This window comes from Acinetobacter sp. 226 (assembly GCF_048147925.1).
Taxonomy (GTDB): domain Bacteria; phylum Pseudomonadota; class Gammaproteobacteria; order Pseudomonadales; family Moraxellaceae; genus Acinetobacter; species Acinetobacter pecorum.
This window is the reverse complement of the sequence record NZ_JAYWYX010000009.1, coordinates 57,672-115,342: the sequence shown is the minus strand read 5'-3', so window position 1 is coordinate 115,342 and position 57,671 is coordinate 57,672. Positions and strand designations below refer to the sequence as shown.

Genomic DNA, 57,671 nt, shown 5'->3' with positions numbered 1-57,671 from the left:
ACTGATTTAATTATTTGGTCAGAATGAGACGGTTGTTGCGGGTCAGACGCAAACGATATTCTTCGCCGGCATGCATGATCCGGATTTCACGACCCAGTGCAAACAGATTGTTGGAGTGCAGCATTGGCAAGGCATGATGAGTATCATTGTTACGGGTAAATAGGCTAAATGGGGCGTTCATTCCGTCGACTCCGTGGTATGTTTTGGATTGATTTAAATGATAATCATTATCGAATAGGTTTGTCAACGAAATATTGAGCAATTTATAAAAAACTCTAATTTGCTTACAATCTGTAAAACTTTAACGGCTCTGAACATCATGACTAAAGCTACGATTCATGTCGCAATTGCGCTTTTATTTTATCAAAATCAGATTCTTGTAGGTTGGCGTGAAGCCAAGCAGCATCAGGGCAATAAATATGAATTTCCAGGGGGAAAAGTTGAACAGGGTGAATTACCAGTCGAAGCCTGCCGACGCGAAGTGATGGAAGAGGTCGGTATTGATATTGAACGCTGGCATGTCTCTGATTTTATCTCCCATGAATATGAAGATCTCATCGTCAATTTGCATATTTTTCATGCTTCAGTGCAGCCTGCGCAACTGGCTGAAATTAAACAGCCCTGGCGCTGGTATCATCGGGAAGAGCTTGGACAGCTGAATTTTCCGAAAGCCAATCACTCTATGATTCAAAAGCTGCAATGGCCGCAGCGGATCAAGATTTCTGAAGATCTGAATATCTTATCAAATCTGGATACAGACCAAATGCTGTATTGGCGCGTAGACCTAACGTCTGAACGGATCATGCAATTAGCACAATGTCCGGTAGATCAACTCTCCAAGTTAATTGTTAACCAGCAGCTTTGGTCACACTTGAATGAATTGCAGCAGCAAACGATTCGCACGATCCATCTGAAACAAACCCAATTGATGGAATTGAAACAAGGCGACTTGAAATCTGGTTATCGTTACTTGGCAGCTTGCCACGACCTGAGCGCTTTGATACATGCAGAACAGATCGGGTGTGAAGCTGCACTCCTCAGTCCGGTACTGGCGACCGAGACGCATCCGGACACCCCTGCACTAGGCTGGGAGCGATTCAAGCAAATGGCAGAGCAGGTACAGATTCCGGTTTTTGCTTTAGGTGGATTAAGAACGGAAGACCTACATGATGCAAAACGCCAGCATGCCTATGGCATTGCCGGCATTCGTTATGTGTAAAGGCTGTATTTGAACATAAGCTTTCTTTTGGTAAGTCAATTTCTATAAAAAATGGCTTTAAAGCTTTTTTAATGCCTGCTGGGCTTGCTGAATCGCTTTGGCATTTTTTTGCTGCTGTGCAGATTTGAGACGAACTTGCCAGAGCTGCTTTTTCATGGCACTGGACTGGGCATAACTCAGGCCCCGTAAGGCAAAGGCATCCGCACGTGCTGGCTGATTTTTACGGTTGGCAATCATGCCCAAATACAAATACGTTTCGGATGCCTGAGGAGCCAGTCGCTGTGCCTGAGTTGCAGACGCTTCAGCTTGATCGTACTGCTGCTTGCTGTATGCCTGCTGGGTTTGCTGCATCAGACTCTTGAATGCCGGCAAATTACGGCCATCATCAAACTTTTGGCTTTTCTGCTTTTGCTCAGGAATTACAATCTTCTGACGTTTGATCTCAGGACGCTCATAAGGCGTAACCACCACACCGTCTGGTGTAGGTGTTTTAGGCTTTTCCGTTGCAGGCTTGGCAGAGCTTGCTGGCTTTTCAGGTTCTGCTATGGTTTGGCAGCCCACCAGACTGAGGATGAGCAAACCAGGGAGGATTTTTTTAAACATATACATGGACTCAATTATTGGCTATAACTTCCACTGGCGATAATACGTGTTTCGCTTTCAAGATCACGTTCTATTTCTGTTTCACTTTCTTGAATATAGCGATTCATGTCATCCTGTTCTGCATCAGATGCTGGAGGTTCTGAGTTAATATCATAAGGCTCAGTCGCATAATGCGAGATTCCGCAGGGAGTTGCCTGACTTGGCAAGGCATGCCGCGAAATCGGGATGTACATGGCACCTTCACAACCTTGCGCAGACAATAAACCCGTATAACGATCCAGCCAGTGCCATTGTATTTCATTCGGCTGTGGCAGATTCACCGGTTTCTGACGTAACTGTTTCATGACATTGGTCCAAACCGGCAAAGCACCTGAAGAACCGGTTAATCCAGTGACTTTATTGTTATCCAGCCCCAGCCAGACCACAGTCATATAATTTCCCGAATATCCAGCAAACCATGAGTCTCGACTATCATTGGTCGTACCGGATTTTCCGGCAAGATTCAGAGTCCGTGGCAAGCTGTTATACGCTGCACGACCTGTACCACTCGCCATAACCTGCTGCAAGCCATAATTCAGGGCATAAGCGGCAGCCGGATCAATGGTTGGCTGTACACTCAGACTATAACGATCGAGAGATCGGCCATTGGCATCGACCACAGAACGGATGGCTTTCACTGGATATCTAAAGCCGCCTGTAGCAAAATTCCCATAGATATTCATAACTTCCATAGGCGACATATCCACTGCACCCAGATAGATAGATGGATAGGAAGGTATGTTTGAAGTCACGCCAAATTGTTTGAGATGATTAATAAAAGTCGACAGGCCAAATTCCTGACCTAAACGAACGGTCGACAGGTTATAGGATTGGGAGAGCGCCTGAATCATCGGCACCATGCCATGTCCGCGCCCGCTATAATTTTTGGGTGTCCAGGTTTTTCCGTCACTCTTGATACTGATTTCACTGTCTTCGATCGGACTGGCCCAGTTGTAGCGATTAGACTCCAGTGCAGTCAGAAAAATGACCGGTTTCAATAGCGAGCCGACCTGACGCTTGGCATCTACTGTACGGTTAAAGCCAGTAAAATCTTGGGTAGAACCCACAGCGGCTACCAGTTCTCCATTTTCCGGATGTGCTACCAATACCGCACCCTGTAAATCTTTCAGGCGTCCTGGATTGGATTTACTTAAGCGTGCCACGGTATCTTTAAAACTTTCTTGAATTCGGGTTTGGGCTAAAGGATCTAAAGTGGTAAATATTCGCAGACCCTGATTGGTTAAATCGGTTTCCTGATAGTCGGTACGTAACTGACGGCGAACGATATCCAGGAAATCCGGAAAACGCGCTGGACCTAAAGTCGGTTTTGAAATGACATTAAGAGGGCGGGCTTTTTCTGTTTCATACTGATCCTCTGTCAGATACCCCATGACCAGCATGTTATGTAGGACCACATCACGACGTTTTTTGGCAATTTCCGGATTACGCCACGGGTTATACAGGCTTGGACCCTGAACCAGACCTACTAGAAAGGCCTGTTGGGAAATATTCAGTTCACGTAGCGGCAGGCCAAAATAGAACTGTGAGGCCAGACCATAACCATTAATGGAATAGTTACCATTTTGGCCCAGATTCACTTCGTTTAAATAGGCTTCCAGAATTTCATCTTTGTCATAATGCAATTCAATCAGCATTGCCATAAGGGCTTCATTAACCTTACGCTTTAAAGTACGTTCAGGGGTTAAATAGAAATTTTTGACTAGCTGCTGGGTCAGAGTTGAACCGCCCTGACGTTTACCGCCGGTAATGTTGCTGACCACTGCGCGCGCAATCCCGCGAGGAGATACGCCATAATGATGGTAAAAATTACGGTCTTCAGTGGCAATTAAGGCGTCAATTAAAGGCTTAGGAACCCGGTTAAGTTTAATTAGCACGCGGTCTTCATTATGCTGCGGGTAAATACCGCCAATCAATAGAGGTTCCAGACGGGCAATGCCGCTAGAAGAAGGCTTGGTCGCACTTACTTCAGCAATCTGATCGCCACTAAAACTGACTTTTAATACCTGTTCAGGTTCAACCCGATCACCAAAATCAAAGCCACGGGTATGTACATACAGGGTATTGCCAGTGCTGACAAAGCTGCCAGATTTGGTATAACTATCTGAATTTTTATAACCTAATAATTTGAGTTCTTGCTGGAAATCCTGCTGACTGACGGGGGCATTGACATACACTTCCATCGGGCGTGCGAAAACCTTGGCTGGAATGTCCCAGCGTTGACCTTCAAATTTTTCACGCACGATATTATCTAATCTAATCAAATAGATGCTAAATGCTACAAATGCAGAAATGACTAGAATGGAGAAGATTAAGGCAATTAACCCCATACCTCGTTCAGATTTCATAAATGATAATAAGACCCTGTGAAATTGTGCTAATCATGCGAAGCTTTTCGTTATTTTGCAATATTTAATCAAATATTGAGATTAAAATTAAAATTAAACTTCACATTTTCTCCTTAATTTCAGTCTATTTCAAATTAAATCCTAGACGGCTTTATCATGTTATAAATTGTCATCCTATTCATGCTTAATGATATGATAAGCAGGATTCGAAGCGGAGCGACGACACTGGTGCAAATTTCCCACAAGACATTTCGAAATATCGGGTTAATCGGACGCCCGGATAAATCTTCAGTGGTTGAAACCTTATGCCTGATTCATGATCATCTGCTCAATTTAGGTCTACATCCTGTTTTTGATGCCGATACAGCTGAACTGGTACCTTATCAAAATACCCAGACTGTCAGCCGGGCCTTGCTGGGCGAAGTAGTTGATCTAGTCATTGTGGTGGGTGGGGATGGCTCACTCTTACACGCTGCTCGGGCACTGGTGAAATACAATACACCTGTAATTGGAGTCAACCGTGGTCGTCTGGGTTTTCTGACAGATATCAAGCCGACCGAAGTGATCTTTAAGCTGGATCAGGTGCTCAAAGGCGACTTTCAGGCAGAGCGCCGTTTCCTGCTGGAAGTGGAAATTCGCTCTAAAGGTGAAATCATTTATGATGCCATTGCCTTGAATGATGTGGTTTTACATTCAGGAAAATCAGTACATATGATTGATTTTGAGCTGAATATTGATGGACAATATGTCTATCGTCAGCATAGTGATGGCCTGATTATCTCTACACCGACTGGTTCTACCGCCTATGCGCTGTCGGGAGGCGGGCCGATTGTTCATCCGAGTATGGATGCGATTGCGCTGGTGCCGATGCATCCGCATACCTTGTCTTCACGGCCGATTGTGGTTGGAGGGCATAGTGAAATTAAATTACTGATTCGTGAAAATCGCGTACTGCCGATGGTGAGTGCGGATGGACAACACAGTGTGTCTTTGAATGTTGGAGATAGCGTCCATATTCGTAAGCATCCCTTTAAACTGCATCTTCTGCATCCGCCAGGTTATGACTTCTATAATGCATGCCGAACCAAACTGGGCTGGAATCAGGACTTCGATTATTTTAAGCAGGATTAACCATGAATATTGAACAAATGCTTGCCGTACTCAATCCTGAGATTGTAGAACGCTTAAGAACAGCCATTGAAATTGGCAAATGGCCAAACGGTGTGGCTTTGACTCAGGAACAGCGTCAGACCTGCATGCAGGCGGTATATGCCTGGGAAATGAAAAACCTGCCAGAAACTGAACGTAGTGGTTATATCGACCGTGGTACGAAAGAAGAAGGCGAACAATGTGATGATGATCATCACCAGCATGAGCCGGAATTCAAGCCGATCCGTTTTGTCTAATCCAGACATTAAAAAAGACCACCAATGTGGTCTTTTTTAATGTCTGTCATAAAGCATGAATGGCATCAAACTGAAAGACGGCTATCCCAGAATTCTTTGGCTTTTTGCATCGCTGCTTCATAGCTGTCACATTCGCCCATGGTATACAGGGCAATGCCCATGGTTTCAACCACTGCAACTTCACCATATTCATGTGAATGTTTGCCTTCCCAGACTTCTTTAAACACAGATAAATCCAGTTCTTCTTCAATCGGGCTGCGATTGTCGGTTAGTTTCGGCAATTCATGCTCATAGAGCTCACCATCTTTAATCCCGCAGATTAAGGTTTTGGCATCAGGGTTACGTTCAAATTCACCGCCTTCACCTTTAATCACCGCACTGTTTTTATAACCTAAGCGGTAAGCCGATTGCTGATGTGAACTCCGATAAGCCGGATGGAAAATGGCCTGTAAAGTCGCTTTGGCATTAAATGGATTGATCAGGCGTGCCAGCGTGTGAATTGGAGAGCGCAGTCCCATGACATTTCGCAGTCCAATCAGCTCAGACAGAATCGGAGAAATTACCTCTAAAGGTAGATAGGCGAAGTGTCTTTCTTCAAGCTGCTGCTCAACTTCCACATCATTCTGGCAGATTGGATAGCCTAAGTAAGTCAGCACCTGTTCGGTGTAAACACGGTTCATGGTATGGCCTGAAGCACCGTGCATGACAATCTTATAGCCCTGCTTGGCCAGAGTAAGGGCAGACAGAATAAACCATGGGTAATGTTTGCGTTTTCCAGCATAAGAGGACCAGTCCAGATCGACCTCCAGTGCTTTGAAGTTAAGCTGATCACGGGTTGCCTGAACAAAACCTGCTAATTCATCGACGGATTCTTCCTTGACCCGTAATAGCATCAGAAAAGCACCAAGCTGTACATCCAATACTTGATTGTTCAGGATCATGCTAAAAGCCTGATAAGCTTCTTCATAGCTTAAGGAGCGTGCACCATTTTTTCCCTTGCCAATAATACGAATAAACTGGGCAAAAGGATGTTCGGTATCTTTATAAATATTTCGCTTTGTGTTCATACAGATAGATCAGTCATATTCATCAAGTATTGGCATATTTTACGCTGATATTGGTATTTCACCTTCTTATTTTGCAGAATTATTATAGTTTTATAAGACTATAGTATAATGAATATTGCCTATTATTTAGCCAAAATTAACATTTCGGGTTAAACAAAAGTCTAAAAAGCAGTTAAAATTTCCCGTGATTATTTGTGTTTGCTTCATCTCCTGATCAATGCGCTGACTTCTTTTTGAAGACCAGGGTTGCTGTGATTGTTAAACGTACATACACATTCTATTTTTAGTATCAGATTAATTCTTGATACATAGGCACTTTTTTGTTTCAGACAATCAAGTATTGGACGCTTATTTTCTTAAATAAGTAAAAACTGAATATTGCTTCTTTTTAGAAGTATATCGCGAAGTAAGGTTATGGCTAAAAAACCAATTTATAAGTCGCTTTATTTTCAAGTGATCGTAGCCATTATTGCGGGTATCCTGGTCGGACATTTCTCGCCAAGTGGTACACAAATTATTAATGGTGCAGAACAATATGTTCCGGGTCTAGGTGAGCAGCTAAAGCCACTTGGTGATGCATTTATCCGTTTAATCAAAATGATCATCGCCCCTGTAATTTTCTGTACTGTGGTCAGTGGTATCGCAGGCATGGAGAGCATGAAATCAGTCGGTAAAACTGGTGGTGTGGCTCTACTTTACTTTGAAATCGTTTCAACGATTGCTTTGGTGATTGGTCTGCTGGTTATTAACATCGTAAAGCCAGGTGTTGGCATGAACGTTGATCCAGCCAGTCTGGATACTGCGGGAATCTCGAAGTATGTAACTTCAGGCGAGTCGCAGTCTACCCTTGATTTCCTGATGAATATTATTCCGAATACGGTAGTGGGAGCTTTCGCTGAAGGTGAAATCCTGCAAGTGCTTTTATTCGCGATCCTGTTCGGTTTTGCGCTGCATAAATTGGGTGCACAAGGGAAGCCGGTACTTAAACTGATTGACCAGATTTCACATGTGTTCTTTAACATCGTGAATATGATCATGAAACTTGCTCCAATTGGTGCATTTGGTGCCATGGCATTCACGATTGGTAAATATGGGATTGGATCACTGGCGCAGTTGGCTCAACTGATCATCTGTTTCTATATCACATGTTTGCTGTTTATTTTCATTGTTTTGGGTTCAATTGCGCATTTCGCAGGTTTCAGCATCATGAAGATGATCCGCCTGATTCGTGAAGAGTTGCTGATTGTACTCGGCACGTCCTCCTCTGAGTCGGTACTGCCTCGTATGCTGAAGAAACTGGAGCTTGCGGGTGCTGAAAAATCAGTGGTTGGTCTGGTGATTCCAACAGGTTATTCATTTAACCTGGATGGTACGTCAATTTACCTGACCATGGCAGCGATCTTTATTGCACAAGCCACCAATACACAGCTTGATTTATCTCACCAGATTACCTTGCTTCTAGTATTGTTAATTTCTTCTAAAGGTGCAGCAGGTGTCACCGGTTCGGGCTTTATTGTGATGGCGGCAACTCTGGCAGCTGTAGGAAATATTCCTGTTGCGGGCCTGGCCTTGATTCTGGGTATTGACCGTTTCATGTCTGAAGCGCGTGCTTTAACTAACCTGGTCGGTAACTCTTTGGCTACTTTAGTTGTGGCGAAATGGGTTGGTCAGTTAGATATGGATAAGCTCAACTATGCATTAGCAAATCCAGCTGAAATTGATGAAAAAATGGCGCAAGAAGGCAATAACGCTCACTAAGTTAGAGTGAGTCTTTAAGATCTTAAAAAAGGAAGCTTCAGCTTCCTTTTTGTTTTTTTATTTGACTGTGAAGTTAGCAAAAAAACCCATCAGGCACATGACAGTAGCTATAAAAATAGTTAGCCTGTGGACAGGAAATAAAATGATAAACACCATAAGGATACAAGAATGCTGGCTTACGATGCTGACCTGGAACTTTTCCGCGACAATTTCAAACGCTTTATGAACGAACATGTAGCACCTTACTATGAACAGTGGGAGCGTGAGGGTATGATGCCGCGTTCAGTCTGGAATGCGCTGGGTGAAAATGGATTCTTGTGTGTCGATGTCCCAGAAGAATATGGCGGCTATGGTGTGCCGACGCATTACTCCCTGATGCTGATTGAAGAGTCGGCACGAGCAGGCTATAGCGCAATTTCAACCGGTTTGTCTTGCCATTCAGATATTGCTGCACCGTATATTCTGCATATTGGGACTGAAGAACAGAAAAAATACTGGTTGCCAAAAATGGTTTCAGGCGAAGTAGTGGGTGCGATTGGCATGACCGAGCCGGGCGCAGGCTCAGATTTGCAGGCCATGCGTACTAATGCCATCTTGCAGGATGATCATTATTTGCTGAATGGTTCCAAAACCTTTATTTCTAATGGCCAGCATGCCGATCTGGTAGTTTTGGCAGTGAAGACTGATCCGCAAGCCCGTGCCAAAGGTGTGTCTTTAATGCTGGTCGATACGCATCTGGAAGGCTTTAAAAAGGGTCAAAATCTGGACAAAATTGGCCTGCATTCTCAGGACACTTCTGAGCTGTTTTTTGATAATGTCAAAGTGCCTAAAGAGCAGTTGCTGGGGCAAGCAGGTCAGGGCTTTGCTTATCTGATGCAAGAACTACCACGCGAACGCACAGCTATTGCTGCGACAGCTTTGGGTGCGATTCGTGGTTCTATCGATGTAACGACGCAATATGTGAAAGAACGCCAGGCTTTTGGTCAGGCGATTGCTCAGTTCCAGAATACCCGTTTTGTTCTGGCACAGGCCAAAATTGATGAACTGGCAACAGCAGCTTTTTATAACCAGAATGTCGAGCTATATATGCAGGATAAACTGGACGTAGAAACTGCAGCCGCTTTGAAGAGCTTTTCGACCGATATGCAGATGAAAATTGCTGACAATTTGCTCCAGCTCTTTGGTGGTTATGGCTATATGACCGAATATCCGATTTCACGTTTCTTTGTGGATGCACGAATCCAGCGGATTTATGGCGGTACCAATGAAATCATGAAGGAAATCGTGGCACGGGGGCTGCTGGGGCGTTAACTGCTCAAGTACTAAAAAGAGTCCTGAAGGGCTCTTTTTTACGCGAGAAATAATCCAAATGGTAAATGTTCTTTTAATTTTTATGATTTTAAGACATTCAAACATTCATTAATAAAAATAGGTAAATCATTGGGCAGGCGTGATGAAATCAACTGATTATTGTCATTTACCAGCTCGACATCATAGTAAGTGCCACCGGCATGCCGTACACGGCTGGCATGCGCGCGAATACTGGTAATAATTCGATTTTTCAGTACATCTGCTTCGCACAGGAGTAAAGAGGCATCACATAAACTAAAGATGGTTTTTTTGGCCTGATTAAAGGCTTGGATAAATTGCAGCACCCGGAGATCGGTAGATAAAGAAACTGCAGATTCACCGCCAGGAATCAGTAAGGCATCAAAATCATCAATACTGATTTGTTCGATGCCGCGGTCAATTGTCACACTTGACTGGCCATGCAGACCGTAGACTATTTTTCCTGCATTGAGCTCAATGTTGCAGATGCTATGCTGTGCTGCCAGCAAGGCTGCAACAGGTTCAAGATATTCCTGGTCTTCAAAATTATTCGTTACAAGTACAGCTATTCTTTTTGGCATGACTGACACCCAAACGTATGTTTTAAATTAGACTATCTACGATTGGTTAAAAAATCGTCTCCGCTTTGTAATCAAGTGGTGGTGGAATGTAAAAATATTAGCTAAGTCAAAGATAAACCTAGAAAAATGAGGTTGGATAGAGTGCATTTTATTGTGAAATCTATATAAGATATCATTCTCTTAAAAGCTTAGGTCATATCGCAATTATTTTAATTTTCTTATGCTTAAAACCGTTATCTAGATTAAGAAATAGTGATATTTCATCTTGATAAAAATCAGTTAAGATGAGTATGCAAAGTTTACAATTTGATAATGTAAATTCGGTGGAAATACTGAAAGAAATGTTACCAGATATGACTAAGGCGATGAACGGTTAAAATCAACTCCTTATTTTTAAGAATTAATCTACTAAAGTTATATTGTGTAACATTTACAGCACACTATTGTTATACTGCACAGATAAGGTTTATACAGGGCGACATCACGATGATCAACGACGATCAAAACACAACGGCTTCTTTAGATTTGGCTAAAATTCGTGAAGATATCGATTCAGTTGATCAGCAGATCCAGCAGTTGATTAACCGTCGCGCGCGTTTGGCCGAGGCAGTCGCAAAAGCGAAATTTGCTTCTGAAGAAAATCCGCTGTTTTACCGTCCGGAACGTGAAGCACAAGTCCTGCGCAATGTTATGGAGCGCAATGAGGGGCCATTGTCGGATACCACCATGGCACGTCTGTTTCGCGAAATCATGTCAGCATGTTTAGCGCTTGAAGCACCACAAAGTATTGCTTTTCTTGGACCTATTGGTACCTACACACACTCGGCAGTACTCAAACATTTTGGTCATGATGCTGTGGTTCGTCCATTACCCACCATTGATGAAGTGTTTCGTGAAGTAGAGGCGGGCAGTGCACATTATGGTCTGGTACCGGTTGAAAACTCGTCTGAAGGTGTGGTGAACCATACTTTGGACTGTTTCAAAACCTCGCATCTGAATGTCATTGGTGAAGTTGAATTACCGATTCATCACCAGTTCCTGATCTCGGAAAATACCCGTAAAGACAGTATCAAGCAGATTTATGCACATCAGCAAACTCTGGCACAATGCCGTAAATGGCTAGATGCCCATTATCCAGGGGTAGAGCGTGTTGCACTCAGCTCAAATGCCGAAGCTGCACGACGTATTCAGAATGAGTGGCACTCTGCCGCAATTGCCTCTGAAATTGCTGCGAACATCTACAATCTTGAGATCATGCACAGCAATATCGAGGACAATCCGGAAAACACCACACGTTTTCTGGTGATTGGTCGTGAAAAAGTACCACAAAGCGGTAATGACAAAACTTCACTGCTGGTATCAGCACATGACCGTGCTGGTGCATTGCTAGAAATTCTGGCGCCATTTGCCAAACACAACATTAGTCTTACCAGTATTGAAACCCGTCCTGCACTTCCTGAAAAATGGGCTTATGTGTTCTTCATTGATCTTGAAGGTCATATTGAACAGGAGCATGTGAGAGCAGCGATTGAAGAAATTCGCCCGCTCGTGAAAGAAGTTCGCGTGCTTGGTTCATATCCTGCAGCTGTTTTATAAAAGCAGCCTTTCGTGATCAGTGCGAGGGTGCTGATCGCTGTTTCATCTGTAAATCGGAAGTATAAAATGTCGTTTGTCCCAGCCAATCCAGGCATCTCTAAATTAAGACCATATCAACCAGGTAAACCGATCAGTGAACTTGAGCGTGAGTTGGGCATCACTGATATCGTGAAACTGGCTTCAAATGAAAACCCGTTGGGCTGTTCAGATAAAGTCAAGGAAGCAGTTGCTGCCGAACTGGCGGAAATTGGCCGTTATCCTGACGGTGGTGGTTTTATTCTGAAAGACCAGATCAAGGCTCAGTTTGGTTTTAATCATGACCAGATTACTTTGGGCAATGGTTCAAATGACTTGCTGGAAATGTTTGCCCGCGCATTCGTTTCTGAAAAAGATTCCGTGATTTACAGCCAGCATGCATTCGCTGTATATGCATTGGTAACGCAAGCAATCCATGCCGAAGCGATTGAAGTACCAGCAAAAGGCTTCTCGCATGACCTGGAAGCCATGGCTGCAGCAATAAAAGACAATACCAAGCTGATCTTCATTGCCAATCCGAATAATCCGACAGGCACCTGGTTCGAAGAAGCTGAATTTGAAGCTTTCATGCAGAAAGTACCGGCCAATGTCATCGTGGTGCTGGATGAAGCTTATGTGGAATATTTCCCGGAAAACTTTAACAGCCTCAAATTCCTGAAGCAGTATCCAAACCTGATTGTCAGCCGTACATTATCTAAGTGTTATGGTCTGGCTGCACTGCGCGTTGGCTTCGCATTGTCGTCTGTTGAAGTAACGGATTACCTGAACCGTATCCGTCAGCCATTTAATGTTAACCATTTAGCAATGGTAGCTGCAGTTGCTGCGCTGAAAGATGAAGCATTCATCGAGAAATCTCGTGAAGTGAACAAGGCAGGTATGGCACAGCTTGAAGCGGGCTTTAAAGCTCTGGGTCTGAACTATGTACCATCCCGTGCCAACTTTATTCTGGTCGATGTACAGGCTGATCCAGCAGAAACATTTAACAAATTGCTGAAAGAAGGCGTAATTGTTCGTCCAGTGGGTATTCCGAACCATCTGCGCGTATCAATTGGTACTGAAGCTGAAAATGCCAAATTCCTTGCTGCACTTGGCAAAGTACTCGGCTTAGAGGCGAAAGCTTAAGTTATGTCGCAGCCACTGTTTGAAAAAGTTGCCTTCATCGGACTTGGGCTGATTGGTTCAAGTCTGGCACGTGTGATTAAGGCCGAGCATTTAGCCAATGACATCGTGGCATCGACACGCTCACAAAAAACGCTGGAAGATGCCAAAGCCTTGGGATTAATTTCCCAAGGTTATGCAGATCCTGTGGAAGCGGTCAAAGGTGCAGATCTGATTGTCCTGGCTTTGCCGGTACGTGCTACGCAAAAGGTATTGGAAACCATCAAGCCACATCTGGCTGAAGGTACTATTATTACGGATGTCGGTAGTACCAAAGGTAATGTGGTGGATGCAGCCAAGGCTGTATTTGGTGAAGCATTACCAGCAGGTTTTGTACCTGGACATCCGATTGCGGGTGCCGAGCATACCGGGGTGCATGCCGGTAAGGTCGATCTGTTCGCCAATCACAAGGTGATTTTGACACCATTACCGACCAGTGCAGCATGGGCAGTCGATAAACTGATTCAACTGTGGCAGGCAGCAAAAGCGGAAGTGATCTGTATGGATGTAGAAAAGCACGATGAAGTGCTGGCCCATACCAGTCATCTTCCGCACTTGATGGCGTTTAACCTGGTCGAACAACTGGCCAAGCGCGAAGATAATCTGGATATTTTTCGTTATGCTGCCGGTGGCTTTCGTGACTTTTCGCGTATTGCGGCCAGTGATCCACAAATGTGGCATGACATCTTTTTTGCCAACAAAAAAGCAATTCTCAATGCCGTGGATGGCTTTGAGGCCCAGCTGGCAATTATCCGCAAGCTGATTGAAGATGAAGATTCCCAAGCATTGATGGGCTTACTGGGACATGCACAGGCAGCACGCCAGCATTTCAACCATATGCTCGCCAAGAAACCTTTCATGGAGAAAAATAACGTGACACAACAATTTACCATTCAGCCGGGTGCCAAGAAATTCCAGGGCAAATTTACCGTGCCAGGTGACAAATCTGTGTCACACCGTTCCATCATGTTTGGTGCGATTGCTGAAGGCACTACGCATGTCACCGGTTTCCTTGAAGGTGAAGATGCTTTAGCGACTCTGCAAGCTTTCCGTGATATGGGGGTGAGTATTGAAGGTCCTAAAAATGGTGAAGTGACCATTCACGGTGTAGGTATGCATGGCCTGAAAGCACCACAATCTGCGCTATATATGGGTAACTCGGGCACTTCGATGCGTTTGCTGTCTGGCATGCTGGCAGCGCAGAAATTTGACTCAGTCATGACCGGTGATGCTTCATTGTCCAAGCGTCCCATGGAACGGATTGCCAAGCCTTTACGTGAAATGGGGGCACAGATTCAAACCACAGGTGAGCGTGGTACGCCACCGGTATCAATTACTGGAAATCAAAATTTAAAAGGAATCCAGTACGATTTGCCAATGGCATCTGCACAGGTAAAATCTGGTATTTTACTTGCAGGTTTATGGGCAGAAGGTGAAACTTCAGTGATCGAGCCTGAACCCACCCGTGACCATACTGAACGTATGCTGCGTGCTTTTGGTTATGAGGTAAAAACTGAAGGCAACCGTATTTCACTGCAAGGTGGCGGTAAGTTAGTGGGTACCAATATTCAGGTTCCATCTGATATTTCATCTGCTGCTTTCTTTATGGTTGGGGCTGCGATTACCGAAAACTCGGATGTGACTTTAGAAGCTGTAGGTATCAACCCCACCCGTACCGGTGTGATCGAAATCCTGAAACAGATGGGTGCGGATATTACGGTTGAAAACGAGCGTATTGCAGGTGGTGAACCGATTGCAGATATCCGTATTCGCGGTACACGTACCTTAAAAGGCATTCATATGCCGGAAGATCAGGTGCCATTGGCGATTGATGAATTCCCGGCACTGTTCATTGCCGCTGCATGTGCCGAAGGTCAAACGATTCTGACCGGCGCGGCTGAACTGCGTGTCAAAGAATCTGACCGGATTCAGGTGATGGCTGATGGCCTGAAAACCATGGGCATTGATTGTACACCAACAGAAGATGGCATCATCATTGAAGGTAAAGGTAAAGCAGGTGACTGGTCACCAATCTTTAGCGGTGGTGAAATCGAGTCACATCATGATCACCGAATTGCCATGAGTTTCTCAATCGCAGGCTTACGTAATTCTGAAGAAATTCGTATTGTGGGAACGGAAACAGTAGCGACGAGCTTTCCAACCTTTACTGAACTGACTTCACAGGCCGGTCTGACGATTGAAGTCACAGAATAATTCTTAAATTTATGTGAAACAGCCAAGCTTTTGCTTGGCTGTTTTGTTTATATTGCTTATGCTAAACCCATATAAGAAAAAAGCCATTTGGAAGTAGCGATGCGAAAATTAAAATTCATGGCCAATACCCAAAGCCAGCAACCACGGGATGGTCAAGAAACTCAGGAATACGTAGCACATTTACTTGCTGAGGAATTAGGTAAATACGGTTTTCAGACCTTAAGTCAAAGTGGTGCACAAGTGGCAGTAAGCGTAGATGAGCATGAGCTGCCATTATCGGTAAGTTGTGAAACCAGAGATGAACAGGGCCATCTGGTCTGTGAAATTGCTTCATATCCGGATGAAGAACAGGACTGGCTGGATCGGATTACCGAGCAAAGCTTGTTAAACCAGCTGGCACAGGCTGTTGAAGCATCGCTTAAAAAACAGGAGAGTTTTAGTGAGTTTGAATGGAAGAATTAGGAACTGTTAATATTTCCTAATAGCCATCAGACAAAGTACAAGCTGGAGCATATGAACTTCAAAAGTTCTACTCTAGCTTGTTAGCTTATATTGCAATACTGCAAGGTTATTTCATCCATGCACATATATTTTCAGCTAAGTGACTGACCTTCCATCAGTGCCAGTTCACACGTGTATCGTGGGATTTTGAATGATGTTTTTTGGAAATATCAACTTGAGTTTGGTTCTCCTCTATTCTTCTTTGGGTGATTCTAAATCCTGGCTTTTATCCATATACAATACCTTCGTTCCAGCCAAGTTCGAGTGATTAAGTCAATCACCTCAGATCCCGCAAATTTTACCTTCATTAATCACAGAGCCCCAATGGTTTTTATGTGACTGATTTGCTATGTGTATTTAGTACTATTTCGAGCTATCCACTGCGAAATTGCTTGAATCTTAATTGTTATCATATCTTGATGTGCCACGTATGGCTGAGAAGAGTATGGTTTTACTCAAGACCAGTTTCATTCATTAACAATTTAAATATATTTACTCACTTACTAAACTTAAATTTTCGATTAAATTTTTTGATCAGAGAGTCTGATTTTTCAAAATATTTTTGGTAAACCCAGTCAAAGGCGGTGAAGTCGAATTTAGTAGAAAATAACCCAATAAAAATTCTTAAATTAGGTTCGAACTAAATATCAAAATTATAAAAAATAGTTTTTAGCTTTGCGTAATGTTGACCTATGAGTAATAGATAAAACTTTGCGGAGAAGGAAAGAAGTCTGGAGACTAAATTCTACTTTATCTTCATTTTTAGGCAGCAAATTTCGACATACTCTCATCAATCTATAAGACCATAATAAATATAATAATAGGCGTAAGTATGTACATCAAAACAGTTCCAACGGCTCTTGCATTCGCCGTCGTTAGCCTCATACTAACTGGATGTGGTGGATCTAAATCTTTGCCCAATGTAACTTCTCAGCCACTTGACAATGATCTAGATAATGGAAATGGTGCAACACCAACACCAACACCAACACCAACACCAACACCAACACCAACACCAACACCAACACCAACACCAACACCAACATCTTACACTTATGATAAATCCAAGTTTGATGTTGTTGATATTGCGAAAGGTAATAATAAGATCGCAATTGGTGTAGCGGATACGGGTGTCCAGAAAAATACTTATTTGCAGGATTCTGTTGAGAAAGTATTAAAATACATTAATGATTATCAGGCGGGTACTTTTACGGTTGAAGATTTAACGACAGCCGGCATTTCTGTACAAGACACAAGCCCTAGTCTGCATGGGACATTGGTTGCTCAAATCATAGCGGGCAAGATTCCGGATCAATCTAATTTTATGGAAAAAGCCATGACAGAAGGGCTGGCAAAAGATATTTCACAAATATATGGTATCCAGTCTGCCGATCGTGAATTGGGATATGCAACAACTGCAGGTCATCTTCAGGCCATGAATGACCTGAATAAAAAATATGCTGTGAAGTTATTTAATGCTTCTTTTGCAACGATGTTTGCATCTGGTGATTATAAGCAGCGTCTGCTTGATTACACTGCCGAATTGGTCAAGGGAGATGCTCTGGTGGTGTTTGCTACAGGGAATGACGGGTTTGCCAATCCCTCGGTTGAATCATTACTTCCAGTGGGCAATGAAGCTGTTGAAAAAGGTGTGATAAGTGTGACGGGTCTAGATGAAACAGGTCAAAAAATTTTCCGTAATGCTGATGGTAAGGGGGCGAATGCCTGCGGAGATTCTGCTCGCTGGTGTTTGGCTGCGGATTTCAGGTTCGGCCCGCTGTATAGCAATAAACTGCAAGGGTTGGTGTATTTTTCAGGAACTTCAGCTGCAGCGCCTCAAGTGACTACAGCTGCAGCATTGGTATGGTCTAAATATCCCTGGCTGAATGCTGATCAGGTACGTCAAGTATTGCTGACCAATGCTGATTATCTGGATGATGGTTCAGGTGAGAACAAGCTTTATAACAGCACTACTGGATGGGGGCGTTTAGACCTTGAGGGCTCGTTGAAAGGGATTAAGTTATTCAGCAAAGAGTTTGGTAATACTTTCGATGCCAATGTGATCGGCACCAGTGTCTTTTCCAACAATATTGGGGGTAATGCAGGCTTGACCAAAAAAGGCAATGGCATTCTGGTTCTGTCAGGCGCAAATACTTACCAGGGTTCAACCAGTGTCGAAAATGGCAAGCTGCGTGTTACAGGTTCAATCACCAGTCCAGTAAGTGTCACTAAGGCAGGTGTACTTTCGGGGAATGGTATAGTAGGGTCAGTGGTCAACAGCGGTAAGGTAACGACTGCCGATGGTCGTCTGACAGTAAATGGCAACTATACCCAAAACGCATCAGGTGTCTTGAACTATGATCTGCATCACTACCTCACTATTAAAGGTAATGCTGCACTGGCGGGTTCGCTTGACGTGTCTGCTGCCAGTCGTGACATCTTGACCAAAGGCGAGCATACCGTTTTAACTGCCAACAAGGTTACTGGCACATTCGAGCAGTATAAATCGGTTTCGCCATTCCTTGCAGTGTCAGGCTTGGAGCATCATGCCAACAAGGTAACGGTTGATGTGGATTATGCCAATGCGGCTGCTGCGGGTACGGCATCAAGCGGTATCTCTGTGGTATCTGGCGAGCTTTTAAATGACCTGATGGACAAGGCCAATACCCAGGCCTTAAATGGTCAGGTGACTGATCTGACCAAGTATGTGGGAACAATCCAGTCTGTTCAAAGCCGTGAAGCGGCTCAGGCAATCCTGAATTCCAATTCAGGTGCGGTATTTGTTGAAACTCCATCTGTACTGCTACGCAATGATTCACTGGTGAATGCTCAGATTGCACAGCGTTCACATCAGTTGTTGTATGCGGGACAAGGCGGGGTTTGGGCGAATGCCAGTTACCTGAACAACCAGAATTCTGCAAACGGTTGGGATGATGTTGAATCTCATGTCAGTGTGCTGAGTGTGGGCGCGGATACGATGGTTCGGGATGACTTGGCGGTAGGCGCTTATATAAGCGAGTATCAGGACAAGTCTGATTTTGAGCAAACCAAAGCATCTGCTGATGCTGATGTCACTAACCTGGGGGCCTACCTGAAATGGCGAGTTGCTGACAATCTGTATGTTGCGGGTAATATGCAGTTTGGTTGGGGGGATGTGGAATTCAAGCGTGTGCTTACCGATGCTGTGGCATCTGTAGATTCCCGATCAAAAGCTGATCTGAGCAAATACGGTGTATATGGCGAGATCGGTTATGATTACTTCACCGAGCAATTGAGTGTAAGTCCTTATCTGGCACTGAGCTATAACACTGTTGATCTCGATGGGGTTAAAGAAGTAAATGTGTTGGGTGTGGCGGTGAGTGATGTGAGTATCGCTGAAACCAAAGCTCATGTCGGGGTGCGACTGGATTATCAGCTTACTCCAAATGTGGTGCTGACTGGTTATGGTGAATATGCCAATGCATTTAACCGTGACTATGACAAGGTTGCGCTGTCAATGAATGTGGATAGCACTCGCAATGTCCTGTTCACACCACCGAGCTTTGATAAGGACTATCTGTTGTATGGTATAGGCTTTAATTATCAAAGTGGTCAGAACTGGAACATCTTTGGAGATGTCAATGGCAATGCTCTTGATTCTGGTGATTACCAGTTGCAGCTTGGTTTGAAGTACGGGTTTTAAAAAAATTGAATAATAAAGATACTATTTAAGTTAAGGAGTTTCAGCTCCTACAGGATTAATAATGATAAAGGATCTTAAGCTGCTTTTATTTACACGAATTTTATACTGTTATGAGTCGTTTTCAAGGTGGCACTGATATGGTCAATAAGTTCATTCCTATGTATTACTCTAATAAAATTCGCCCTCAACTCGAAAGTGAACGTCTGATCCTGAATTATTTTAAACCGGTTGATGCCGTAGAAGCTTATGCTTCGATCACACCGAGTCTGACACGTTTTATGGCGTGGGATGTACCAGAATCTGAACAGGGTTTTGCAGCAATCTGGCAAAATTGGCTGGAAAATATGACCGATCATAAAGAATATATATATGTGATCCGTCATATAGAAACACAAGAATTTATTGGACTATGTGGTTTACATCGACTTCATGACGAAATACCTGAAGTTGGTATTTGGATCCGTGAAACTGCGCATGGTCATCATTATGGACACGAGGCAGTGCGTTGTATTGTGGAATATGCTTTCAATACATTAGATATTAAAGGTTTAAGCTATCAAGTAGCTGAAGAAAACTGGGCGAGCCGGAAAATTGCAGAGCGCTTGCGCGGAAAAATTACCAGTTATCTGGATAAACCCAAATATCGGGCAGTGATTTATGAAATTCTTGCAGAAAATTTTATCTCTGAATAAAAAAACCCATCATCTGATGGGTTTTTTTATTCAGCCAAGCGCTAAGTACCGGGTCATTGCAATTCGCAATTGCTTTAAGTAGCCGGTAAAGAAATGGTTGGCACCAGGCAATACGGTCACTAGATGACGCTGTGGTTTTGCCCATTCAATCATATCTGACAGCAAAGTTACTTCATCGGCTTCCCCATGAATGAACAGAATGTCGCCTTTAATTGCTGGTGTAATATAATGGCGAATACCGGCAACAGTAGCGGTCGGTAGTCCACATAAAATGGTTTGCTTCGGTTGTAGTTCTATTGGCAAAGCTGCGTAGCTCTTCGCCATAACATGCGCACCAAAACTAAAACCGCCTGCATAAAAAGGCAGGGCAATATGTTGAGTACGGGCGAACCGGATGACTTCCAATACATCGTCGGTCTCACCGAAGCCCTCGTCGTGTATACCTTCACTTTGACCAGAACCACGGAAACTTGGACGATATACAATACAATCACGTTCCAGATACATTTGTGCCAGTAAAACCGGAACCTTGTGTTGTGGTGTTCCACCTTGCAATGGATGAGGGTGACAAACTACCGCGAATCCTTTCACTTCACCCTGAGGATAATCCACAAAAACTTCAATCTGACCTGCAGGTCCTTGAAGAAAAATTTGCTCGGACATATAAAAACCGATGATTAACAGGAGAATTTCGCATTTTAACGATTATGGTGAATAAAAACATGAATTGGAATTAAAATAAGTCTACTGATATAGTTTGATTAATCATTTTTTGACCAGGTTGCCATGCTCGCTTTAATTTCTCCAGCTAAAACTCTTGATTACAATACCCCCCTACCAACTGACCAATTTACTCAAGCGAGATTATTACAGCATTCGCAGGATTTGATTAAAGTTTGTCGCACACTTTCTGCATCAGAAATTTCAAGCTTAATGAGTGTCAGTGAAAAAATTGCCAGTTTAAATGCTGCACGTTTTAATGACTGGCAGCCAGATTTTAATTTGGCCAATGCCCGTCAGGCGATTTTTGCATTCAAAGGCGATGTCTATACAGGTCTTGATGCTTATAATTTGAAGAATGAAGATCTGCATTATGCACAAGACCATTTGCGGATGCTGTCCGGTCTATATGGGCTCTTGCGTCCCCTGGATCTGATGATGCCTTACCGCCTGGAAATGGGTACTAAATTGGCCAATATCCGGGGGCATAACTTATATGATTTCTGGGCTCATCATATCACTGATCTGATTAATCAAGACTTGGCAGCAGCAAAGTCTGAAATTCTGGTCAATATCGCGTCAGATGAATATTATAAATCGGTTAACGAGCGAAAAATTCAGGCAAATATTATCAAGCCGGTATTTCTAGATCAGAAAAATGGCAAATATAAAGTGATTAGTTTTTATGCTAAAAAAGCACGCGGCCTCATGGCACGTTTTATAATTGAAAATAAAATTGATCGGATTGAAGGGCTAAAAGCTTTTAATATCGATGGTTATTACTTCGATGCAGACAGTTCAATCAAGGAAGAACTGGTGTTTAAGCGCGATGAACAACTGAGTGCATAAATAAACGATTTCCCATATCCAGCATGAGTACAAATATGCTGGATATGAGAGCTCTATTATAAGGTACATGTATAATCTTTAATGATTTGACTTTGTGAGGCAGATAAAGGACAGATGCACAGAATTAGCGAAAGGCACCATTGAGCTTTCAAGAATAGCCTGCAGAGTTTCCCAAGAATAAAATTGTCACTACACACATCTAAATAACTCGAAAAATATCATTTATTTAACGTTTTTTCTCAAAAAATAAAGATGAGGTCTTTGGGGAAAACCCTATGAAATTATGCAAAATACTCTTCATGAAATGCGTGATATTTCATTTATCAGAATAGTCCTACTTCAAAATTATTTTTCTAAATTAATTAAAAAAACTTTTAACTACAGATACTTATTGTTGACTTGAAAGTGCATTATAAAAAAACAGTTTAAAAAAAAGAATTACAAGTTAATTAAGTAATAGTAAATAAAAACTCAGAAAAGTATTGGTTTAAGGCTTGAAAACTGCCTTTCATCGGGTTAAATGTAAAGTATGTCACAAGTTTGTTATGTTTTTTGTTAGCATAATTTCATAATGTTACAAAGCGGCATAATAAGAATGAAAATATATGCTATTCCTGTCTTTGCCTTAATAATCAGTTTATTGGGATTTTGCGTCCATAAACATTCAGAAATAAGGAAATATGAAAAGATCCGTCATGTCTTGAGTGAAGGGCGTGATTCAAACAAATTATTGGAATCCAACCGGCATCGGCATTAATCCAGCTTACTTATCTTCAGGGTTTAAAATTTAAATAAAATAATAAAATTAAATTAATAATAAATATAATGAATTTTTGAAGTATTCGCTTAGAATATATTAATTTCTAATAAAGTGTAAAAATCTAAGAAGCAATAAGAAATCAGTGTGTTATAATTTGCCCACAATCAAGATGAAGCAGATATCATCTTGTTAACCATTTGATTTAAATCTTGAAATTAAGCTGCATAAAAATTATGCAGCTTTTTTGTTTAGATTTTTTGGGTTTTTATAGCATAGCCCTGGGTGGGCTGTAAGCTGTTCCAACATTTTAACCCGTCAAATGGCTATGCTGGCATATTCGTTGCTAACACATCCTTAAAATTGATGAATTTTTTTATAAAATTTCATTTATTTGACAGCATGCTTAAAGCATAAAGTTTACTCAATAGGGGCTAGGTCATGACGACTCCTAATCCATCTTCAGAAAGTATGCTTGAACGTCTGTTCAAACTGAGTGAAAACAAAACCAGTTTCCGTACAGAAGTTCTGGCAGGTGTAACCACGTTCTTAACGATGTGTTACATCATTATTGTCAATCCAATGATTTTGTCCGAAACGGGGATGGATCATGGGGCTGTCTTTGTTGCCACTTGTCTTGCAGCAGCAATTGGCTGTTTGGTCATGGGTTTGATTGCGAATTATCCAATTGCCCTAGCACCAGGTATGGGCTTGAATGCCTTCTTTACCTATTCTGTATGTTTGGGAATGGGAGTGCCTTGGCAAACCGCATTAGGCGCAGTTTTTGTGTCAGGTCTGGTTTTTATTGCGATCAGCATGTTCAAAATACGTGAGGCTATTGTCAATGCTATTCCGATGTCGCTAAAGCTCGCGATTGGGGGAGGTATTGGATTATTCCTGGCGCTGGTTGCGTTAAAAAATGCCGGTATTATTGTGGATAATCCGGCTACTTTAGTCGGCTTGGGCGATCTGAAACAACCCTCGGTATTACTGGCACTTTTAGGCTTTTTGCTTGTGGTTGTGATGCACCAGTTCAAAGTCCGCGGTGCCATTATCATTAGTATTCTGGTGGTGACGGCTATTGCAACTGCACTAGGTTATAATGAATTTCAGGGTGTAGTGGGTGCAATTCCATCACTTGCTCCAACATTCATGCAAATGAATTTTGAAGGTCTGTTCACTGCCAGTTTAATTGGCGTGATTTTTGTCTTCTTCCTGGTCGATCTATTTGATTCCACCGGTACACTCGTAGGTGTTTCGCACCGTGCAGGCTTGTTAAAAGATGGCAAACTGCCACGTTTGAAAAAAGCACTTTTTGCTGACTCTACTGCAATTGTTGCAGGTGCAGCTCTAGGGACTTCATCGACGACACCATACATTGAATCTTCTGCAGGTGTAGCAGCTGGTGGGCGTACAGGTCTAACCGCTGTAGTCGTCGGTATCCTGTTTGTTGCCTGTTTGTTCCTTGCGCCATTGGCACAGTCTGTACCAAGCTTTGCAACAGCCCCAGCGTTGTTATTTGTTGGTGTCTTAATGATTCAGGGTATCGTACATATTGATTGGGAAGATATTACAGAAGCAGTTCCTGCATTTTTAACCATTGTATTTATGCCATTTACCTATTCGATTGCGGATGGTATAGCAATGGGCTTTATTAGCTATGCATTGATCAAGTTGCTGACTGGTAAAGCAGCAACTGTGCCGTATATGGTCTGGATTATTGCACTACTATGGACGCTTAAATTCGCACTATTTGGCGGCTAATTTTTCTGGATTTGGAAAGGGTGTAGACTTAGTTTGCACCCTTTTTTTATTATTTAAGGGTTTCACGAGGAGAAATGATGAACCGTCTCGAGTTGATTCGAGCTTTGCCAAAAGCAGAACTTCATGTGCATATTGAAGGCACCTTTGAGCCTGAGTTAATGTTTGCAATCGCTCAGCGTAATCAGATTGCTATCCCGTATAAATCTGTCGAGGAAGTTAAACAGGCGTATAACTTTCATAATCTTCAGTCGTTCCTTGATATTTATTATGCTGGTGCTGCTGTACTGATTCATGAACAGGATTTTTATGATCTGGCATGGGCGTATTTTGAAAAATGTGCTGAAGACCGGGTCGTGCATACTGAAATGTTCTTTGATCCACAAACCCATACTGATCGTGGCGTTGCTTTTGCAACCATGATCAACGGCTTGCAAAAAGCCTGTGATGATGCCAAAACTAAACTGGGTATCAGTTCACATCTGATCATGTGCTTCTTGCGTCATTTAAGTGAAGATGCTGCTTTTGCAACACTGGAACAGGCCTTGCCTTATAAAGACCAGATTATTGCAGTCGGTCTGGATTCAAGTGAAGTCGGGCATCCACCGTCAAAGTTTGAACGTGTTTTTGCTAAAGCACGAGATGAAGGCTTCTTAGTGGTTGCGCATGCAGGAGAAGAAGGCCCGGCAGCCTATGTCTGGGAGGCGCTGGATTTGCTCAAAGTCAATCGTATCGATCATGGAGTTCGTTCGGAAGAAGATTCTGAATTAATGCAACGCCTGATTGCAGAAAAGATGCCATTGACCGTTTGTCCATTGTCAAACCTGAAACTTTGCGTCGTGGATGACATGCAGCAGCATAATATCCATCGCCTCTTGCAGCATGGCGTGCATGTTACGGTCAATTCAGATGATCCATCCTATTTTGGCGGTTATATGAATGACAATTTTATTGCCATTGCTGAAGCGCTGGACTTAAGTAATGAGGAACTCAAGCAGTTGGCCATCAACTCATTTGAAGCCTCTTTTATTACCGATGCTGCTAAAGAACAATGGATCAACCAGATCCGTGCCCTGGTTTAAGTTTTCAAATAAAAGGCAGGGTACGCTCTGCCTTTGTTTTTATAGATGGATATGAAATTGAAACATGTAATTCTACTCATCAGTAGCGTGTTGATATCTGCCTGCTCAAATGCGGATATGACTTTGACACAACGTACCTTAAAACCCGTGATTGAATATCAATGTGGAAAAGAGCTGAAAGCATCTAAATTCTGGACTGCCTCGACTTATTTTATGCAGGATAAAAATAAAGCTGAACTCGAACAGAACGTGTGTTCCTGTGTGGGTGAGCATGCGCTTAAAGATATTCCAGCCAGCACTTTGCTTAAAGCAACTCTGGATGAAGAAGTAAAGTCAAAGCTTACTCAACAAGCAATCGCAAACAGTCTGAAAGGCTGCATGACCGAGTTCTTGAAATAAAATCAGCTTTCCAGTGAAAGCTGATTGTGTGGTTTTGCAGATTATTTTTTAGAAGATTTAGATTGTCGCGTCATGCTGGTGAGTACGTGATCCTTATCGATAAAATGATGTTTCAGTGCTGCGGCAATATGTCCGGTTAAAAGGAGTCCCACCGCCCAGGAAAGCCAGATATGCAGAGGTTTTGCGATGGCGGTCACAGCCGGATTTTCTGTAATCAGTGCCGGAAGCTTAAATAAATACAGTACCGGTACTGGGTAGCCCAGACTCCAGCTATATAAACAGCCGGTGACGGGTAGGGCAATCAGCATGAAATACAAAGCCAGATGACCTGCATGTGCTAAAGTTTTCACCCGGGATGACATAGTATCAGGTAGTTCAGGGGCAGGATGGGTGTAGCGCCAGAAAATTCGTACAACCAGCAAGAAAATAATGGTGGTGGCGATATTTTTATGCAGGGTGATGACATCGCCTTTAAAGCTGCCATCGACCTCATAACTTAAAAAATTCCCGCTATAAAAACCAATCAGCCACGCCCCAATAAAGATAATCGCCATGATCCAGTGCAGCCATTGCGCCGTGCGTGTGTAATATTGTACTTTTTCCATGTGATTTTCTGTGGCTCTCAAAGATGGATGCACCTTAGCAAAGGGCGAATCAGCTCGGCAATTCCAAATCTGCAACGCTATGGTGGCTTTCATGCAACATCCATTGAAATGGCTGGGTGCAGATTAAACATTCAGGATGATTTTTAGATTTCTTATTCAGGTGAATTTCGGCACAATAGCGTCACGCTTTATATATGAATAAACAAGGAACAGATCTGTGAAAAAATTATTGATTGCACTGGCTCCAATTGCTTTGATTTTATCGGCTTGTGCAACAACAGGCAGTCCTGAGACCCAAACCACGACTCAGCAACTGGGTGGGGCTGCGCTTAAAATCGCGATCAATGCAAAATGTACGACTGAGCTGAATAATATTCCGGCATGGCAAACAGCAACACGTCTCATGACTACAACACAAAAACAGGATATCCAGACTGAAATTTGCGGCTGTGTCAGTGAAAAAGCACCACAGAACGTAACGGCGGTAGATCTGGCAACTGCAGCAATTGACCCGGCAGCACGTGCGACGATTGTCGGCAATGTAGTGGCAAAAACCATTAACGCTTGTGTAGCTGAAGCTGTAAACTAAGCCAAGATTAAATTGAAATAGGCTGACCGGTTCAGCCTATTTTTTATGGAAGAAAGACATGAAAATTGCTGGTGTAGATGAAGCAGGGCGTGGGCCATTAGTGGGTTCGGTTGTCGCTGCGGCAGTTATTTTGGATCCGAATAACCCGGTTGAGGGTTTAAATGATTCAAAAAAGCTTACTGAAAAGAAGCGTGAAAAGCTTTTTATCGAAATTCGGGAAAAAGCCTTGGCATGGGCCATTGCTGAGGCTTCTGCAGCAGAGATTGATGAGTATAATATTTTACAGGCCTCTTTGCTAGCGATGCGTCGCGCTGTAGAAGCTTTGCCAGTTCAGCCTGAGCATGTACTGGTCGATGGCAACAAGATTCCACAGGGCCTTGCGATGAGCTGTGATGCTGTAGTTGGTGGTGATGCGCTGCATGCTGAAATTTCAGCAGCCAGTATTCTGGCTAAAGTAACCCGAGATCATCAGATGATCGAGATGGATCAGAAGCATCCGCAATTTGGTTTTGCCAAGCATAAAGGTTATCCGACCAAGGCGCATTTTGAAGCGATTGCCCTGCACGGTGTTATTGATGAGCATCGCCGCAGTTTTGGACCGGTAAAAAAAGTGCTTGCAATATTGCAGCAAGAGGTAAAACTTTAGACTTTATTAAATTTTTTAATTATTTAGAGTGCTTATATAGAATACAGAGAAATTTAAAGCGGCTAAAAAAGCCGCTTTATGATTTACACAAAAATTAACGGTTAAAGTTATTTTGTGTCTGATTATCATCTTCAAAAGAAGGCTGGTAATCTTGATCGATATGTTGAAGATGTTCATGCATTGCGCGTTCATGCTGGATACGCTGGTATATCTCTTCACGGTGCACAGAGACTTCTTTAGGAGCATTCACCCCAATACGAACCTGATTACCTTTTACACCAAGTACAGTCACGCTGACTTGGTCACCAATCATTAAAGTTTCCCCGACGCGTCGAGTCAGAATCAGCATGTTTTTCTCCTTGCAAAATGCAAAACCTGCAATCTATTGAATGTAAAATAAAAAGCACAACCAAAAATTATAAAATAATATCTGGATAGAAATTCTGTCACCTGAATGAAAGACTTTAATCTATCTCAGTTGGTTAAAAATCCTCATGCTTAATATAACAGAGCCACTATAAAAAAAACTATAGCGGCTCTGCATTTTTGTAGAGTTTTATAAAATAGTGTCAAACAATGACAATATTTTGTTTTTTCGCTTAAGCGCGTGCGCTAGATTCGCCTTGTTCGCGGTCTAGACCAAATGCGGTATGCAATGAACGTACAGCAAGTTCAAGATAATTCTCTTCAATGATGACTGAAATCTTGATTTCAGAAGTCGAGATCATCAGGATGTTAATACCTTCGTCAGCTAGGGCGGTGAACATTTTGCTCGCTACACCTGCATGAGAACGCATGCCTACACCTACGATCGATACTTTTACGATGTCATCACGAGTCGCAACTTCACGTGCGCCAATTTCTTTAGCGGTTGCTTCAAGAATTGCTTTTGCTTTTGCAAGTTCGCCACGGTTTACAGTGAATGTGAAGTCAGTCGTACCATCTTCTTCTACGTTTTGGATGATCATATCGACTTCGATATTCGCAGCGCCAATCGGTGCTAAGATTTTAGATGCAATACCTGGAATGTCAGGCACACCTAGGATAGTCAGTTTAGCTTCGTCACGGTTAAACGCGATACCAGAGATAATTGGCTGTTCCATGTTGTCTTCCAATTCAGTCGTAATAAGTGTGCCAACGTTGTTTTTAAATTCTTCGTCAAACGCGCCATCATTGTCATTGTCAAAGCTTGAAAGTACGCGTAAAGGTACTTGGTATTTACCCGCAAATTCAACAGAGCGAATTTGTAGAACTTTTGAACCAAGTGATGCCATTTCCAGCATTTCTTCAAACGAAATACGGTCGACTTTTTTCGCTTTTGGTGCAACGCGAGGGTCAGTGGTATATACGCCATCAACGTCAGTATAGATTTGGCATTCGTCAGCTTTGAGTGCAGCAGCCAGTGCCACACCTGAAGTATCAGAACCGCCACGACCTAAAGTTGTTGTGTTGCCTTCAGCATCAAAGCCCTGGAAGCCGGCAACTACAATTACACGACCCGCGTCCAGATTTTTAGTCAATACGTCAGTATCAATCGACTCGATACGGGCTTTGGTAAATGCGCTGTCAGTCTTAATGCCAACCTGGCGTCCAGTCAAAGATTTAGCTTCAACCCCGATCGAATTCAACGCCATTGCAAGCATGGAAATCGTTACCTGTTCACCCGTAGAAACCATTTGGTCTAGTTCACGCGGATCAGGGGTTTCGGTAATGGCTTTCGCTAAAGCGAGCAGACGATTGGTCTCGCCACTCATTGCCGATACAACCACCACTACCTTGTGGCCGTGGTCATGCCAGCGCTTTACACGACGAGCAACATTTAAAATGCGCTCTGGAGTACCCATAGAGGTACCGCCATATTTTTGAACGATTAATGCCATAGTTGTTCCATATAAACCATGACCCTGATATTCCTATCAGGGTCAGTTACACAAAATGAAGTTTTTATTTTGCTGCAAGCCAAGCTGGTAAATCAGCCATCACTGAAGCAAACTTCTCGTTAAGTGGTGCGCCACCTTGTGCCAAGTCAGGTTTACCACCACCTTTACCACCGAGCTCAGTTGCCAAGTGTTTGATGATGTCACCTGCTTTAATAGAAGCAGTAAAGTCTTTTGCAACAGATGCGATCAAGCTCACCTTGTCACCCTCTACACCTGCAAGAACAATGACTGCATTTTCTAATTTTGATTTCACGCCATCATGCAGGTTACGCAGTGCTTTCGCATCCATACCGTGAACAGTCGTGATGAGTGTTTGACGACCTGCAATTTCTTGAACCTGACCTAAAAGTTCACCAGCTTGCAGGCTTGCTAATTTTTGATTGAGTTGTTCAATCTGTTTTTGCAAGCTTGATGCTGTATCAACCAGCGCTTCAACTTTCTCAATCGTTTGATCTTTTTGAGCTTTTAACAGGCTATTAATAGTGTTGATATCACGATCCGCTTTTTGAGCAACTTCAACTGCTTTGGTGCCCGTCACAGCTTCAATACGACGTACACCTGCTGCGACACCACCTTCAGAGGTAATCTTGAACAGGCCGATGTCGCCAGTGCGCTTCACATGGATACCGCCACACAGTTCGATTGAGAAATTTTTCTCATCAATCACTGAACCCATAGTAAGTACGCGAACTTCGTCACCGTATTTTTCGCCGAACAGCATCATCGCGCCTTTGGCTTTCGCAGATTCGATGTCTAGCAGTTCAGTCGTTACTTCAGTATTTGCGATGACTTCAGCATTCACAAGACGTTCAATTTCTTGAAGCTGCTCAAAAGTCACCGGTTGGTCATTGGCAAAGTCGAAACGTAAAATGTCAGATGCAACCAATGAGCCTTTTTGCTGGACGTGTGCACCCAGGATTTGACGTAGGGCAGCGTGTAGCAAGTGAGTTGCAGAGTGGTTACGTGCAGTTGCGGCACGAATGTCGGCTTTAACCGTTGCTTCCACGTTTTGAGTAACTTTCAGGTTACCCATAGTCACGATACCTTGGTGAACGAATGCACCACCAGATTTTTTGGTATCTTGAACTTCGAAAATACCGGTATCGTTTTTGAAGAGTCCTGTATCACCGATTTGACCACCGCTTTCTGCATAGAAAGGAGTCTGGTTAAGAACGATTAATGCTTCGTCGCCTTCAACCACTTCGTCAACCTGTTCGCCATCTTTGTAGATTGCGATGATTTGACCTTGACCTGCTGTCGCGTCATAACCTTCAAACTGAGTTTCGCCTTCAACTTTAACAACGCTGTTATAGTCGATTGCGAATTTACCGGCATCACGTGCGCGTTGACGTTGTGCAGCCATTTCTTTTTCAAAGCCAGCTTCGTCAATCGTTAAATCACGTTCACGTGCGATATCTGCTGTAAGGTCAGTTGGGAAACCGTAAGTATCGTAAAGCTTAAATACCACTTCACCTGGAATCACAGAACCTTTCAGGTTTGCCAATTCGCCTTCAAGCAATTTCAGACCTTGCTCAAGTGTTTTGGCAAACTGTTCTTCTTCTTTCAGAAGTTGTGCTTCGATGCGTGCTTTGTTGGCTTCCAGTTCAGGATATGCTTCGCCCATTACTTCAATCAAAGGCTGTAACATCTTATAGAAGAATGAACCTGTCGCACCCAGTTTATTACCGTGACGAACTGCACGACGGATGATACGACGCAATACATAACCACGGCCTTCATTAGACGGGTTTACACCGTCAGCAATCAGGAAGCAGCATGAACGTGCATGGTCGGCAACCACTTTTAAAGATGCAGGATAATCCACGGGCTTGCCTTCAGCTTGTGCTTTCGCTTCAAGTTCAGAAGTGTCTAAACCGATGATTTCAGCAGCCGCTTTTAACAAGTGCTGGAACAGGTCGATTTCATAATTTGAGTTAACGTGCTGAAGAACAGCAGAAATACGCTCCAACCCCATACCTGTATCAACAGAAGGTGCTGGAAGAGGGTGTAACACACCATCTGCAGTACGGTTGAACTGCATGAAAACGTTGTTCCAGATTTCGATGAAGCGGTCACCATCTTCTTCAGGCGTGCCCGGCAGGCCACCCCAGATATGATCACCGTGGTCAAAGAAAATTTCAGAACAAGGACCGCAAGGACCGGTATCGCCCATTGCCCAGAAGTTGTCTGATGCGTATTGACCGCCTTTGTTGTCGCCAATGCGGATAATACGGCTGGCATCTAGACCGATTTCTTTGTTCCAGATATCAAATGCTTCGTCATCAGTGTGGTACACAGTGGCATAGAGTTTATCTTTAGGTAGTGCTAACCATTCATCGCTCGTTAAGAATTCCCAGGCAAATTTGATCGCATCACGCTTGAAGTAGTCACCAAACGAGAAGTTACCTAGCATTTCAAAGAAAGTATGATGACGGGCGGTATAACCCACATTGTCCAAGTCGTTGTGTTTACCACCTGCGCGTACGCATTTCTGTGATGATACGGCACGGACATAATCGCGTTTTTCTAGACCTAAGAAGCAATCTTTAAACTGGTTCATACCCGCATTGGTGAACAGCAAAGTTGGGTCATTGGCGGGTACTAGAGAACTCGACGCGACACGTGTATGCCCTTGCGATTCAAAGTAACGCAAAAATGCTTCACGAATTTCAGCTGATGTCATAAAACGAGTACTCACAACCAAGTCACTCCATAATTTCCGATTTGGCAAAAACACCACAGTCTGACAAGCATACAAAAGCTCTGCTGCAATGTGGGGCTTAAAAATTTAAAACGCCAAATTATAACGGAAAAAGCAGTACGCACCAATCATTTTAAAACCAATTGCTAAGGATTTATGTGCTTAGGTTTTTTGCTAAATAGTTAAATTGAATCTTTCTAAGGGCAAAATTCCGATAATTTCATCTCTTGAAAAATAACTGGAATTTTAAATGATGCAGAGAGAACCTGATCTATCAGAAAGAAAATAATCGAAAATCAGTATTTTCACTGAAGTTTTTTAATGTACGGCGCCAGAAATCCTTTAACATAGAAGAGTTCTAAAATAGGCATATTAAAGGTTGAGTCATGCAACGAGTGGCAATCAATGGATTTGGGCGTATTGGACGGAATGTACTACGTGCATGGTTTGAAAATCCGAAAGATTTTAACTTTGAAATCGTAGCCATTAACGATATTGCCGATGTTGAAACCCTGATTCATCTGTTTAAATATGACTCAACCCATGGCCGTTTTTCAGGGCAGGTAGATCTTAGCTATGATGCTGAACATATTTATCTGCATATCAGCTATAAAGATGCCGCTTTAAAAGTACAGGTTTTGTGTGAAGCCGAGCCGGCAAAACTGCCTTGGCAAAATCTGGCTGTAGATGTGGTGCTGGAATGTACCGGGCTGTTCCGTTCCCGTGAAGCCGCGACCCAGCATATTCAGGCAGGGGCGAAACGTGTGATTATCGGTGCCGCACCTTTTGATACGGTGGATGCTGCGATTGTCTATGGTGTCAATCATCATGAAGTCAAAGCATCGGATCAGATCATTTCCAGTGTTTCTTGTACTACACAGGCTTTGGTACCACTGGTCAAAATTGTCGATGATGCATTTGGTATCAATAGTGCCCTGATGACCGAAATCCATGCTGTTACGGCGGATCAATCGGTGCTGGATCATGCACATCGTGATTTGCGTCGTGCACGTGCCTCGGGCCATAACATCATTCCTACAACTTCGAGCGCACTGGGTGCCTTAAAGCGGGTAATGCCGAAAATGGAAGACCGTATCGATGGTTATTCGATTCGGGTGCCGACTATTAATGTCGCTGCAATTGATTTGACCTTTGTTTCTCAGTTACCGATTACCGATCACAAGCTGAATGAAGTTCTGATCAAGGCTGCCCGGCAGGACTTCGCAGAAATCATGGCGGTAACAGATGAGCCTTTGGTATCCAGTGATTTTAATCATTCTCCATATTCACTGATTGTGGATTTGACTCAGACGCTGGTGGTCGGACACCAAGCTAAAGTTTTTGCCTGGTATGATAATGAATGGGGCTATGCCAACCGTTTATTAGATTTATGTGAATCATTTCATTAAGTTCGAGTTATTTAAATCTCTAAAGCACCGAAGATAAGGTGCTTTTTTCATGTCCAGAATATTTTGCCAGCCAATTTTTAGGAGAATTTGGCTGTAATTGATCGAAAATCAGTATTTGAAGCTGAATTAGTTAGATTATCTGCAGTATTTTTCGTTAAGATAAAAACAATAAAATGAAATAAGAGCAAGCACATGATGATGGTTTGGGGTTTTATTATACTGCTGACTTTGGCGGTGATTTTTCTGATCTGGCTGCAGTTTAATCAGAATGATGAGCCACGTACCGAGCAAGGTGTGCCAGTTGAAGAAAAAGTCGCGCATCTTGAAGAAAACTTAAAAAAGACTCTGGAAATTATGCAGGATCTGGCCAAAAAAATGCATGTCCAGCAGGAAGTACTGGATCAGACCACAACAAAGCTTCAGCAGGTTGAGTTGCAAAATGCGGAGCTGGTCAGTTTACTGACTAAAGTGGTTGATCCCCAGAAATCATCCCACCCCCTTTAGAGATCTTTTGAAAGGAGGCAGTACCAGACTATAGAGAGCATTCAGCCAGATAAAACCATTTTGCATAAACTGTGAAATGGAGGGGATAAAGTCAAGTACTGGCACAGCTGATAGACCCAATTCTCATTTGATTACGCGCGATTGTTTTTCAGACGCGGATGAGCATATCTGGATTCTGATAATAAGTTCCAGATGCATTATTTAACTCAAATTCTCTGCCGTCACAGGATAAAACTGAAATCTCAGTGTAAACGGTAAAAATTATGATGGGACTATCCTTGATTTAATGCTGGGTTTTGTGTTTTTAAGATGCAATAAAATGCTGATAGTTGACACAATTGTTGATCCTTTCATCAGGTGGCGAAAATTATAAAATTTGCGATGCACAGCCAAAACTATCGTGCTAGACTAGGAGAAATCGGGTGTGCTCCCGATTTTTTTATGCGGATTCGTTCCGCGCTGACAAGAATTTAGGTTTACAACATGCCCATTTCAGAGACATGGTTATTACCTGATGGTGTAGCTGATGTATTACCAGAACAAGCGCAAGTCATTGAAAGCCTGCGCCGTAAATCACTGGATTTCCTTGCATCTCGAGGTTATCAGCTGGTGTACACGCCATTCATTGAATACATCGAATCTCTATCTTCTCTCTCAGAATCGAATCAAGATTTAGACTTAGCCACTTTTAAGGTGATCGATCAGCTTTCTGGTCGTTTACTTGGTGTGCGTGCCGATATGACACCACAAGTGGCTCGTATTGATGCGCATGTACATCCAGTGGAAGGTGTTGCACGTTACTGTTATGCAGGAACTGTCTTGCATACCAAACCTCGCGGTTTTAATACCTCGCGTGCGCCACTACAGTTGGGTGCAGAGCTATTTGGTTCAGACAGCATCGATGCCGATGTTGAAATGGTCGACTTGATGATCAGTCTGATTCAGGAGGCAGGCCAGGCAGATGGTATTCATCTGGACTTAGGTCATGTCGGTTTATTCCGCAGTCTGGTGGCTCAAGCAGGATTGAACAAAGTTGCTGAACAGCAATTATCTGATTTATACCAACGCAAGGCTTTACCGGAATTAGCAGAATTCACGGCAGAGCTGAAATTTGGTCAGGATTTTTATGCACTTGGGCGCTATGCCAGTGACCTGGATGCATTGCAAGCAAATCTAAGCGCTGAAGTGCTGGCAAATCCTGCATTCAAGCAAGCTTTTGATGTACTACAAATCACTAGGGATGAAGTTCAGACCCGTTGGCCAAACTTGAGCATTGGTATTGATGTAGTTGAATTGCGTTCGTACCATTATCATACTGGTCTGATGTATGCCGTGTATGCGCCGAACCGTGCAGCTGCACTGGCACAAGGTGGCCGTTATGATGGCATTGGTGAGCATTTTGGGCGTGCCCGTCCTGCAACCGGTTTCTCGTGTGACTTATATGCTTTAAGTGCAGGCCAGTTTGATACGATACAGGTGGTCGTTGCACCTAAAGGCAGCGATGCAGAACTTCTGAAGGCGATTCAGAACCTCCGTGCACAAGGCTTGAGTATAATTCAGTTACTGGGTAATGATGATTTAAACTCAGTACCGTATGCAACTCACCAGCTGGTGCGTGTAGATGGCGAGTGGACAGTCAAAACGATTTAATTGCTTGGCTCAGTGTTCATGTCACTGAGTGGGGCTTTCAACTTTAACAGCATGATGTAATGAGGCTATTATGGGCAAGAATGTTGTGGTACTTGGTACCCAATGGGGCGACGAAGGTAAAGGTAAAATCGTCGACCTGCTCACAGATCAAGCGGCAGCGGTAGTTCGTTATCAAGGCGGACATAACGCAGGTCACACTCTTGTGGTTGGTGGTAAGAAAACTGTCTTACACCTCATTCCATCAGGTATTTTACGTGAAAACGTATTGTGCTTAATTGGTAACGGTGTGGTTCTTTCTCCTGAAGCGCTCATCAAAGAGATGGACATTCTTGAAAAAGAAGGCGTTCCTGTTAAAGAACGTTTACGCATTTCTCCAAACTGTCCACTTATCCTGCCAAACCACATCGCACTTGATCAGGCGCGTGAGAAAAAACGTGGTAATGCGAAGATTGGTACGACAGGTCGTGGTATCGGTCCTGCATACGAGGATAAAGTGGCACGTCGTGCAGTACGTGTTGCTGACCTGGTACGTGGTGGTGAACATCTTACAGCTCAGCTGACTGAACTTCTGGACTACCATAACTTCCAGTTAACTCAATACTACGGTGTTGAAGCAGTTAAACTGGAAGATGTGCTGGCACTGTGTGACGAATGGCGTAAGGTTGTTGCTCCACTGGTTGTGGACGTAACTACTGAGTTGCATAACTACCGTAAAAACGGTGACAACATCATGTTCGAAGGCGCGCAAGGTTCACTTCTTGACGTTGACCACGGTACATATCCGTATGTAACTTCTTCGAATACAACTGCTGGTGGCGTAAGCTCTGGTTCAGGTCTGGGTCCTTTGCACCTTGACTATGTACTGGGTATTACTAAAGCGTACACAACCCGTGTAGGTGCAGGTCCATTCCCAACTGAGTTGGTGTATGACGCTGCAAATGACACAGGTGATGCGATTGGTAAACACCTCGGTACGATTGGTAATGAATTTGGTGCCTCTACTGGCCGTCAACGTCGTTGTGGTTGGTTCGATGCTGAAATTCTACGCCGTTCAGTCGATGTAAACTCACTTTCTGGTATTTGCCTGACTAAACTTGACGTTCTAGACGGTTTGGAAGAAGTGAAAATCTGTGTAGGCTATGAAGCTGCAGATTCTGGTTGTGTCGGTTCTTCTGATGCGCTTGCATTCGAAACTTTAAAACCGATTTACGAAACTATGCCAGGCTGGTCTGAGTCAACTTTTGGTGCGAAATCACTGGATCAGTTGCCACAAGCTGCATTGAACTATGTAAAACGTCTTGAGCAATTGATTGAATGTCCAATCGACATCATTTCAACGGGTCCAGACCGTGAAGAAACCATCATTCTTCGCCATCCATTCGATGCTTAATTTGTTTTAAGCTTCAATAAAAAAACCCATCTTAGGATGGGTTTTTTTATAGGTTGAAATTATGTAGTTATTTCAAGACTAAAGTTGCATCGGTAATCCGGCGTGATGTGCTTTAACATATCGATATATAAAGAAAGAAAAATGAGCATCAGGATGCAAAAAAATATATCGGCGACCATGTTTTATTCATTATTATTCGCGATGGGCGGGGCACCAACAATTGCCATGATGATTATTCGTGCGCAAACCCAAAATCCTGAGATTATTTATACTGCACTCATTGGTCTCAGCGTCATTATTGCCTGCATTCTGGTGCCTGTTATCTTGCTACAAAATGCTTTTTTATATTTCAAACGTAAAGATGAAATACTTGAACAGAAAATAAAACCTCTCAGTCAGGTGTATCTGGGCTTAAATATTATTTGTCTGATTTACTGGTTAGCGATACAGTACTTGGCTTAAAAATTACATAATTTATAAGAAGATGGAGTAATTATACGTTTAGCTACTGCATGCTTTCCCTTATAATTTTTACAATGTAAATTAAGCTTGAGCTAAGGTAGAGTTAATTATAATGAAGAATAAACTTTTATTAAGTATGGCCACTGCCACAGTGGTGACATTGTCGGGTTGTACTACCATTGCCGATATTGCCGGGGCGGATACTGCGACTTTAAATGCATCTGCCAGCCAAAGCTATAATGCCATGGTGAATGATGCGCGCAATAAAGGTCAGCTGGATACCAGTTCAGCCACATATAAACGTATTAATACCGTGTTTAATCGCTTGAAGCCGATTGCTAACCAAATGAATCAAACCGGTACGCCATTCCAGTGGCAACTGGCTGTACTTAAATCTGACCAGGTCAATGCCTTTGTTGCCCCGGGTGGTAAAGTCGTATTCTACACTGGTATTGTGAATAAACTGAATCTGACTGATGCTGAAATTGCAGCAATTATGGGTCATGAAATGGTACATGCCTTAGAAGAGCACTCTAAGCAGAAAATCGGCGCGCAGGCCCTCACTGACCTGGCCTTGGGAATTGGCCTGAGTGCAGCAGGTGTAGGTCAGGGCGGCGCTGCAGCTGCACAGCTGGGTAGTCAGATCGGGATTGGTTTGCCGTACTCGCGTAATCTGGAAAGTCGTGCTGACCAAGGCGGTTTGATGCTGATGGCGCGTGCAGGCTATAACCCGAATGCAGCCATTACCCTGTGGGAAAAAATGAATAAATTAGAAGGTGGGGGCGGAGTCGCTTTCCTGTCTACGCATCCATCGAATAGCCAGCGTATTGGACAGATGCGTCAACAGTTGCCAGCAGCAATGCAGATTTATAACCAAAACAAATAATCCAATGATTATTCTTTGAAAAAAGATCTTGATGGGATTAAAAGGGCAGGGTATTGATCCTGCCTTTTTTATGGCTCATTTTTTGATGGACATTGTTTGAGTTATTTTTCTTGGCAACAAAAAAGGGCAAAGTTTGCACTTTGCCCTTTATCACACCCGATCAGAAGATCTTAGTGTTGGTGACCACCTGCACCATGTACATGGCCGTGATCTAATTCTTCTTGAGAAGCTTCACGAACAGATACGATTTCAACTTCAAAAGTCAGATCTTGACCAGCAAGTGGGAAGTTAGCATCAACAACAACATTGTCGCCTTCAACTGCTTTAACAGTTACGATTTGCACGCCGTCATCAGTTTGAGCCTGGAACTGCATACCTGCTTGAATATTGTCTACGCCTTGGAACATTTGCGCAGGAACTTCTTGAACTAGGTCTGGATTGTATTCGCCATAACCTTCAGCAGCTGGAACGTTTACAGTGAATTTATCACCTACAGTTTTACCTTCTAGCGCGTTTTCTAATCCTGGGATGATATTACCTGCACCGTGCAAATAGGCAAGTGGTTCACCTTGAGATTGATCGAGAGTTTCACCCTCTGCGTTAGTCAATGTGTAGTGGAAAGAAACCACGTGGTTATTTGCAATAGCAGTCATGTTAATTGATCCATTCAATTTTTTAAGGGTACATCATAAAGTGAAATTGCGTTTTTGTAGACTAAAATTAGCAAAAAAACGCAATTCGACAATTTTATTGACGATTTTTTCATTGATTGGGTCAAATTCTGGAATTTCAATGCAATTTCAGCTTTGGAGATATTTTCCGTGTAACAAAATCTTTTGCGGTTAGAATGCCCGCATGCGCATACCCATGAATGGTTGCCTGATGAATCCGGTACAAGGACACATACATTGATTTGGCGACAAAGCCTTGCACATTGACCTGACCGAGTAATTCCCCAACGGCTTTATTCTGACTTAGGGAAATGAGTGAACCCTTGTCAGAAAATTTAAACATGGGCAAATAGTTTTCCTCATTGATCCGGGCTTTTAAGGCATTGGCCAGAAAGTTGGCCTGCTGGCTGGCGACTTGTGCGCGTGGACCCAATACCGGTTCATCTGCTGCAGGTTGGCAATGTGCACAGTCACCAAAAGCAAAGATGTCTGGATCAGATTTGGTTTGCAGGGTGGAATAGACTTTCAATCGGTGAATATTGTCCTTTTCCATATCTTGTAGTTGCACTAAGACTTCAGGTGCTTTGATACCGGCGGCCCAGACTTTAATCTCGGCATCCAGACTTGAACCATCTGCAAAATAAATCTTGTCTTCATCGACCTTGGCCACCCGATGACCGGTCAAGACTTCAATGCCAAACTTTTCCATTTGTTGCATGGTGTGTTCAGCAACTCTAGGTGAGAGTGCCGTCAGAATGCGATCCGCCGCTTCAATTAAGGTGATTTTTACTTTTTTCGGGTCAACCTTGTTTAAACCATATTTAAAGAAATTATGTTTGGCTTCTACCAGCTCCGCTGCCAGTTCTACTCCGGTTGCTCCGGCACCAATAATCGCGATATTCAGTTCACGATTCGAAGCTTCATGCTGTGCGTTCAGATAGAGATGCAACATGTCCTGCTGAAAAACATCCGCCTGTTTACGGCTGTCGAGAAAATGACAGAACTGTCTTACCCCTTCGGTATTAAAATCATTCGAGGTAGAACCCAAGGCCAGTACCAGTGTGTCATAGGAAATATGCTGGTTTTTCTTGGATTGGGCTGTTTTGGAGAAATATTCTGTTTCGACCAGAATCTGTTTGGCTTCACGATCTAGTCCTGTGAATGTACCCAAGACAAATTCATAATGATGTGCTGCTGAATGAGCAAAATAATTGGTTTCTTCTTGATGTGGATTTAAGGTACCTGCAGCCACTTCATGCAGCAGCGGTTTCCAGATATGTGTCAGTTTTTGATCGACCAGAATAATCTGGGCCTTACCGCTTTTACCCAAGCTATCACCCAACTGAGTCGCCAGTTCCAGACCACCGGCACCGCCACCCACAATCACGATTTTATGTGCTGTCATATATGATTAACCTGTTTATTTTTTTAATAAAAATAAGAGAAATAGAAAGAAAATATACTATGGCATGGGCCAGATCGCGTCTTGGTTAAAATTGTTATACACATTACAAAACGTAGCAATTCTGTGAGGGCAGGTAAGTTTCCCTGTCTTGAGGGTGTGAGGCAGGGAGAAAGGAAAATCTGCCAGAAGATCAGCGAAAAAATCTTCTGGCTTAAAGAACAGTTAACTTGACAGCTAGCGCTATTATTTATTTAGAGGATAAAGCTTTACGCTTGGTGTAGAGTCTGAAAAGAAAGTAAATAAACCTTGCAGCCAGCTAAAGAATTTCTGAAACAGGTTAGCTTCTTCAATTTCGACATGATCTTCAATCAGGATAGTACGGATTAACTGGTTATTTTGATAGACCTGAATGGTTGCCAGAGGCATGATAGTCGCCAAGGGCGCAATGAGCTCAGATGCCTTTACTTCCACACTGATATGCGTCTGGGTTTCTTGTAAAGGTTCGATACTTCTTAAAATGCCATCACCAGTATTCAGCATAATACGTTGATTGGTCTGGTCGAATTGATTCAGGTCGATACTATACCCCTGATCATATAAAGAGGTGGTAATAATCTGCGGTTGCTTGGTCTGCACCTTAAACATTTTTAAGGTTGATTTGATTACAGGCAGCTCAGCCAGTAGCTGTTTATCTTTGATCGCTACTTCATTGCGGGTATAGGTATAGGCCAGATTCATCAGCTTATGCGATACTTCAGCGCGTTTTGCCGCACTTTTAGTACCCAGTACTACCACAATCAGACGTCGGTTCGGCATTTCAAGATCTGCCGTGACACGATTGGCCGTCAGCGCCAGGTTGTAGCCTGCTGCACGGGTAAAACCGGTTTTTAAACCATCCACCGTAGGATCTACCTGAAGCACACGGTTGGTTGCGCGATGAAAATGTCGGTTATAGGTAAAGCTTGGCTGTTTGGAATAATACAGATAATCCGGAGTTTCATTGACGACTGCCATAGATAGTCTGGCCAAATCTGCGGCAGTAGAATAATGTTCAGGCATGGTAATACCTGCCGGATTCTGGAAATTGGTATGCTGCATGCCCAGCATTTTGGCTTCCTGATTCATGCGTTCAACAAACTGCGGAATACCACCCGAAATTTTCTCAGCCAGCGTGACTGCAGCATCATTGGCAGACATGATAATTAAGCCCGCCAGAAGCTGATCGACTGAAATCTGATCACCTTCTTTCAGGTACATCTGTGACTCATCCCACATCACAGTTTTCACCACAGAAGTCGCGGTTAAAACTTCATTTTTATTTAATTTTCCGGCCTCAATTTCCTTCAAGGCAATATAAGCCACCATCATTTTGGTTAGCGAGGCCGGAGCACGCTGAACATCAGCATTGTGCTCGGCAATAACTTGACCAGATTGTGAATCCAGAATGGTCCAGGCTTCAGCTTCAACGCTTTCAGGCACAATATTGAGTAGGGCAGCATGGGAAAATGCAGAAATAAATAAACTGAAAACCGCAATCAGTGAGATGATGTATTTCAATGGTGTTCCTTGATAACCCGCTGGGTGTTGAACGATTTAATTTTCACGCATGCTATGCCTTTTTTATACAGATAGCTAGTCGTAAATGTAGACAAATAAGACAGCTAAACCATCCTGGCTTAAAAAATGCTAAGCTAAGCTATATCTCATTTATTTTAATTTTATATCGTCTATTATGTTGCATTATCAAATCGAATTTGACGATTATCGTCAGCATCTTATTCACGTAACTGTGCGCTTTCTTGCTGATCCGACGCAAGTCTTGTCATTGCCGACCTGGATTCCGGGAAGCTATCTGATCCGGGAATTTTCCAAACATATTGAAGCGGTCAAGGCTTATGATGAAGATGGGCGCCAGCTACAAATCCAGAAGTTTGAAAAGAATAAATGGCGTTTATTCAATACCGATCATGAGCTGATTACGGTGGAATATGATGTCTATGCCTATGACCTGTCCGTTCGTGGTGCATACGTGGATCAAAATCGTCTCTACGTGAACCCGGCTTGTGCATGTCTGGGGCTGGAAGGTCAGGAAAATAAAGAAATTGAACTGGAAATCTTCCTGCCAGATGAATTAAAGCATTTCCAATTGGCAACAGGCATGCAGGCCAAAAGTCTGGTCAAAGGCCGTTTCACGCTGAAAGCTAAAAACTATGCCGAACTGATTGATGCGCCATTTGAGCTGGCAGAACAAACCCGTTTCAGTTTTGATGCCAATGGGATTCCACATGAATTTGTGGTGTCCGGTAAACACGCCATGAATGCTACGCGTATGCAGCAGGACATTGAAAAAATCTGTCGTACAGAAATTTCCATGTTTGGTTCAGCACCGTTTGTGGACTATACTTTTATGACGATGGCAACCGGCAACAGCTATGGGGGGCTGGAACATCCGAACTCGACCAGTCTGATTTCACCACGTGATGACTTGCCGAAAGCCAATGAACCTGAAGAACCTTCAAAAGATTATCAGCGTTTCCTCGGCTTATGTAGCCATGAATATTTCCATTCATGGTTGGTGAAGTTTATTCGACCTGAAAACTTCGTGAACTATGATCTAAACAGAGAAGGCTATACGTCTTTGCTGTGGATATTTGAAGGCTTTACTTCCTATTACGATGATTTGATTTTGCTGCGTAGCGGCGTGATTAATCAGGAATCGTATATTGCTTTGTTAAAAGCACAGATTGACCGTTATTTGCAAAATCCGGGACGTGCGATTCAGTCAGTGTCTGAATCCAGTTTTGATGCCTGGGTGAAATTCTACCGTCAGGATGAAAACTCCACTAATGCCGGAACCAGCTATTACAACAAAGGTTGTCTGGTAGCGCTATGTCTGGACTTGGGACTGCGTTTACGTGGTTCAAGTCTGGATGCCTTAATGCGCCGTTTGTATGAAAATGCGCAAAATGGTATTCAGGTGCACGAACGGACAATCTTTGAATTATGCAAAGAACTGACAGGTGATGATTGGTCAGAACAGATTAATCACTTGATCAATACGACAGATGAACTGCCGCTGGATCAGCTCTTACCTGAGTTTGGTATTGGTTATAGCCTGAAAAATGACAAGTCTTTGCCATTCGGCTTAAAGCTGGCAGATAAGCCGGAAGGTGTACTGGTTCAATCTGCGCGTCGTGATGCTGTGGCTGTACAGGCCGGTCTTTCTGCCAATGACATGATTATTGCGATTGACGGTCTAAAAGCCACCACCAAGCTTCTCGAAAGCTATGCAAAACAGAACGGTAGTTTTACAGTATACGCGTTCCGTCGAGATGAGCTGATGACTTTTGAAGTTCAGGCAGGCGGTGCTGAACTGACCGAAGTTGAACTGAAAGTTGAAGATCAGGCCAAAGCTGAGAAATGGTTGAAAGCTTAATTCAATTTAAAACTTTAAAACCGATGCTTAGGCATCGGTTTTTTATTGACTAAATATCAACATGATATTTATTTGATGAGAGGTCAGGAAGTTCCATTGAATTTAGCTGCGATTTAATGATGCTGATTCCTCATTTGAATTCATAAAATGCTAGTACGACCATTATTGGCTTTGCGTTCTGCTATAGCAGTCAATGTATCGCAAAGACCTCTTGGTCCTGATTAAACATCTGGTTAGCTTGCTGATCCAATGTAAAGCTCCTTTTTTGAATACATTTTATTTTTTAGATCACTAAATATGAATCGTAAATGGCATTTCAATAAAAGAATAACAAGAAAAAAAAGGAAGGCCCAAAGAGGGTGGGCCTTAAGTGGGAGAGCTTAGTTGCCGCGATAGGTTGAATAACCATAGGGGCTTAATAGCAGCGGGATATGATAGTGATTGACTGAGCCATCTACTTCAAAAATCACCGGTACTTCCGGGAAAAAGCTGTTTTGCTTTTGGGTTTTAAACCAGTCACCAGTTTTAAAAGTCACTTTGTAGGTTCCTTTATCAAAGGTTTTATTCTCTGGGTACAGTGCTGTGATACGACCCTGAGGATTGGTCCTTGCTTGTGAAAGCTGTACCCATTTGCCATTTTTCTGTGTTTCCAGCGTCACTTCTACATTCGGAGAAGGTAGGCCATTTTCCAGATTCAGCACGTGTACACTCAGCGGGTTCTGGGCAAAAGAAAGAGTTGCTGCAGTAGTGGCAAGAGTCGCGATTAAGATTTTTTTCATGTTATGTTCCTCGTTGGAATGACGGAATAATGTTTAATCAAAGGAATAAAAAATTACTAATTAAAAGAAATCAAAGCTGCTTTAAGGTGGTTTGAATGCCGCTATTGGCACATTGATGATCCTGTACTGAACCGCCCGCACCTGCGACGCCTACAGCGCCTACAATCTGGTTTTGGTAAATGACAGGGACGCCACCACCCAGTAATAGCAATTCAGGCAAGCTATTCAGATTCTGTGCATCCGGATTTTTCTGGGCATTGCGCATAAAATCCAGTGTGCTGGTTTTAGTTGAATACGCGGTGAAAGCTTTCCGTTCCGCTGCAATCAGGTTGTGAATGCCGACAGATTCATGGCGCTGGCTGGCCAGCAGGTTGCCACCCTGATCTAGAATAACGACTGCCGCCGGCTTGGCCTGTTGCTGACAAGCAAGCATGACGTTGCTGGCCATGAGCTTTGCTACTTCTAGCGACATGACTGGCGCCGTTTTAAATTCTGCATGCGCCACTGAGCTGAGTAGTAATACGCTGCTGAGCAAGGTCAGGGTTGTGTTGGCGATTGAAATTTTCATGGTTATCTTTCATGCAATTGGCTACTGGGGCTATCTTAGAAAAAAATCCGCCAGTGCAGCATGACAATCAGATTACCAATTTGTAATCTAGAACTAGCTAAAAACAGCTAAACTACTGACATGCATATTTTAATTGTAGAAGATGAAGTCAAGATTGCTGAATATCTGGCAAAAGGACTGAATGAGTCAGGTTATAGTACGGCCATCGCAGAAAATGGCGTGCGTGCATTATCGTGTTTGCAGCAACAGTCTTTTGATCTGGTGCTGCTTGATGTGATGCTGCCGGACCTGGATGGCTGGCAGGTATTACAAACCCTGCGAACTTTTAGCCAGATTCCGGTATTAATGCTTACCGCCCGCGATCATGTGCTAGATCGGGTTAAAGGACTGGAGCTTGGTGCCGATGATTATCTGACCAAGCCTTTTTCCTATATTGAATTACTGGCCCGAATTAAAAGTCTGTTGCGCCGTGTGCCGCGTCTGGAGCAGGAGGCCTATCAGATTTCAGATATGGTATTGAACCGCTTAAAGCATGAGGTTTACCGTAACGGACAAAAGATCGACTTGAGCCAGAAAGAATTTGCCCTGTTGCAATTGTTAATGGAACATCAGGGACAGGTGATGACCCGGAGCCAGATTGCGTCCATGGTCTGGAATATCAATTTTAATACTGATACTAATGTGGTCGATGTGGCTATTCGCAGGCTGCGTAGCAAAATTGATGATCATTACACGCCAAAACTGATCCATACCGTACGTGGTATGGGTTATAAGCTAGATGAATGTCCATGAAAAACCCTGTGTTATTGCCGTTGGCAACACGTTTAAGTATTGCATTTGCACTGGTGTCTTGCGTGGTGTTTCTGAGTGTGGCGTTGCTGTCTTATCAAAATATGCAACAGATGATTCAGACCCAGCAGGATCAGGCGCTGGCCGCTCGTATTTCCCGGATTGAGATTTTTCTTGAAGATGCCCAGAGTTTCAAACTTCTGGTCCAGCATCCCAAATTATATGAAAATATGCTGGGACAGGAAGATAATTTACTGTTGCTGCAGCATCAAAAAAGTCGTCTGATCGAAATCAATCCTTTGCAGGTTCATATTCCGGCATTGCATTATTCCTCCAAATTACAGTTTCAGAATAATCAGGCTGAACATCCTTCAACACGTCTGGCTTTTAAACAGGTGCAGTTTGAGGGTCGCAGCTACCAGCTGGTAGCAGGTAAACAGTTGGCAGAAGGACAAAGGGCACTGGCAACCTATTTATCAAAGCTGGTGCTCTATAGTCTGCTTGGTATATTGCTCTCGACCTTTATGGCCTGGCTGGCTGGACGCTATATTCTAAAGTCAATGCGTCAGCTGATGCTGGCGACAGCACAGGTCAATATTCAGCAGCCCAATCAGCACATTGATGTTCAGAGTAATACGCTGGAGGTGCAAGAGCTGAGTCAGGCCATGAACGATATGCTCGGTAATATTCAGTCTGCATATCAGCAGTTGGCACGTTTTTCTGAGGATATTTCGCACGAACTTCGCACGCCATTAAACAATCTAATCGGGCAAACACAGATTCTGTTATCGCGGCCGCGCGAGCTTGCTGAACTGGAAAATCTGCTCTATTCCAACCTAGAAGAATATGAACGTCTAAGCCAGATGATTGAAAGCATGCTGTTTATCGCGCGGGTAGAGCATGGTGGATTTACGGTTGAAAAACAGCATTTCAATCTGAATGAGATGCTGCAAGAATTACTTGAGTACTTCAGTTTTCTGGCTGAAGAAAAGCAGATGCATTTAAAAATTAATGTTCCAGCAGATTTAAGTCTGACTGCCAGCACCGCATTATTACAGCGCGCAGTTGCCAATCTGATCAGCAATGCCATTACTTATGGTCAGCCGGGGAGTGAGATTAGTGTGTCGGCACAGCGACTGAATCATCGCATTAAAATATCGGTGCTGACGCCAGAGGTATGGATTGCAGATGAGCATCATCCGCATTTATTTGAGCGTTTTTATCAGATAGATGACAGCCGACATGAAAAAGCCCAGACGGGTGGTCTGGGCCTTGCCATTGTGCAGTCGATTATGCAGCTCCATCAGGGGGGAGCAACTGTAGAAAATACGCCGTCTGGCGTGGTATTTAGCCTGTCACTACCTGATGAATAGGCTGAGCTTTAACCACGACCCCGGCCACGACCACGTGGTGCCTTGGTATTTGGACGAGTAGTACCATTGGTGCGACGTTTCGGCTTTTCGCTTTCGTCCATTTGCCAGATGCGTTTGGTGCCAGACTTTTTCACGGAACCATCTTTGTTCTTGCGAACGATTGGTTTGCCACCCGTACCCCCCGGCTTCTTCACATAAGAACGTGAACGATATGGTTCTTCAGCAGGGATATTCTGGAAGTCAGGGTAAAGTAATGGCTCAATTTCTCTGGTCTCACCCGGCTGCAATCCCATACGAACCAAATCAATCTCACCAATTTTGGTACGGATCAAACGTAAGGTCGGGAAGCCGACAGCAGAAGTCATGCGACGAACCTGACGGTTACGACCTTCACAGATGGAAATCTCCACCCAAGACGTTGGAACAGAAGCACGGAAACGAACAGGAGGATTACGCTCCCACAACCATTCCGGTTCAGACACTTTTTCAGCACGTGCAGGAAGCGTCATGCCATCTTTCAGCTCAACACCTTTACGAAGCTGTTCAAGGGCCTCGTCAGTAATATCACCTTCAACCTGCACCATATAAGTTTTGAACTTTTTATTGGCAGGATTGGTGATATATTGGTTGAGACCACCGTGATCGGTGAGAAAAACCAGACCTTCTGAGTCCATGTCCAAACGGCCAGCAAGGCGCAGATCTTTGTTGTTGACGAAATCGGCCATGGTAGGATGCTTTTCATCCGGACGGAATTGGGAGAGGACGTCATAAGGTTTGTTTAGAATGACGATTTTCATAGGAAATAACTTCTATAATTACATTAATTTAAAAAATGTAGAGGTTTATTTAAAAGGGAAACTTTGTTATTTCCCGTATAAATCTCAAAAACAACAAATTTGGATTAGAATATTATGCGTTAAGAACAGCTGAAAGTATTGCCTAATTGGCAATTATTTAAGATTTGTCAGCGGCATTAGGGAGAATACTAATAATGGGATATCAAAAAATCGTAGTACCTGTGGATGGTACCAAAATTACCGTAAATGCAGACCTTTCACTCAACGTACCAAATAATCCAATTATCCCATTTATTGAAGGGGATGGAATTGGTGTTGATATTACACCAACAATGCAGGCTGTGGTAGATGCTGCTGTGCAAAAAGCATACGCCGGGAAGCGTTCCATCGAATGGATGGAAGTCTACTGCGGTGAAAAAGCTAATAAAATTTATGGCATTTATATGCCTGAAGAAACTCTGGAAGCGCTGCGAGATTATGTAATATCTATTAAGGGTCCACTGACTACGCCAGTCGGTGGGGGTATTCGTTCCCTGAACGTGGCATTACGCCAGGAACTGGATTTATATGTCTGTGTGCGTCCGGTACGCTGGTTTGAAGGTGTTCCGTCACCGGTACATCATCCGGAACTGACCGACATGGTCATTTTTCGTGAGAATTCAGAAGATATTTATGCCGGAATTGAATGGAAAGCAGATTCTCCCGAAGCAAAAAAAGTGATCAAGTTTCTGAAACAAGAAATGGGTGTAACCAACATTCGCTTTGAAGACAATTGCGGGATCGGGATCAAGCCTGTCTCCAAAGAGGGTAGCCAGCGACTGGTGCGTAAAGCTATCCAGTTTGCTATTGAGAATGACAAGCCGAGTGTGACCTTGGTACACAAAGGCAATATCATGAAATACACTGAAGGGGCGTTTAAAGAATGGGGCTATGAAGTTGCGCTAGAACGTTTTGGTGGAGAGCTTTTGGATGGTGGACCGTGGGTTAAAATCAAAAATCCAAGAACAGGTAAAGACATTATTATTAAGGATGTCATTGCCGATGCTTTCTTGCAGCAAATCTTGATGCGTCCGGCAGATTATTCCGTGATTGCCACACTGAACTTAAATGGTGATTATATTTCTGATGCGCTTGCTGCGGAAGTCGGGGGAATCGGGATTGCACCAGGTGCCAATATTGGCGGTTCGATTGCAGTCTATGAAGCAACCCACGGGACAGCGCCTAAATATGCCGGACAAGATAAGGTGAATCCAGGCTCGATTATTCTGTCTGCAGAAATGATGCTGCGCGATATGGGCTGGACAGAAGCTGCCGACCTGATCATTAAGGGTATTTCAGGGGCAATTGCGGCAAAAACGGTGACCTATGATTTCGAGCGCCTGATGCCAGGTGCAACTTTACTTCGTTGTTCTGAGTTTGGTCAGGCCATCATTGACAACATGGATGCTTAAAACTGTAATTTATAAATCAAAACCTGCATTAACTGCGGGTTTTTTTATAGCTGCTTTTTCACTAAAAGTTTAAGTGATTTTAGCTGAAAGTTAAAATGGGTATCAGGCTGCAAATTTATGTAAGAAGTGTAATAAGCCCCAAAATGATTCGCTCATAGCTGAATGACTTAGTGAAATTTGTATTACATTAACGTATTTGGATACAGCTCAGCGATTGGCTTATTTTGTATACACGGTACAGTAATGAATGGAACTTCCAGTGATATAGAGACGGTTCTCTAAAGGAGTATATAATGGCGAAAACTAGAGCGAAGCATAAGCAGGTCCAGCAAAAAGACAAGCAGAACAATGCTCAGAACGAAGAGCAACAACAGCAACAACAACCATCGAAACCATCTCGCGCAAAAAAACGCAGGTAATCTCTTTTTTAACCTAAATAACAAAGCCCTCATGTGAGGGTTTTGTTATTTAAAAGCTTATATAAAATCATCACTAAAAATAACAGGATTATGATTTTAAATTAGGCGGTTGTGATTAAGATAAAAGTCATTTATTTAATTAGATGCGAATATTGGTGAAATTTCTTTGGATTATAAGCTTACTGTTGTCTATGGGGTTTTTACTGACGGCCTGTCAGCCACCGCCGTCAGGTCAGGCAGCGGGATGGAAAAGCCCATATCTATATTGGCAATTACAAAGAACCGAGTTAGAAGCGCCGCTACAGATTCCGGTGGAAGGGGTTAGAGTCGGCCAAATCAATGATACCTGGGGAGCAGCACGTAGTGCTGGTCGCAAACATGAAGGTACAGATATTTTTGCCAAACGTGGTACACCTGTATTTAGTGCGACTCAAGGTATTGTAGGGAAGATTGGGACCAATAATCTGGGTGGAAAAATCATCTGGGTGACCGGTCCAAATATGAGCCAACATTATTATGCACATCTGGACGATTATGCAGAACATATTCAGGAAGGTGACTGGGTTGAGGCAGGTGAAGTTATTGCTTATGTGGGTAATACGGGTAATGCTAAAAATACCCCGCCGCATTTACATTATGGGATTTATTTAGGGGGGCAAGGGGCTACCAATCCGTATCCTTATTTGGTACCTTCTCCTTGAGTAGAATCTGGCTGAATGTGTTTGTTGGTTTTGAGTCTGGAGAAACCTGTATACCAGAATAGTTGCATTGTTCCCAATAAAAGGACAAATGCAGCCAATATAAACTGCTGATGGTAGCTTAATCCCAGATACTGTAGGGTACTGAAACTGAGGCCACCGATCAGCTGAACAGTGGCAAAACATAAGGTGGCAATACTCCAGAGTTTTTTATAAGCCAATCCATACAGTTGCAAAATGGTATAAGAGGTCAGGAAGACCACAGCGGGATTTAGCATCCCGGTAAAAAAGGAAGAGCTAAAAGTGAGTAAGGGATAGGCATCTAGAGTCGCAATAAAAATGGCCATAATATAAAGGCTATAAAGAATTTTCAGTGCAGCAAAATTACCCCATTTTCTGGCCAGTGCATAAGCACTCAAGGCACCTAAGGCACTGCCTAGTCCATACAGAATCCAGTTGAAATTAATCCAGAACAAGCTCAATCCCAACTGCTGGCTTAAATAATCAATCCAGAAGAGTGAATGCGGTATATAGGCGAATGCACTACAGGCGTATACCGTCAATAAACTATAAAAAATACTATTCAGAGGGAGATGAGCGGTAACAGCAGGTGCCTGTAGAGAAAGATAGGGTTTAAACTGCTGTAGTAGTAAGCTTAAAACAGTAGACATAAGCAGGGCAAAGCCCCACAAGATCAGCCATGCAGTCTGGACGGAAATTTGATCCAGATAGGGCAGAAACAGGGTTGCAACTAAAACACCTACTCCAATTCCGCTAAAACCAATAAAGTTGATTTTAAGACGGTCTTGAAGTTCACAGCACTGCGCGACCACACTCGGCGATAAGATCATCATTAGTCCACCGCTGATCCCGGAAATAATCCGCCAAGCGATATACCATGCTTCAGAAAAACCAGAAAATGCACAGCACATCAGGCTGAACATGCCGGCAAAGGCTGAAATTTGAATATAAGTGCTCATACTCCGGTCTTGAGGCAGGCGCATGGCGGTAAATGCGCCGATCAAATAGCCCAGCAAATTGGCACTGCCCAAGAGACTGGCAAAATCTGTACTCCAGCCAAAGGCTTCGCGTGTACCAGGTAACAGGGCGGTATAAGAAAAACGAAGAATACCAATACCTAAGCACATGCTAAGACAGAGGAGCAGGCTGAGTTTTATTGTATTTGAGGACATCCGTGTACTCATAGAATTTTATATTTGGTCAAAAAATAACATGAATTTTTATGGTTGAGGAGGAATTGCCCGTTAAGAAACCCTGGAGTACAGAAATTTGTGCAAGAAAACCGCCAGGCTTTTTAAAATGTATAAGTTAAAACCTGAACTTTTCAAAAAAGTAAAAAAAACCGCATTTAAAAATGCGGTTTTTTATATCGTCTAGTGCTGGAATTAACGCATCTTGGCCAGGAAACGACCAACACGCGTAATAGCTTCACGCAGTTCATTTTCAGCCGGCAGGAATACTACACGGAAATGATCGGGTGTCGGCCAGTTAAAGCCTGTACCTTGAACCAGAAGTACTTTCTCTGCACGTAACAAATCCAGCATCAGTTTTTCATCGTCCTGAATTGGATACACATTCGGATCCAGTTTCGGGAAGCAGTACATTGCACCTTCAGGCTTGACACAAGATACTCCGGGGATCTCGTTCAGCATTTCCCAGGCAATGTTGCGCTGTTCATATAAACGCCCACCAGGACGAATCAGGTCGTTAATGGACTGATAACCGCCCAGCGCAGTCTGAATCGCATATTGTGCCTGATGATTGGCGCACAGGCGCATCGACGCCAGCATATCCAGACCTTCGATATAATCTGCTGCACGAGACTTGTCACCAGTGATTGCCATCCAGCCCGAACGGTAACCGGCAATACGATACGCTTTAGACAAGCCGTTAAATGATACGCAAAGTTGATTACCTGCCAAGGCAGCCACAGCAACATGCTCGATCCCATCGTAGACAATTTTGTCATAGATTTCGTCAGCAAATAAAATCAGGTCATATTTCTTGGCCAAGTCGACGATTTGTTGCAAGACATGACGTGGGTAAACCGAGCCAGTCGGGTTATTCGGGTTAATAATCACAATGCCGCGGGTATTCGGCGTGATTTTGCTTTCCATGTCGGCAATATCTGGATACCAGTGATTTTCTTCATCACATTTATAGTGAATCGCTGTACCGCCAGACAAATTCACTGCTGCCGTCCAGAGTGGATAATCTGGCATCGGAATCAGCATTTCATCGCCATCATCCAGAAGGCCTTGCATGGCCATTACGATCAGTTCCGATACCCCATTACCGACATAGACGTCATTGACGTGCATATCCAGAATACCTTTTTGCTGGTAATACTGGCAGATGGCCTTACGCGCCGGGAAAATCCCTTTGGAATCGGTATAGCCAATCGCATTTGGCAGGTTTAAAGCTACATCATTGATAATTTCTTGCGGAGCTTCAAAGCCGAATGGGGCAGGGTTACCAATATTTAATTTAATGATTTTATGGCCAGCTTCTTCCATCTCTATGGCCGCTCGTAACACAGGTCCGCGAATGTCGTAGCAAACATGATCAAGCTTGGATGATTTCTTGATTTCGCGAGGGGATTGGATAGTGTTCGGCATTTTGATGTTCTCGGATGGAGTGGAGGTCACTTTTGCATAACGATATAAATAACTTTTAAATGTCTCAGTTGTGACTAGATCGAGATGGTGATCATCGCGGAGTAGTGCAACAATTTTCTCATGCGTAAATCCAAGCTGTTGATACTGTTTGATCACAGGCAGCAGATTTTTAAAAATTACGCTCTTCTTTTGCGACATTTTTTAATCCTGAGCAAATTTAAAACTAAGGATATCACTAAATTTGCTCACATAGAATCATTTAATACATAAATTGCTTACTTATATATTTTGCATTTGCTTACTTTTTGCTTTTATGGGCATTATTATCTTTTGTAAAATATTGAATAAAGACTAGAATTTTTAAAATGAATCACGTAAATATAGGATTATCCTATTTTAAATAGCAAGATAAAAAGGTGCGTAAGCATGGGAAAACTCAATAAAACAGACCGTGAGTGGCAAAGAGAGTTATCACCTGAGGAATTTCGCATTACCCGCGAGAAAGGCACAGAGCCGGCATTTACTGGAAAATACTGGAATACTAAGCAAGATGGAACCTATGTTTGCCGTTGCTGTGGCACCCCGCTGTTCTCATCAGAGACCAAGTATGACAGCGGCTGTGGCTGGCCAAGCTTCTACCGTCCTATCAGCAATTCAGTAGTAGAAGAATTACCTGATACTTCACATGGAATGGTCAGAACCGAAATTGTTTGTCATCATTGTGACGCACATTTAGGGCATGTTTTTCCGGATGGTCCGGAACCGACAGGCTTACGTTATTGTGTCAACTCGGCTTCTCTAGATCTAGAAACACAAGAAAAAAATGATGAGGAAACCTATCCATGACTAACATTTATCAGTTTGAAGCTGAATTGTTAAATGGCAAAAGCAAGGCGCTTGCGGATTATGAAGGCAAGGTACTTTTGATTGTCAATACAGCGAGTAAGTGTGGTTTTACCCCCCAGTTTTCAGGATTGGAAAAACTCTACGAAAAATATAAAGATCAAGGTCTGGAAATTTTAGGCTTTCCATGTAACCAGTTTGGTGGTCAAGATCCAGGTTCCAATGAACAGATTGGTGAATTTTGCCAGAAAAATTACGGGGTATCTTTCCCGATGTTTTCCAAGGTGGACGTCAAAGGCCCTGAGGCACATGCTATTTTTCGCTATTTGACCAATAATTCCAAAGGTATTTTAGGCAATGGGATTAAATGGAATTTTACCAAGTTCCTGATCGGACGTGATGGCAAGGTATTGAACCGTTTTGCTCCGACCACCAAGCCTGAAGATCTTGAAGATGAAATTGCAAAAGTATTGTAATCATTAGCGTCATCTTCTCAGTATGAGATAAAAATAGAGCTCATCTGATTTCAATTTAAAAAACCCACTTTAAACCAGTGGGTTTTTTAGTTTTGATCAAAACTTAGAGAATGGCTTTCAGGCGTCGAATAACCTCTTCACATTGCGTCAGATCGGCTACGAGTGCCAGACGTACATGATGTTCACCCGGATTACCCTGTCCGGTATCGCGAGATAAATAGCGACCCGGAAGAACTTTAATATGTGCTTCTTCCATCAGGCGTTTGGCAAAGGCTTCATCGTTGTCGACTTTTAACCAGTAGTAGAAGCCCGCATCTGGCTTTTTCAAGGGCAATAAATGTCCGAGTTCCTGTTGAAATAAATCAAACTTGGCCCGGTATTGCACCCGGTTTTCTTCCACATGTGCTTCATCATCCCAGGCAGCGATCGACGCCAGTTGATGTTGTACCGGCATCGCTGCACCGTGATAAGTACGATATTGCAAATAAGGTTTTAACAGATTCGCGTCACCAGCAACAAAGCCTGAACGCATGCCCGGGAGGTTAGAACGTTTAGACAGTGAATGGAACACTACACAGTTTTTATAGTCATCCCGGCCGATTTCTGCACAAACTTCCAGTAAACCTACAGGTGCCTCATCAAACCACAGTTCCGAATAGCATTCGTCTGAAGCAATCACAAAGTTGTATTGATCCGACAGGGCAATCAGTTTTTTAAACTGTTCTTTGGATAATACTGCTCCGGTTGGATTGCCCGGGGTGCAAACAAATAGCAGTGCAGTTTTTTCCCAGACTTCTGCCGGAACAGCATCAAAATCACCAAGGTAATTGTTCTCCTCAGTACAGTTGATGAAATAAGGTTTGGCACCTGCGAGCAGTGTTGCACCTTCATAAATCTGGTAAAACGGATTCGGCATGACCACATAAGGTGCCTCTTCACGATTCACCAAAGCCTGTACAAACGAGAAAATCGCTTCACGCGTACCGGAAACAGGCAGGATATTGCTGTCTGCACTGATGCTATTTAGCTGAAAACGGCGCGTCAGCCATTGGGCAATACTTTCACGTAGCTCCGGCAAGCCTTTGCTGTTTGGATACGTCGACAAATGCTTGAAATTATCAATAATGGCTTGTTTCACAAACTCCGGTGCAGGATGCTTTGGTTCCCCAATCGACAGGGGAATTAATGGCATATTAGCAGGCTGGATATCCGCAAAAAGCTGATTTAACTTTTCAAACGGATAAGGATGCAGTAGAGACAAGCTAGAGTTCATGAATGTGTTACCGAGCAAAATGTTAGTGTTGGCCGCTGACCTGATGTGAAGCCTCATCCAGGGCAGCTTTGAGCGCAGCTGCAAATTCCTGAGACTCCGTTGGGGTCATTGGTATACCATTCTTTTTGGTGACAAAGAATATATCTTCGGCACGTTCGCCAAGTGTGGCAATTTTGGCAGAGTGGATATCCAGGCCTTGCATCATAAATAAACCACCGATTTTGGCAAGTAAACCAGGGTGATCGAGGGTGGCAATTTCAACCATATTTTGATTCAAGGCAGGATTGATACTGATATCGACTGTATTTTCAATATCGAAATGACGTAATTGACGTGGGATCCGGCGCTGCATCAAGCCCGGATATTCATCTGAATGACTTAAGGCATCTTTTAGGGCTTCAATGACTGTGGCTTCGCGTTCCGGATCGGTCAATAAGGTACCAAAACGGTCGAGTACCACATAGGTATCCAGACTGAAGGCTTTGGTGGCAGTAATAATTCGAGCATCTTGTACATCCAGATTCATACGATCCAGAATAGCTACCGTGGTGGCAAACAGGTTGGGTTGATCCTGCGTATAAATAAAGATCTGTACCGCATCCTGGGCGTAATTACGATGTGCCCGCATCAGCACCAGCGGGGCAGGATTGTCGCCGTGCTGTAAAATGGCACGGGTATGCCAGGCAATTTCATCTGCTGTTTCTTTGAGGAAATAGTCATCACCAAGTTCCTGCCAGACTTTTTCTACCTCATCCAGTGAAAAGTCCTGAACCAGAAGTTCACTGGCTGCAAATTTAGTATCTTCAATCAGCATTTGATAATCAACCGGACGGCCCAGACCAGAACGGATTACGTCACGTGCCTGAGTATATAGTTGACGCATTAACGAGGCGCGCCAGGTGTTCCAGAGCTTCGGATTGGTGGCGTTAATATCGGCTACCGTCAGGGTGTATAAATAATCCAGATGCTCCATGTCGCCCATTTTTTCGGCGAACTCCTTGACCACATCCGGATCGGAAATATCTTTTTTCTGGGCAGTGACAGACATTACCAGATGATTCTGGATCAGCCAGGCCACTAGGTTGCTTTCGCGTTCGGTAAAGCCGTGACTACGGCAAAACTTGATCGCATCGCTGGCGCCAAGTTCACTGTGATCACCACCGCGACCTTTGGCAATATCATGGAAAATTGCTGCCAGATAGACGATGTCACGACGGGTCAGACGCTGGAATACTGAACTGACCACCGTGAATTCTTTGGCAAATTCAGGTTCTTTAAAGCGGTTTAAATTGCGTAGCAACAATAAAGTATGCGCATCGACCGTATAGATGTGGAACAGATCATATTGCATCAGCCCCATAATCTGACCAAAGGCCGGAATATAATTTCCGAGCACACCGTAACGCTTCATGGAGACCATGGTGTCGTACAGCCGATGCGGTGAGCGGATAATTGCC

51 protein-coding genes (1 of these 51 only partly in view) are annotated in these 57,671 nt (G+C 43.3%); 31 read left to right on the top strand and 20 right to left on the bottom strand.

Features of this window, described 5'->3' with window-relative positions; translation table 11 throughout:
* Positions 1-10: 10 nt before the first annotated feature.
* Positions 11-181, bottom strand: coding sequence for a hemin uptake protein HemP (gene hemP / locus VXP95_RS06000; protein WP_004645578.1), 171 nt, complete (start codon positions 179-181; stop codon positions 11-13).
* A gap of 138 nt (positions 182-319) precedes the next feature.
* Between hemP and VXP95_RS05995 the strand changes: the two genes are divergently transcribed.
* Positions 320-1,219, top strand: a complete 900-nt coding sequence (locus VXP95_RS05995) for an NUDIX domain-containing protein (protein ID WP_416711670.1) — start codon at positions 320-322, stop codon at positions 1,217-1,219.
* 57 nt (positions 1,220-1,276) lie between these two features.
* Here the strand turns inward: VXP95_RS05995 and VXP95_RS05990 are convergent, their stop codons facing one another.
* Positions 1,277-1,822: a tetratricopeptide repeat protein gene (locus VXP95_RS05990; protein ID WP_416711669.1), complete on the bottom strand. Its 546-nt coding sequence runs from the start codon at positions 1,820-1,822 to the stop codon at positions 1,277-1,279.
* 14 nt (positions 1,823-1,836) lie between these two features.
* Positions 1,837-4,227, bottom strand: a complete 2,391-nt coding sequence (mrcB, locus tag VXP95_RS05985) for a penicillin-binding protein 1B (RefSeq protein WP_416682118.1) — start codon at positions 4,225-4,227, stop codon at positions 1,837-1,839.
* A gap of 192 nt (positions 4,228-4,419) precedes the next feature.
* On the opposite strand from mrcB, the gene VXP95_RS05980 reads away from it, so the two are divergent.
* Positions 4,420-5,358: an NAD(+) kinase gene (locus VXP95_RS05980; protein ID WP_064096675.1), complete on the top strand. Its 939-nt coding sequence runs from the start codon at positions 4,420-4,422 to the stop codon at positions 5,356-5,358.
* Between the two features lie 2 nt (positions 5,359-5,360).
* Complete coding sequence (locus VXP95_RS05975) at positions 5,361-5,633, top strand: YeaC family protein (RefSeq protein WP_064096615.1); 273 nt, start codon at positions 5,361-5,363, stop codon at positions 5,631-5,633.
* A 65-nt stretch (positions 5,634-5,698) separates the two neighbouring features.
* On the opposite strand, the gene VXP95_RS05970 is transcribed toward VXP95_RS05975, so the two are convergent.
* Positions 5,699-6,700 (bottom strand): glycosyl transferase family protein, encoded by a 1,002-nt coding sequence (locus VXP95_RS05970; RefSeq protein ID WP_416711668.1) that lies wholly within the window; start codon positions 6,698-6,700, stop codon positions 5,699-5,701.
* 414 nt (positions 6,701-7,114) lie between these two features.
* Here VXP95_RS05970 and VXP95_RS05965 point away from each other — a divergent pair, with 414 nt between their 5' ends.
* Positions 7,115-8,458 carry a dicarboxylate/amino acid:cation symporter gene (locus tag VXP95_RS05965; RefSeq protein ID WP_416711667.1) on the top strand — a complete coding sequence of 448 codons (1,344 nt, stop codon included), beginning with the start codon at positions 7,115-7,117 and terminating at the stop codon, positions 8,456-8,458.
* Positions 8,459-8,626: 168 nt separating this feature from the next.
* Entirely contained in the window at positions 8,627-9,769 is a 1,143-nt protein-coding gene (locus VXP95_RS05960; protein WP_064101841.1) for an acyl-CoA dehydrogenase family protein, read from the top strand.
* An 80-nt stretch (positions 9,770-9,849) separates the two neighbouring features.
* On the opposite strand, the gene VXP95_RS05955 is transcribed toward VXP95_RS05960, so the two are convergent.
* Complete coding sequence (locus VXP95_RS05955) at positions 9,850-10,368, bottom strand: DJ-1/PfpI family protein (protein ID WP_064101842.1); 519 nt, start codon at positions 10,366-10,368, stop codon at positions 9,850-9,852.
* 486 nt (positions 10,369-10,854) lie between these two features.
* Here VXP95_RS05955 and pheA point away from each other — a divergent pair, with 486 nt between their 5' ends.
* The 6 genes from pheA to VXP95_RS05925 all read left to right on the top strand — a co-directional run bounded on the left by pheA (position 10,855) and on the right by VXP95_RS05925 (position 20,247).
* Positions 10,855-11,964, top strand: a complete 1,110-nt coding sequence (gene pheA, locus VXP95_RS05950; RefSeq protein ID WP_064096620.1) for a prephenate dehydratase — start codon at positions 10,855-10,857, stop codon at positions 11,962-11,964.
* A gap of 66 nt (positions 11,965-12,030) precedes the next feature.
* Entirely contained in the window at positions 12,031-13,122 is a 1,092-nt protein-coding gene (hisC, locus tag VXP95_RS05945; protein ID WP_064101843.1) for a histidinol-phosphate transaminase, read from the top strand.
* A gap of 3 nt (positions 13,123-13,125) precedes the next feature.
* Complete coding sequence (locus VXP95_RS05940; RefSeq protein WP_416711666.1) at positions 13,126-15,372, top strand: bifunctional prephenate dehydrogenase/3-phosphoshikimate 1-carboxyvinyltransferase; 2,247 nt, start codon at positions 13,126-13,128, stop codon at positions 15,370-15,372.
* 99 nt (positions 15,373-15,471) lie between these two features.
* Positions 15,472-15,834: a hypothetical protein gene (locus VXP95_RS05935; protein WP_064096623.1), complete on the top strand. Its 363-nt coding sequence runs from the start codon at positions 15,472-15,474 to the stop codon at positions 15,832-15,834.
* An 871-nt stretch (positions 15,835-16,705) separates the two neighbouring features.
* The gene (locus tag VXP95_RS05930) at positions 16,706-19,555 is read left to right on the top strand and encodes an autotransporter domain-containing protein (RefSeq protein WP_416711665.1); all 2,850 of its coding nucleotides are present in this window, start codon (positions 16,706-16,708) and stop codon (positions 19,553-19,555) included.
* 158 nt (positions 19,556-19,713) lie between these two features.
* Entirely contained in the window at positions 19,714-20,247 is a 534-nt protein-coding gene (locus tag VXP95_RS05925; RefSeq protein WP_064101871.1) for a GNAT family N-acetyltransferase, read from the top strand.
* Between the two features lie 30 nt (positions 20,248-20,277).
* Here VXP95_RS05925 and VXP95_RS05920 read toward each other — a convergent pair whose 3' ends face one another.
* Positions 20,278-20,910: an alpha/beta hydrolase gene (locus VXP95_RS05920; RefSeq protein WP_064096625.1), complete on the bottom strand. Its 633-nt coding sequence runs from the start codon at positions 20,908-20,910 to the stop codon at positions 20,278-20,280.
* Positions 20,911-21,033: 123 nt separating this feature from the next.
* Here VXP95_RS05920 and yaaA point away from each other — a divergent pair, with 123 nt between their 5' ends.
* The 4 genes from yaaA (at position 21,034) to VXP95_RS05900 (ending at position 25,815) form a co-directional block, all read left to right on the top strand.
* Positions 21,034-21,816: a peroxide stress protein YaaA gene (yaaA, locus tag VXP95_RS05915; protein WP_416706233.1), complete on the top strand. Its 783-nt coding sequence runs from the start codon at positions 21,034-21,036 to the stop codon at positions 21,814-21,816.
* Positions 21,817-23,014: 1,198 nt separating this feature from the next.
* The gene (locus VXP95_RS05910; RefSeq protein WP_064096627.1) at positions 23,015-24,337 is read left to right on the top strand and encodes an NCS2 family permease; all 1,323 of its coding nucleotides are present in this window, start codon (positions 23,015-23,017) and stop codon (positions 24,335-24,337) included.
* A 77-nt stretch (positions 24,338-24,414) separates the two neighbouring features.
* Positions 24,415-25,416, top strand: a complete 1,002-nt coding sequence (locus tag VXP95_RS05905) for an adenosine deaminase (protein ID WP_416711675.1) — start codon at positions 24,415-24,417, stop codon at positions 25,414-25,416.
* A gap of 45 nt (positions 25,417-25,461) precedes the next feature.
* Positions 25,462-25,815 (top strand): hypothetical protein, encoded by a 354-nt coding sequence (locus VXP95_RS05900; RefSeq protein ID WP_081408795.1) that lies wholly within the window; start codon positions 25,462-25,464, stop codon positions 25,813-25,815.
* Positions 25,816-25,856: 41 nt separating this feature from the next.
* Here VXP95_RS05900 and VXP95_RS05895 read toward each other — a convergent pair whose 3' ends face one another.
* The gene (locus tag VXP95_RS05895; protein WP_416711664.1) at positions 25,857-26,420 is read right to left on the bottom strand and encodes a cytochrome b; all 564 of its coding nucleotides are present in this window, start codon (positions 26,418-26,420) and stop codon (positions 25,857-25,859) included.
* Between the two features lie 217 nt (positions 26,421-26,637).
* Between VXP95_RS05895 and VXP95_RS05890 the strand changes: the two genes are divergently transcribed.
* Together VXP95_RS05890 and rnhB are read left to right on the top strand one after the other, a co-directional pair.
* Complete coding sequence (locus tag VXP95_RS05890) at positions 26,638-27,009, top strand: hypothetical protein (RefSeq protein ID WP_416682106.1); 372 nt, start codon at positions 26,638-26,640, stop codon at positions 27,007-27,009.
* 22 nt (positions 27,010-27,031) lie between these two features.
* Complete coding sequence (rnhB, locus tag VXP95_RS05885) at positions 27,032-27,655, top strand: ribonuclease HII (protein ID WP_416711674.1); 624 nt, start codon at positions 27,032-27,034, stop codon at positions 27,653-27,655.
* Positions 27,656-27,749: 94 nt separating this feature from the next.
* Here rnhB and csrA read toward each other — a convergent pair whose 3' ends face one another.
* The 3 genes from csrA to alaS form a co-directional block, all read right to left on the bottom strand.
* Positions 27,750-28,004, bottom strand: coding sequence for a carbon storage regulator CsrA (gene csrA / locus VXP95_RS05880; protein ID WP_064096631.1), 255 nt, complete (start codon positions 28,002-28,004; stop codon positions 27,750-27,752).
* Between the two features lie 250 nt (positions 28,005-28,254).
* Positions 28,255-29,535, bottom strand: coding sequence for an aspartate kinase (locus tag VXP95_RS05875; RefSeq protein WP_144725025.1), 1,281 nt, complete (start codon positions 29,533-29,535; stop codon positions 28,255-28,257).
* 64 nt (positions 29,536-29,599) lie between these two features.
* Positions 29,600-32,293, bottom strand: a complete 2,694-nt coding sequence (gene alaS, locus VXP95_RS05870; protein WP_416711663.1) for an alanine--tRNA ligase — start codon at positions 32,291-32,293, stop codon at positions 29,600-29,602.
* A gap of 389 nt (positions 32,294-32,682) precedes the next feature.
* Here alaS and VXP95_RS05865 point away from each other — a divergent pair, with 389 nt between their 5' ends.
* The 6 genes from VXP95_RS05865 to VXP95_RS05840 all read left to right on the top strand — a co-directional run bounded on the left by VXP95_RS05865 (position 32,683) and on the right by VXP95_RS05840 (position 38,597).
* A complete protein-coding gene (locus tag VXP95_RS05865; protein ID WP_416706229.1) occupies positions 32,683-33,705 on the top strand; it encodes a type I glyceraldehyde-3-phosphate dehydrogenase in 1,023 nt (340 codons plus the stop codon).
* A 192-nt stretch (positions 33,706-33,897) separates the two neighbouring features.
* Positions 33,898-34,209 carry a hypothetical protein gene (locus VXP95_RS05860; protein ID WP_064096635.1) on the top strand — a complete coding sequence of 104 codons (312 nt, stop codon included), beginning with the start codon at positions 33,898-33,900 and terminating at the stop codon, positions 34,207-34,209.
* A 483-nt stretch (positions 34,210-34,692) separates the two neighbouring features.
* Positions 34,693-35,859 carry an ATP phosphoribosyltransferase regulatory subunit gene (locus VXP95_RS05855; RefSeq protein ID WP_416711662.1) on the top strand — a complete coding sequence of 389 codons (1,167 nt, stop codon included), beginning with the start codon at positions 34,693-34,695 and terminating at the stop codon, positions 35,857-35,859.
* A gap of 70 nt (positions 35,860-35,929) precedes the next feature.
* Positions 35,930-37,249, top strand: coding sequence for an adenylosuccinate synthase (locus tag VXP95_RS05850; RefSeq protein WP_064096637.1), 1,320 nt, complete (start codon positions 35,930-35,932; stop codon positions 37,247-37,249).
* A 153-nt stretch (positions 37,250-37,402) separates the two neighbouring features.
* Complete coding sequence (locus VXP95_RS05845) at positions 37,403-37,711, top strand: hypothetical protein (RefSeq protein WP_064096638.1); 309 nt, start codon at positions 37,403-37,405, stop codon at positions 37,709-37,711.
* A gap of 112 nt (positions 37,712-37,823) precedes the next feature.
* On the top strand, positions 37,824-38,597 hold the full coding sequence (locus VXP95_RS05840; protein WP_064096639.1) for a M48 family metallopeptidase: 774 nt from the start codon (positions 37,824-37,826) through the stop codon (positions 38,595-38,597).
* Positions 38,598-38,767: 170 nt separating this feature from the next.
* On the opposite strand, the gene slyD is transcribed toward VXP95_RS05840, so the two are convergent.
* From slyD to VXP95_RS05825, 3 genes are all read right to left on the bottom strand, one after another.
* Complete coding sequence (gene slyD / locus VXP95_RS05835) at positions 38,768-39,250, bottom strand: peptidylprolyl isomerase (protein ID WP_064096640.1); 483 nt, start codon at positions 39,248-39,250, stop codon at positions 38,768-38,770.
* Positions 39,251-39,386: 136 nt separating this feature from the next.
* Positions 39,387-40,673 carry an NAD(P)/FAD-dependent oxidoreductase gene (locus tag VXP95_RS05830; RefSeq protein ID WP_064096641.1) on the bottom strand — a complete coding sequence of 429 codons (1,287 nt, stop codon included), beginning with the start codon at positions 40,671-40,673 and terminating at the stop codon, positions 39,387-39,389.
* Positions 40,674-40,916: 243 nt separating this feature from the next.
* The gene (locus VXP95_RS05825; RefSeq protein WP_144725031.1) at positions 40,917-42,230 is read right to left on the bottom strand and encodes a D-alanyl-D-alanine carboxypeptidase family protein; all 1,314 of its coding nucleotides are present in this window, start codon (positions 42,228-42,230) and stop codon (positions 40,917-40,919) included.
* A gap of 175 nt (positions 42,231-42,405) precedes the next feature.
* On the opposite strand from VXP95_RS05825, the gene VXP95_RS05820 reads away from it, so the two are divergent.
* Positions 42,406-44,109 (top strand): M61 family metallopeptidase, encoded by a 1,704-nt coding sequence (locus VXP95_RS05820; protein WP_416711661.1) that lies wholly within the window; start codon positions 42,406-42,408, stop codon positions 44,107-44,109.
* Positions 44,110-44,489: 380 nt separating this feature from the next.
* On the opposite strand, the gene uraH is transcribed toward VXP95_RS05820, so the two are convergent.
* Positions 44,490-44,888, bottom strand: a complete 399-nt coding sequence (gene uraH, locus VXP95_RS05815) for a hydroxyisourate hydrolase (RefSeq protein WP_064096644.1) — start codon at positions 44,886-44,888, stop codon at positions 44,490-44,492.
* A gap of 70 nt (positions 44,889-44,958) precedes the next feature.
* Positions 44,959-45,456: a GlcG/HbpS family heme-binding protein gene (locus VXP95_RS05810; RefSeq protein WP_416711660.1), complete on the bottom strand. Its 498-nt coding sequence runs from the start codon at positions 45,454-45,456 to the stop codon at positions 44,959-44,961.
* A gap of 120 nt (positions 45,457-45,576) precedes the next feature.
* Between VXP95_RS05810 and VXP95_RS05805 the strand changes: the two genes are divergently transcribed.
* Entirely contained in the window at positions 45,577-46,248 is a 672-nt protein-coding gene (locus VXP95_RS05805) for a heavy metal response regulator transcription factor (protein WP_416682091.1), read from the top strand.
* A complete protein-coding gene (locus tag VXP95_RS05800; RefSeq protein ID WP_416711659.1) occupies positions 46,245-47,618 on the top strand; it encodes a heavy metal sensor histidine kinase in 1,374 nt (457 codons plus the stop codon). Before VXP95_RS05805 ends, VXP95_RS05800 begins: the two co-directional genes overlap by 4 nt.
* An 8-nt stretch (positions 47,619-47,626) precedes the next feature.
* Here the strand turns inward: VXP95_RS05800 and VXP95_RS05795 are convergent, their stop codons facing one another.
* Positions 47,627-48,415, bottom strand: a complete 789-nt coding sequence (locus VXP95_RS05795; protein ID WP_416711658.1) for an rRNA large subunit pseudouridine synthase E — start codon at positions 48,413-48,415, stop codon at positions 47,627-47,629.
* Positions 48,416-48,609: 194 nt separating this feature from the next.
* Here VXP95_RS05795 and icd point away from each other — a divergent pair, with 194 nt between their 5' ends.
* From icd to VXP95_RS05780, 3 genes are all read left to right on the top strand, one after another.
* Positions 48,610-49,866, top strand: coding sequence for an NADP-dependent isocitrate dehydrogenase (gene icd, locus VXP95_RS05790; RefSeq protein ID WP_064096649.1), 1,257 nt, complete (start codon positions 48,610-48,612; stop codon positions 49,864-49,866).
* A gap of 293 nt (positions 49,867-50,159) precedes the next feature.
* The gene (locus VXP95_RS05785) at positions 50,160-50,285 is read left to right on the top strand and encodes a hypothetical protein (protein ID WP_263600643.1); all 126 of its coding nucleotides are present in this window, start codon (positions 50,160-50,162) and stop codon (positions 50,283-50,285) included.
* A 143-nt stretch (positions 50,286-50,428) separates the two neighbouring features.
* On the top strand, positions 50,429-50,986 hold the full coding sequence (locus VXP95_RS05780; protein ID WP_064101860.1) for a M23 family metallopeptidase: 558 nt from the start codon (positions 50,429-50,431) through the stop codon (positions 50,984-50,986).
* Here VXP95_RS05780 and VXP95_RS05775 read toward each other — a convergent pair.
* Both VXP95_RS05775 and VXP95_RS05770 read right to left on the bottom strand, forming a co-directional pair.
* Entirely contained in the window at positions 50,965-52,176 is a 1,212-nt protein-coding gene (locus VXP95_RS05775) for a YbfB/YjiJ family MFS transporter (RefSeq protein WP_416711657.1), read from the bottom strand. The two genes, VXP95_RS05780 and VXP95_RS05775, sit on opposite strands and share 22 nt — an antisense overlap.
* 213 nt (positions 52,177-52,389) lie before the next feature.
* The gene (locus tag VXP95_RS05770) at positions 52,390-53,820 is read right to left on the bottom strand and encodes a pyridoxal phosphate-dependent aminotransferase (RefSeq protein ID WP_064101862.1); all 1,431 of its coding nucleotides are present in this window, start codon (positions 53,818-53,820) and stop codon (positions 52,390-52,392) included.
* A 228-nt stretch (positions 53,821-54,048) separates the two neighbouring features.
* On the opposite strand from VXP95_RS05770, the gene msrB reads away from it, so the two are divergent.
* Positions 54,049-54,468 (top strand): peptide-methionine (R)-S-oxide reductase MsrB, encoded by a 420-nt coding sequence (msrB, locus tag VXP95_RS05765; protein WP_064096653.1) that lies wholly within the window; start codon positions 54,049-54,051, stop codon positions 54,466-54,468.
* Entirely contained in the window at positions 54,465-54,941 is a 477-nt protein-coding gene (locus tag VXP95_RS05760; RefSeq protein ID WP_064096654.1) for a glutathione peroxidase, read from the top strand. Before msrB ends, VXP95_RS05760 begins: the two co-directional genes overlap by 4 nt.
* Positions 54,942-55,044: 103 nt before the next feature.
* Here the strand turns inward: VXP95_RS05760 and dapC are convergent, their stop codons facing one another.
* Both dapC and glnD read right to left on the bottom strand, forming a co-directional pair.
* Positions 55,045-56,214: a succinyldiaminopimelate transaminase gene (gene dapC / locus VXP95_RS05755; protein WP_416711656.1), complete on the bottom strand. Its 1,170-nt coding sequence runs from the start codon at positions 56,212-56,214 to the stop codon at positions 55,045-55,047.
* A gap of 22 nt (positions 56,215-56,236) precedes the next feature.
* On the bottom strand, positions 56,237-57,671 hold the 3' portion of the coding sequence (glnD, locus tag VXP95_RS05750; RefSeq protein ID WP_416682030.1) for a [protein-PII] uridylyltransferase. 1,232 nt of this gene lie beyond the right edge of the window; the window shows 1,435 of its 2,667 coding nt (coding positions 1,233-2,667); the start codon falls outside the window, past its right edge — the gene reads right to left on this strand; the stop codon is at positions 56,237-56,239.

Bases quoted from the DNA above. Each gene is read 5' to 3' on its own strand.
- csrA (WP_064096631.1), bottom strand. From the start codon at position 28,004: ATGCTGATTCTGACTCGACGCGTCGGGGAAACTTTAATGATTGGTGAC.
- VXP95_RS05935 (WP_064096623.1), top strand. From the start codon at position 15,472: ATGCGAAAATTAAAATTCATGGCCAATACCCAAAGCCAGCAACCACGG.
- VXP95_RS05780 (WP_064101860.1), top strand. From the start codon at position 50,429: ATGCGAATATTGGTGAAATTTCTTTGGATTATAAGCTTACTGTTGTCT.
- VXP95_RS05990 (WP_416711669.1), bottom strand. From the start codon at position 1,822: ATGTTTAAAAAAATCCTCCCTGGTTTGCTCATCCTCAGTCTGGTGGGC.
- mrcB (WP_416682118.1), bottom strand. From the start codon at position 4,227: ATGAAATCTGAACGAGGTATGGGGTTAATTGCCTTAATCTTCTCCATT.
- VXP95_RS05910 (WP_064096627.1), top strand. From the start codon at position 23,015: ATGACGACTCCTAATCCATCTTCAGAAAGTATGCTTGAACGTCTGTTC.
- VXP95_RS05905 (WP_416711675.1), top strand. From the start codon at position 24,415: ATGAACCGTCTCGAGTTGATTCGAGCTTTGCCAAAAGCAGAACTTCAT.
- VXP95_RS05860 (WP_064096635.1), top strand. From the start codon at position 33,898: ATGATGATGGTTTGGGGTTTTATTATACTGCTGACTTTGGCGGTGATT.
- hemP (WP_004645578.1), bottom strand. From the start codon at position 181: ATGAACGCCCCATTTAGCCTATTTACCCGTAACAATGATACTCATCAT.
- VXP95_RS05810 (WP_416711660.1), bottom strand. From the start codon at position 45,456: ATGAAAATTTCAATCGCCAACACAACCCTGACCTTGCTCAGCAGCGTA.
- icd (WP_064096649.1), top strand. From the start codon at position 48,610: ATGGGATATCAAAAAATCGTAGTACCTGTGGATGGTACCAAAATTACC.
- VXP95_RS05805 (WP_416682091.1), top strand. From the start codon at position 45,577: ATGCATATTTTAATTGTAGAAGATGAAGTCAAGATTGCTGAATATCTG.
- VXP95_RS05995 (WP_416711670.1), top strand. From the start codon at position 320: ATGACTAAAGCTACGATTCATGTCGCAATTGCGCTTTTATTTTATCAA.
- slyD (WP_064096640.1), bottom strand. From the start codon at position 39,250: ATGACTGCTATTGCAAATAACCACGTGGTTTCTTTCCACTACACATTG.
- VXP95_RS05795 (WP_416711658.1), bottom strand. From the start codon at position 48,415: ATGAAAATCGTCATTCTAAACAAACCTTATGACGTCCTCTCCCAATTC.
- dapC (WP_416711656.1), bottom strand. From the start codon at position 56,214: ATGAACTCTAGCTTGTCTCTACTGCATCCTTATCCGTTTGAAAAGTTA.
- VXP95_RS05775 (WP_416711657.1), bottom strand. From the start codon at position 52,176: ATGTCCTCAAATACAATAAAACTCAGCCTGCTCCTCTGTCTTAGCATG.
- VXP95_RS05785 (WP_263600643.1), top strand. From the start codon at position 50,160: ATGGCGAAAACTAGAGCGAAGCATAAGCAGGTCCAGCAAAAAGACAAG.
- VXP95_RS05965 (WP_416711667.1), top strand. From the start codon at position 7,115: ATGGCTAAAAAACCAATTTATAAGTCGCTTTATTTTCAAGTGATCGTA.
- VXP95_RS05970 (WP_416711668.1), bottom strand. From the start codon at position 6,700: ATGAACACAAAGCGAAATATTTATAAAGATACCGAACATCCTTTTGCC.
- msrB (WP_064096653.1), top strand. From the start codon at position 54,049: ATGGGAAAACTCAATAAAACAGACCGTGAGTGGCAAAGAGAGTTATCA.
- VXP95_RS05760 (WP_064096654.1), top strand. From the start codon at position 54,465: ATGACTAACATTTATCAGTTTGAAGCTGAATTGTTAAATGGCAAAAGC.
- yaaA (WP_416706233.1), top strand. From the start codon at position 21,034: ATGCTCGCTTTAATTTCTCCAGCTAAAACTCTTGATTACAATACCCCC.
- VXP95_RS05930 (WP_416711665.1), top strand. From the start codon at position 16,706: ATGTACATCAAAACAGTTCCAACGGCTCTTGCATTCGCCGTCGTTAGC.
- VXP95_RS05960 (WP_064101841.1), top strand. From the start codon at position 8,627: ATGCTGGCTTACGATGCTGACCTGGAACTTTTCCGCGACAATTTCAAA.
- VXP95_RS05840 (WP_064096639.1), top strand. From the start codon at position 37,824: ATGAAGAATAAACTTTTATTAAGTATGGCCACTGCCACAGTGGTGACA.
- VXP95_RS05900 (WP_081408795.1), top strand. From the start codon at position 25,462: ATGGATATGAAATTGAAACATGTAATTCTACTCATCAGTAGCGTGTTG.
- VXP95_RS05800 (WP_416711659.1), top strand. From the start codon at position 46,245: ATGAAAAACCCTGTGTTATTGCCGTTGGCAACACGTTTAAGTATTGCA.
- pheA (WP_064096620.1), top strand. From the start codon at position 10,855: ATGATCAACGACGATCAAAACACAACGGCTTCTTTAGATTTGGCTAAA.
- hisC (WP_064101843.1), top strand. From the start codon at position 12,031: ATGTCGTTTGTCCCAGCCAATCCAGGCATCTCTAAATTAAGACCATAT.
- VXP95_RS05820 (WP_416711661.1), top strand. From the start codon at position 42,406: ATGTTGCATTATCAAATCGAATTTGACGATTATCGTCAGCATCTTATT.
- VXP95_RS05925 (WP_064101871.1), top strand. From the start codon at position 19,714: ATGTATTACTCTAATAAAATTCGCCCTCAACTCGAAAGTGAACGTCTG.
- VXP95_RS05980 (WP_064096675.1), top strand. From the start codon at position 4,420: ATGATAAGCAGGATTCGAAGCGGAGCGACGACACTGGTGCAAATTTCC.
- VXP95_RS05770 (WP_064101862.1), bottom strand. From the start codon at position 53,820: ATGTCGCAAAAGAAGAGCGTAATTTTTAAAAATCTGCTGCCTGTGATC.
- VXP95_RS05940 (WP_416711666.1), top strand. From the start codon at position 13,126: ATGTCGCAGCCACTGTTTGAAAAAGTTGCCTTCATCGGACTTGGGCTG.
- VXP95_RS05850 (WP_064096637.1), top strand. From the start codon at position 35,930: ATGGGCAAGAATGTTGTGGTACTTGGTACCCAATGGGGCGACGAAGGT.
- VXP95_RS05895 (WP_416711664.1), bottom strand. From the start codon at position 26,420: ATGGAAAAAGTACAATATTACACACGCACGGCGCAATGGCTGCACTGG.
- VXP95_RS05975 (WP_064096615.1), top strand. From the start codon at position 5,361: ATGAATATTGAACAAATGCTTGCCGTACTCAATCCTGAGATTGTAGAA.
- VXP95_RS05865 (WP_416706229.1), top strand. From the start codon at position 32,683: ATGCAACGAGTGGCAATCAATGGATTTGGGCGTATTGGACGGAATGTA.
- VXP95_RS05830 (WP_064096641.1), bottom strand. From the start codon at position 40,673: ATGACAGCACATAAAATCGTGATTGTGGGTGGCGGTGCCGGTGGTCTG.
- uraH (WP_064096644.1), bottom strand. From the start codon at position 44,888: ATGAAAAAAATCTTAATCGCGACTCTTGCCACTACTGCAGCAACTCTT.
- VXP95_RS05855 (WP_416711662.1), top strand. From the start codon at position 34,693: ATGCCCATTTCAGAGACATGGTTATTACCTGATGGTGTAGCTGATGTA.
- VXP95_RS05920 (WP_064096625.1), bottom strand. From the start codon at position 20,910: ATGTCCGAGCAAATTTTTCTTCAAGGACCTGCAGGTCAGATTGAAGTT.
- VXP95_RS05875 (WP_144725025.1), bottom strand. From the start codon at position 29,535: ATGGCATTAATCGTTCAAAAATATGGCGGTACCTCTATGGGTACTCCA.
- VXP95_RS05955 (WP_064101842.1), bottom strand. From the start codon at position 10,368: ATGCCAAAAAGAATAGCTGTACTTGTAACGAATAATTTTGAAGACCAG.
- VXP95_RS05845 (WP_064096638.1), top strand. From the start codon at position 37,403: ATGCAAAAAAATATATCGGCGACCATGTTTTATTCATTATTATTCGCG.